This is a genomic window from Devosia sp., from assembly GCF_028290435.1.
GTDB lineage: Bacteria > Pseudomonadota > Alphaproteobacteria > Rhizobiales > Devosiaceae > Devosia.
In genome coordinates this window covers 1-44,165 of the sequence record NZ_JAQGJV010000030.1, presented here as the reverse complement: position 1 = coordinate 44,165, position 44,165 = coordinate 1, and the positions used below count along the sequence as shown (strand labels likewise).

Annotated in this window: 43 protein-coding genes and 1 pseudogene; 29 read left to right on the top strand and 15 right to left on the bottom strand. The window is 62.9% G+C overall.

Features of this window, described 5'->3' with window-relative positions:
• Positions 1–435 (top strand): annotated as a pseudogene (locus JWP26_RS08610) (NAD-dependent epimerase); the annotation flags it as partial.
• Between the two features lie 18 nt (positions 436–453).
• Entirely contained in the window at positions 454–1,578 is a 1,125-nt protein-coding gene (locus JWP26_RS08605) for an NAD(P)-binding domain-containing protein (protein WP_299725815.1), read from the top strand.
• Between the two features lie 11 nt (positions 1,579–1,589).
• On the opposite strand, the gene JWP26_RS08600 is transcribed toward JWP26_RS08605, so the two are convergent.
• The 5 genes from JWP26_RS08600 to JWP26_RS08580 are packed head-to-tail and all read right to left on the bottom strand — an operon-like array spanning position 1,590 to position 6,666.
• A complete protein-coding gene (locus JWP26_RS08600; RefSeq protein WP_299725812.1) occupies positions 1,590–2,579 on the bottom strand; it encodes a hypothetical protein in 990 nt (329 codons plus the stop codon).
• On the bottom strand, positions 2,576–3,682 hold the full coding sequence (locus JWP26_RS08595; protein WP_299725809.1) for a GNAT family N-acetyltransferase: 1,107 nt from the start codon (positions 3,680–3,682) through the stop codon (positions 2,576–2,578). The genes JWP26_RS08600 and JWP26_RS08595 overlap by 4 nt, the downstream gene beginning before the upstream one ends.
• Positions 3,669–4,868, bottom strand: a complete 1,200-nt coding sequence (locus tag JWP26_RS08590; RefSeq protein WP_299725807.1) for a hypothetical protein — start codon at positions 4,866–4,868, stop codon at positions 3,669–3,671. Before JWP26_RS08590 ends, JWP26_RS08595 begins: the two co-directional genes overlap by 14 nt.
• On the bottom strand, positions 4,865–5,740 hold the full coding sequence (locus tag JWP26_RS08585) for a ThiF family adenylyltransferase (protein WP_299725805.1): 876 nt from the start codon (positions 5,738–5,740) through the stop codon (positions 4,865–4,867). The genes JWP26_RS08590 and JWP26_RS08585 overlap by 4 nt, the downstream gene beginning before the upstream one ends.
• Positions 5,737–6,666: a hypothetical protein gene (locus tag JWP26_RS08580; protein ID WP_299725803.1), complete on the bottom strand. Its 930-nt coding sequence runs from the start codon at positions 6,664–6,666 to the stop codon at positions 5,737–5,739. Before JWP26_RS08580 ends, JWP26_RS08585 begins: the two co-directional genes overlap by 4 nt.
• A gap of 175 nt (positions 6,667–6,841) precedes the next feature.
• Between JWP26_RS08580 and JWP26_RS08575 the strand changes: the two genes are divergently transcribed.
• Positions 6,842–7,993, top strand: a complete 1,152-nt coding sequence (locus JWP26_RS08575) for an AbrB family transcriptional regulator (RefSeq protein WP_299725800.1) — start codon at positions 6,842–6,844, stop codon at positions 7,991–7,993.
• A gap of 5 nt (positions 7,994–7,998) precedes the next feature.
• Here the strand turns inward: JWP26_RS08575 and JWP26_RS08570 are convergent, their stop codons facing one another.
• Complete coding sequence (locus JWP26_RS08570) at positions 7,999–8,919, bottom strand: AraC family transcriptional regulator (protein WP_299725797.1); 921 nt, start codon at positions 8,917–8,919, stop codon at positions 7,999–8,001.
• Positions 8,920–9,004: 85 nt separating this feature from the next.
• Between JWP26_RS08570 and JWP26_RS08565 the strand changes: the two genes are divergently transcribed.
• Positions 9,005–9,703 carry an alpha/beta hydrolase gene (locus JWP26_RS08565; protein ID WP_299725794.1) on the top strand — a complete coding sequence of 233 codons (699 nt, stop codon included), beginning with the start codon at positions 9,005–9,007 and terminating at the stop codon, positions 9,701–9,703.
• Positions 9,704–9,768: 65 nt separating this feature from the next.
• Here JWP26_RS08565 and JWP26_RS08560 read toward each other — a convergent pair whose 3' ends face one another.
• Both JWP26_RS08560 and JWP26_RS08555 read right to left on the bottom strand, forming a co-directional pair.
• Positions 9,769–9,936 carry a Thivi_2564 family membrane protein gene (locus JWP26_RS08560; RefSeq protein WP_299725791.1) on the bottom strand — a complete coding sequence of 56 codons (168 nt, stop codon included), beginning with the start codon at positions 9,934–9,936 and terminating at the stop codon, positions 9,769–9,771.
• 181 nt (positions 9,937–10,117) lie between these two features.
• Positions 10,118–10,531 carry a hypothetical protein gene (locus tag JWP26_RS08555; RefSeq protein ID WP_299725787.1) on the bottom strand — a complete coding sequence of 138 codons (414 nt, stop codon included), beginning with the start codon at positions 10,529–10,531 and terminating at the stop codon, positions 10,118–10,120.
• Between the two features lie 387 nt (positions 10,532–10,918).
• On the opposite strand from JWP26_RS08555, the gene JWP26_RS08550 reads away from it, so the two are divergent.
• The 12 genes from JWP26_RS08550 (at position 10,919) to JWP26_RS08495 (ending at position 24,481) form a co-directional block, all read left to right on the top strand.
• The gene (locus tag JWP26_RS08550; RefSeq protein ID WP_299725784.1) at positions 10,919–11,944 is read left to right on the top strand and encodes a hypothetical protein; all 1,026 of its coding nucleotides are present in this window, start codon (positions 10,919–10,921) and stop codon (positions 11,942–11,944) included.
• A 229-nt stretch (positions 11,945–12,173) separates the two neighbouring features.
• Positions 12,174–13,232, top strand: coding sequence for a LacI family DNA-binding transcriptional regulator (locus JWP26_RS08545; RefSeq protein WP_299725781.1), 1,059 nt, complete (start codon positions 12,174–12,176; stop codon positions 13,230–13,232).
• A gap of 2 nt (positions 13,233–13,234) precedes the next feature.
• Positions 13,235–14,203: a sugar ABC transporter permease gene (locus tag JWP26_RS08540; protein WP_299725778.1), complete on the top strand. Its 969-nt coding sequence runs from the start codon at positions 13,235–13,237 to the stop codon at positions 14,201–14,203.
• A complete protein-coding gene (locus tag JWP26_RS08535) occupies positions 14,203–15,102 on the top strand; it encodes a carbohydrate ABC transporter permease (RefSeq protein WP_299725775.1) in 900 nt (299 codons plus the stop codon). The genes JWP26_RS08540 and JWP26_RS08535 overlap by 1 nt, the downstream gene beginning before the upstream one ends.
• Before the next feature lie 43 nt (positions 15,103–15,145).
• Entirely contained in the window at positions 15,146–16,573 is a 1,428-nt protein-coding gene (locus tag JWP26_RS08530) for an extracellular solute-binding protein (RefSeq protein WP_299725772.1), read from the top strand.
• Between the two features lie 82 nt (positions 16,574–16,655).
• Positions 16,656–17,825: an ADP-ribosylglycohydrolase family protein gene (locus JWP26_RS08525; RefSeq protein WP_299725769.1), complete on the top strand. Its 1,170-nt coding sequence runs from the start codon at positions 16,656–16,658 to the stop codon at positions 17,823–17,825.
• Positions 17,826–17,847: 22 nt separating this feature from the next.
• On the top strand, positions 17,848–19,947 hold the full coding sequence (locus JWP26_RS08520) for an ADP-ribosylglycohydrolase family protein (RefSeq protein ID WP_299725766.1): 2,100 nt from the start codon (positions 17,848–17,850) through the stop codon (positions 19,945–19,947).
• Positions 19,948–19,956: 9 nt separating this feature from the next.
• Positions 19,957–21,015 (top strand): ABC transporter ATP-binding protein, encoded by a 1,059-nt coding sequence (locus JWP26_RS08515; RefSeq protein WP_299725763.1) that lies wholly within the window; start codon positions 19,957–19,959, stop codon positions 21,013–21,015.
• Complete coding sequence (locus JWP26_RS08510) at positions 21,015–22,220, top strand: CoA transferase (RefSeq protein ID WP_299725760.1); 1,206 nt, start codon at positions 21,015–21,017, stop codon at positions 22,218–22,220. Before JWP26_RS08515 ends, JWP26_RS08510 begins: the two co-directional genes overlap by 1 nt.
• Positions 22,220–23,041: a CoA ester lyase gene (locus tag JWP26_RS08505; protein WP_299725757.1), complete on the top strand. Its 822-nt coding sequence runs from the start codon at positions 22,220–22,222 to the stop codon at positions 23,039–23,041. Before JWP26_RS08510 ends, JWP26_RS08505 begins: the two co-directional genes overlap by 1 nt.
• Positions 23,042–23,323: 282 nt before the next feature.
• Positions 23,324–24,019: a dienelactone hydrolase family protein gene (locus tag JWP26_RS08500; protein WP_299725754.1), complete on the top strand. Its 696-nt coding sequence runs from the start codon at positions 23,324–23,326 to the stop codon at positions 24,017–24,019.
• 6 nt (positions 24,020–24,025) lie between these two features.
• Complete coding sequence (locus JWP26_RS08495; RefSeq protein ID WP_299725751.1) at positions 24,026–24,481, top strand: hypothetical protein; 456 nt, start codon at positions 24,026–24,028, stop codon at positions 24,479–24,481.
• Here the strand turns inward: JWP26_RS08495 and JWP26_RS08490 are convergent.
• From JWP26_RS08490 to JWP26_RS08460, 7 genes are all read right to left on the bottom strand, one after another.
• A complete protein-coding gene (locus tag JWP26_RS08490; protein WP_299725748.1) occupies positions 24,478–25,836 on the bottom strand; it encodes an HD-GYP domain-containing protein in 1,359 nt (452 codons plus the stop codon). The two genes, JWP26_RS08495 and JWP26_RS08490, sit on opposite strands and share 4 nt — an antisense overlap.
• Before the next feature lie 101 nt (positions 25,837–25,937).
• Positions 25,938–26,690 (bottom strand): SDR family NAD(P)-dependent oxidoreductase, encoded by a 753-nt coding sequence (locus JWP26_RS08485; protein WP_299725745.1) that lies wholly within the window; start codon positions 26,688–26,690, stop codon positions 25,938–25,940.
• A 61-nt stretch (positions 26,691–26,751) separates the two neighbouring features.
• Positions 26,752–27,750: a substrate-binding domain-containing protein gene (locus tag JWP26_RS08480; RefSeq protein WP_299725742.1), complete on the bottom strand. Its 999-nt coding sequence runs from the start codon at positions 27,748–27,750 to the stop codon at positions 26,752–26,754.
• Positions 27,751–27,796: 46 nt separating this feature from the next.
• On the bottom strand, positions 27,797–28,786 hold the full coding sequence (locus JWP26_RS08475) for an ABC transporter permease (RefSeq protein ID WP_299725740.1): 990 nt from the start codon (positions 28,784–28,786) through the stop codon (positions 27,797–27,799).
• Positions 28,783–29,769, bottom strand: a complete 987-nt coding sequence (locus JWP26_RS08470; protein ID WP_299725737.1) for an ABC transporter permease — start codon at positions 29,767–29,769, stop codon at positions 28,783–28,785. The genes JWP26_RS08475 and JWP26_RS08470 overlap by 4 nt, the downstream gene beginning before the upstream one ends.
• Entirely contained in the window at positions 29,766–31,283 is a 1,518-nt protein-coding gene (locus JWP26_RS08465; RefSeq protein WP_299725734.1) for a sugar ABC transporter ATP-binding protein, read from the bottom strand. Before JWP26_RS08465 ends, JWP26_RS08470 begins: the two co-directional genes overlap by 4 nt.
• Positions 31,280–32,311, bottom strand: a complete 1,032-nt coding sequence (locus tag JWP26_RS08460) for an aldo/keto reductase (RefSeq protein ID WP_299725730.1) — start codon at positions 32,309–32,311, stop codon at positions 31,280–31,282. The genes JWP26_RS08465 and JWP26_RS08460 overlap by 4 nt, the downstream gene beginning before the upstream one ends.
• 152 nt (positions 32,312–32,463) lie before the next feature.
• Between JWP26_RS08460 and JWP26_RS08455 the strand changes: the two genes are divergently transcribed.
• The 13 genes from JWP26_RS08455 (at position 32,464) to JWP26_RS08395 (ending at position 43,995) form a co-directional block, all read left to right on the top strand.
• Complete coding sequence (locus tag JWP26_RS08455; RefSeq protein WP_299725727.1) at positions 32,464–33,345, top strand: amidohydrolase; 882 nt, start codon at positions 32,464–32,466, stop codon at positions 33,343–33,345.
• Between the two features lie 9 nt (positions 33,346–33,354).
• Positions 33,355–34,137, top strand: a complete 783-nt coding sequence (locus JWP26_RS08450; RefSeq protein WP_299725725.1) for a FadR/GntR family transcriptional regulator — start codon at positions 33,355–33,357, stop codon at positions 34,135–34,137.
• Between the two features lie 8 nt (positions 34,138–34,145).
• Positions 34,146–34,463, top strand: a complete 318-nt coding sequence (gene rhaM, locus JWP26_RS08445; RefSeq protein ID WP_299725722.1) for an L-rhamnose mutarotase — start codon at positions 34,146–34,148, stop codon at positions 34,461–34,463.
• On the top strand, positions 34,460–35,644 hold the full coding sequence (gene rhmD / locus JWP26_RS08440; protein ID WP_299725720.1) for an L-rhamnonate dehydratase: 1,185 nt from the start codon (positions 34,460–34,462) through the stop codon (positions 35,642–35,644). Before rhaM ends, rhmD begins: the two co-directional genes overlap by 4 nt.
• A 120-nt stretch (positions 35,645–35,764) precedes the next feature.
• Positions 35,765–36,568: an ATP-binding cassette domain-containing protein gene (locus JWP26_RS08435; RefSeq protein WP_299725717.1), complete on the top strand. Its 804-nt coding sequence runs from the start codon at positions 35,765–35,767 to the stop codon at positions 36,566–36,568.
• Positions 36,569–36,634: 66 nt separating this feature from the next.
• Complete coding sequence (locus JWP26_RS08430) at positions 36,635–37,690, top strand: sugar ABC transporter substrate-binding protein (RefSeq protein WP_299725714.1); 1,056 nt, start codon at positions 36,635–36,637, stop codon at positions 37,688–37,690.
• Positions 37,691–37,703: 13 nt separating this feature from the next.
• Positions 37,704–38,693, top strand: a complete 990-nt coding sequence (locus JWP26_RS08425) for an ABC transporter permease (protein WP_299725711.1) — start codon at positions 37,704–37,706, stop codon at positions 38,691–38,693.
• Positions 38,690–39,688, top strand: a complete 999-nt coding sequence (locus JWP26_RS08420; protein WP_299725708.1) for an ABC transporter permease — start codon at positions 38,690–38,692, stop codon at positions 39,686–39,688. The genes JWP26_RS08425 and JWP26_RS08420 overlap by 4 nt, the downstream gene beginning before the upstream one ends.
• 36 nt (positions 39,689–39,724) lie before the next feature.
• Positions 39,725–40,915 carry an enolase C-terminal domain-like protein gene (locus JWP26_RS08415; protein ID WP_299725706.1) on the top strand — a complete coding sequence of 397 codons (1,191 nt, stop codon included), beginning with the start codon at positions 39,725–39,727 and terminating at the stop codon, positions 40,913–40,915.
• An 18-nt stretch (positions 40,916–40,933) separates the two neighbouring features.
• A complete protein-coding gene (locus JWP26_RS08410) occupies positions 40,934–41,707 on the top strand; it encodes an IclR family transcriptional regulator (RefSeq protein ID WP_299725704.1) in 774 nt (257 codons plus the stop codon).
• A gap of 10 nt (positions 41,708–41,717) precedes the next feature.
• Positions 41,718–42,020, top strand: a complete 303-nt coding sequence (locus tag JWP26_RS08405; RefSeq protein ID WP_299725702.1) for an L-rhamnose mutarotase — start codon at positions 41,718–41,720, stop codon at positions 42,018–42,020.
• Positions 42,021–42,046: 26 nt separating this feature from the next.
• The gene (locus tag JWP26_RS08400; RefSeq protein WP_299725700.1) at positions 42,047–42,964 is read left to right on the top strand and encodes a dihydrodipicolinate synthase family protein; all 918 of its coding nucleotides are present in this window, start codon (positions 42,047–42,049) and stop codon (positions 42,962–42,964) included.
• 2 nt (positions 42,965–42,966) lie between these two features.
• On the top strand, positions 42,967–43,995 hold the full coding sequence (locus tag JWP26_RS08395; protein WP_299725697.1) for an aldo/keto reductase: 1,029 nt from the start codon (positions 42,967–42,969) through the stop codon (positions 43,993–43,995).
• The last annotated feature ends 170 nt before the right edge of the window (positions 43,996–44,165 follow it).

The window sequence follows — 44,165 nt, the reverse complement described above, 5'->3', positions numbered from 1 at the left end:
CCGGGCAAGCCCAACAAGGCGGCCTCGGGCTTTTTCTCGGGCATTCTGCGCGAACCACTGAACGGGCAGGAAGCAGTACTGCCGGTAGCCGATAGCGTGCGCAACTGTTTTGCCATCCAGCGCGCCGCCGTCGGCTTCCTGCTCCATGCCGCAACGCTGGACACGGCCCAGCTTGGCGCCCAGCGTAATCTCTCCATGCCGGGCATTAGCGCTACCGTGGCCGAGGAGATCGCCGCGCTCGAACGCGCCGCCGGCCCCAAGGCCGTCGCCCTGATCCGCCGCGAACCCGATCCCACCATCGTCAAAATCGTCGACGGTTGGGCGCAGGATTTCGACCCGCAGCGCGCCATCGCCCTCGGCTTCACGGCCGATGCGGACCTCGATGCGCTGCTGGCCGTCTATATCGATGAGGAACTGGGCGGCAAGATCGGCTAGGTCCGGGACAGGTTTGCCATGAGCGCCGATCAAGCAAATCCCCCGGCGGGCGGCCTTGAGGTCGCGCGCGTCGCCCTCAAGGTCGATATCGTGGTGATCGGGGCGGGGCAGGCCGGGCTGTCCTCGGCCTATCATCTGCAACGGTTGGGCCTGGCGCCGGCGCGCGGTTTCGTGGTGCTGGATCAATCGCCGCAGGCCGGGGGCGCCTGGCAGTTCCGCTGGCCGTCGCTGACGCTGAGCACCGTCAACCGCATCCACGACCTGCCGGGCATGAAGTTCGCCGATGCGGTCAATACCGAGGCGCAGGTGCAGGCCTCGGTCGCGGTGCCCAATTATTTCGCTGCCTATGAGGAGAATTTCCACCTGCCAGTGTTCCGCCCGGTCAAGGTCAGCACAGTGGTCAACCGGGGTGAGCGGTTCCGGGTGGAGACCGACGCCGGCAATTTCTCGGCGCGCGGCATCATCAATGCCACCGGCACATGGGAAACCCCGTTCATTCCCGATTATCCCGGTGCCGCGTCGTTCAGGGGCCGACAGCTCCACACCCGCGATTATCGGCAGGCCGCCGATTTCGCCGGCCAGCGCGTCTTGATCGTTGGTGGCGGCATTTCGGCCATCCAACTGCTCGACGAGATTTCGCGCGTGGCCACCACCACCTGGGTGACGCGCCGGGAGCCGGTATTCCGCGAGGGCGAGTTCAGCCCCGAGGACGGCCGTGCCGCCGTGGCGCTGGTCGAGGAACGGGTGCGCCGGGGCGCACCGCCCCATTCGGTGGTCTCGGTCACCGGCCTGCGGCTGACGCCCGCCATCGCGGCGATGCGCGCGCGCGGCGTGCTCAAGCGGCTGCCGATGTTCAGCGAAATCACCGAAACCGGGGTGAAATGGGCCGATGGCGCCACGCAGGATTTCGCCACCATCCTGTGGTGCACCGGCTTCCGTAGCGCGCTCGATCATCTGGCGCCGCTGGCTTTGCGCGAGCCCGGCGGCGGCATCAAGATGACCGGCCGGCTGGCCACGCAGGTGGTCAACGATCCGCGCCTGCATCTGGTCGGCTACGGACCCTCTGCCTCCACCATCGGCGCCAATCGCGCCGGGGAGGCGGCGGCGCGAGAGTTGATGACCTATCTGGGGCTACTGCCGTAGCCGGGCGAGCTCTAGCTTGTCGCAATCAGCGCCGCGGCCGGCAGGCGTTCGCGCTTGAGCGATTGCCCCGAGGGCACCAGGCCCGTGCGCCAGGCGGTGATCAGCCGGCGATCATCGGCGAGGCCATAATGCGCGCCGATTTCGGCGGCGGCATCGGGATCGTCGGCCAGCACCGACATCGGCCAGGTCTGGAAGCCGCGCGCCGATAGCTCCAATTGCCGGCGATAGAGCGCGCGTCCGGTATCGATCGGGCTTTCGTCGACGGGGCGGTGAAACAACAGGATAGCCGTGGCGCTCATGGTGCGGCGGTGCTCGGAAATCAGGCTGCCGATCACGCCGGTCCGGTCCAGCAGGCCGAACAGTGGATCGCGCAGCACATGGCCGGCGCCGAACGCCTCGAAGCCCGACATGCCCAAAGCGGGCGCCGATAGTCCATCGATGCCGAAGCGCGGATCGTCAGGCGATAGCCGCATCCAATACAGCAGTTCATTGCGATAGGCGGCGTTGCGATAGAAGGCGAGGCTGGTCCGCTCGTTGAGCGCTGAGATGAAATTGACTTCCTCGGCCGCGTCGACGCGAGTGATATCCTCATGCCGCTCGGACCAGGCGACCAGCGCCCGGGCGTTTTCCCAGGACGCTCGCGCAAACCCCTTCCGCCAGGTCACGCGATGCGGCATCTGCACAACCAGCGGATCGCCCTCGGCGCCCGTTGTCAATTCGATACGCACGGCGGCGCGCAGGTTGGAATAGCTGACGCTGCCGAACCCGATGCCATGCTCGGCCAGCACGATGGCGCTGGCCTCCAGCGCCGCGCCCAACGACACTCGCAGATCGCGCCCCGTCACGTCGCCGACGGCGAGCTGGCGCGTCGTGTCGGTCAACAGCCAGAGCGCGCCGTCGTCCGCCAGCTTCCAGCGGGTCGGCTGGGTATTGTGCACGCTGGGCGCCTGGTTAGCGGCGGCCGCCAGTTGCAACAGGTCCGCCTGGGTGAGCCGGCTCATGCCAGCGCTTTGCGGAACAGATGATTGCGATGCAGCGGCTTGGCGTTCAGGTGTTCCATCAGGCGGTTGCTGCCCGCGTTCTCATCCCAAATCCAGGTGATGCCGAGCTGGCGATAGCCGGCTGCACGCATGATCGGCAGCAGATTGACCATCATGGCGCTCATCACGCCCTTGGCGTGCAAATCCTCGCGCACCGAGGCATAGACCACCAGGGCCCGCGTCCGCTTCAGGCGATTGACGAAGAAATGCCAGGGTGTGGACCACGAAATCCGCGATTTTGTCGCGCGGATGAACGGGTTCAGATCTGGAATCACCAGCGCAATCGCTGCCGGCTCACCCTTGTGGTGGATCACCGAGGTGATGCGCGGATCGATGATCCACTTGAGTTCCTTGGCCTGGAACTCGAACTCTTGCGCCGTCAGCGGCACGAACATCGGATTCTGGCCGAAACCGCTATTGAGCAGCTTGCGGGCATCCTCCAGTCGCTGCGGAATGGTGGCGCGGGTGACCTGGGCGAATTGCCAATCGGGCGAGTTGAGGATGTCCTGCTGCTTGGGGCCCAGTATGGTGGACGGATCGAAGTCATCCAGATCGACCTCGAAGGTGCGCATCGGGAAATAGGCTTCGTAGCCGTTTTCGGCCAGCAGTCGCGCGATATGGGGCGGGCTATAGACCTGGTCGACATATGGGGTGCCATCGAAGCCGTCGGTGGTCACGCCGATCTGCTGCATTGCCGTCAGGTTGAAATTGCCCGCGATGGTATCAAAGCCGCGTTGGCGGCCCCAGTTCTCGGCGGCGCCGAGCAGAGCCTTTGCCGCCTCGGCATCGTCGGCGCAGTCGAAATAAGCGAAGTAGGCCGTTTTGGTTTTGTAGAGTGTGTTGGACGCGGCATGCACATGCGCGCCGATGCGGCCGAGAATTTTGCTACCCCGATGCACGGTGAAGAGCGAAAAATCCGCGGCATTAGCGAAGAGCGGATTGACCCCGGCAGCGTAGAAGCGCCGCAGGTCGGATCGCATCGGCGAGACATAGGGCGTGCCCTCGCCATAGACGGCGAATGGCGCCTCGAAGAATGCGTCGAAATCGCCTTCACGCAGCTCCATGATTGTCCTTTCGGGTCGAGACCAGCATGGCCATGGCCTGCACCAGCGCGAGTTCGGTTTCGATCGCCGAATTGCGGCCCACCGACGGGATGGTGGCGGCCGCCAGGATCAGCGGCGTCGCCGAGAGCGCAATCAGGTGGGTGGCATCGTATGTCGTCAACAAGCTGTCGAGCTGCTGGCGCGTATCGTCGAGGAAGACGGGTAGGTCTTTGCGGCTAAGCACTGGTTTGCTGGCGAAGGCGATGCGCAGGGCCGCCGTGTCGAAATCGGTCAGTTCATCATCGTCGAGCACGCGCGAGCCTTGCAGGGGCGAGCCTTCGGCGACGCTGGCGATAAAGCGGCGGACATCACCGGTATCGGCGGTTACCAGGGCCTTGAGCACGTCGTCGCGGCGCGACTCGGCGAAGGCGCGGACGGCCTCGTTGAGCACCAATGCCAGGATGCCGGTGCACAGCGCCATGGCGGAGACCTGGATCAGAAAACCCCAATCCATCTGCGACATGCTGGTCGCGGCAGCGCCGATGATCAGCGCCAGAACGGCGGTGACCACGAAGGCCAAACCCGCTTCCTGCCGCCCCGTCGTGGCGCCGCTGGGGCCGATGGCCATCCAGCAGAAAAACAGGATGGCGACGCCTGAAGCCCGGATCGGCACGAACTGCTCGAATATCCCGAAATCGCTGGCGAGGAAGACAACCAGCACCGGTAGGGCGAAGCGAACACGAGCGATGACGCGTTTTTCCTGCTCAGTCAGGCCGTCGCTGCCAATCCAGGCGAGCAGGTAGACCGCCGCAAAGCCGGCGAGCTGGAAGGCCAGCAGGAAATAGACCGGGAAACCCAGGGGGCTGAAAATCGCAAAGACCGAAAACACAACGCCGCCTGCCAGTGCCGCATATTTGAGGATTTGTGGGGCGTGACGGCGCTGCAGGCCTTCGATGACCAGTAGTGCGGCCAGTGGAATCCAGGCTGCGCAGAGATAGTTCAAAACCTCGAAAATACCTGGACGCAGGTTCCAGAACAGCAGCCGCGTCGCCAGCAGGGCAGCCACCAGCCCCAGCGCGAAGATGAACCGGGCGCTCAGCCCGTCCGGCGTAGAACGTGCACGGATCACCGCGATGGCGGCCAGCGTGCCCGCCAAAGCGGTGGCCGAGACGACGCTATCGGCAATAAGCGAGTGCTGGATGGTCACGCGGCGCCCACCAGCTTGGCGATCTGCCGGCGCGCGATCGGCGTGATGATCGCCGAGAGCAGGCCCGGCAGCGGGCGCTCGACCTTGCCCTCATAAGGGTTGAAGAACCAGCCGCGATAATCGGTTTTGGTGGTTTGGCCGAGGATGATGGCGATGGTCTCATAGGCCATCAGCATGCCCGTCGTGATCACCATCGGCGCGAACGACATCCGCTTGCGCTTGCCCGCCGCCATTTCGCCGGCCAGTTCCATGTCGATATATTTGCGCGCCGACGAGTGCACCATGACATGCTCGATCTCGGCCATGAACGCCGCGCTCCGTTGCTCCGTCGTCAGTGCATTCCACGCCGTGCCGATCGTCGGATAGCCCAACCGCTCCTCCGGCATCGGATCGCCCGGCCGGGTGACATAGACCGAGGGCAGCGACGACGCATAGGCGTCAATCACGGCTTTCCCCGCCGCCCGCGCGGTGCGGTAGAGCAGCAGGCTCGCCGCCAGATCGTCCGTGCCGTTGATGGTCACCGCGCTGGTCGCGACACTCTCGCCCACATGGTCCGGCCATTCGTCCTTATAGACCATGGTCTCGATGTCCGGATTGATGGTCTTGACGATCCCCGCGGTGGCTTCGGCCTTGTGCTGCCCCACCGTATCCATGAAGGCAAACACCTGCCGGTTCATGTTGCCGATTTCGAACGTGTCGATATCGGCCAGGATCAGCTTGCCGACGCCCGCCCGGGCCAGCGCCAGCACCGCCGCGCCGCCCATGCCGCCGGTGCCGCAAACGAACACCGTGGCGTTGCGCAGTTTCTCCTGACCTGCCGCATCGACGAAGCCCAGGTTGCGGTTGGTGAAATCGGCATAAGAAAAGCTCATGCCTTGCTCCTCGCACGCAAACGGCCAAATTCGCGCGTCGCATCGAGCCACTGGATCACCGGCAAAATCGCCCGCTGGACCAGCGCCATGATCGACGCGACAGCAACCAGCCCCAGCGCGCCCTTGGGCACCATGTCGGTCAGGTAGCGCCGCGCCGCCGGCAGGTCGAGCTTGCCGATCTGGATCACGTCATCGCCGCGATTGTAATCGAGATGTCGCTGGCAGAACGTTTTGAACAAGTCCTTGCGGTGCTTCTGGGCGACATCAAAGCTCTTCTTGAGATTGTCCGAGCCACCCGTATAGGCATTGCGGATGATGAATTGCTGCTCGTCAAACTCGGCTTCCGGACCCACGCCGAACACGTAGCGATGCGCCCGCAGGATCTGCCGCGCCAGCACCAGGTGGCGGAACTTGCGCGGCCCGCCTCCGGCCGGATCGGGGTAAACCTCCGAAAACGTCTCCGTCACCATGCCCACCACCGCGGGCACCTGCGTGACATTGGAAATCCAGATCGGTCGCCCCTGATTGCGGATGAACAGCAGGAAGCACGTCAACCCATACAGCACCCAGGACAACCCCTTGCTGCGCTGGTCGGGATCGACCATCACCAGGCCCAGATGCAAAAGGTCCACCGGCCGCCCGTCCAGCTCCAGCGGGATCACCGGCAACGCATTGAAGGCGATCGGCGCGCCGCTCTTGCTGTCGGTCACCAGCGTGATGAATGTGCTTTCCAACCGCGATTTATCGCCGGAAAAGATGCCGTATTCGAGGTCCTTGTCGGCCAGGGTGCGCGAGGCGATCTGGCGCAGCTTGCCCACCAGTGCCGCCAAGGCCTCGGGCTTCATCCACAGTCCGGGGCGCTCGATGATGCGCATGCGCCGGCTCTGGCCGACGGGCAGGCTCAGATCGAGATAGTGCCGTTCCATGCTGCCGGATCGCCATTTTTGAAGCGCTCGCAGATGGATAGCAGATTGGAGGCCCGGCGCAATTCCGCTATGCAATTCCATCGGCTTTTGGCGGTTGAATGTGACCGCGCAAGCCGCTACCACGCCAGCATTGATCCTTCCAAAGGCCGAGTTTTTTGGGCCCCCGAGTCCCGCCATGTCCGCATTATTGGAGCCGTCGCGCCGTTTCGCCATCGGAGGGCGGAGCCGGCCTGTGCAGGGCGCGGCACTGCTCGCCCTGTCGGTCATCTTCATCGCCATCCTGGAACTGGCCGGACTGCCCGCGGCGCTGTTCCTCGGCCCGATGGTGGCGGGCATCGTCATCGCGTCGGCCGACGGCACGGTGCGGGTGCCGCCCAACCTGTTCGTGCTGTCGCAAGGGGTGATCGGTTGCCTGATGGTGCGGGCGCTGCCCGCCTCGGTGATCGGCGAGATCGCCAAGGACTGGCCGATTTTCGCCGCTGGGGTGCTGGCTGTCATCGTCGCCGCCAACGCCATCGGCCTGGTGCTGACGCGGCTGCGCGTGCTGCCCGGCACCACCGCGATCTGGGGCGCGTCGCCCGGCGCCGCGACGGCCATGATCATCATGGCCGAGGCCCATGGCGCCGATTTCCGGCTGGTGGCGCTGATGCAATATATCCGCGTGGTGTGTGTCGCCATCGCGGCGTCGCTCGTCGCGCGCATCTGGGCCAATGGCGGGGGCAGCGGGCCGCCGCCGCCACCGGTCGAGTGGTTTCCGGTCATCGTCTGGGTGCCGCTGATGCAAACCCTGGCGCTGGCTTTTGTCGGCGCCATTCTGGGCAAGCTGCTGCGGCTTCCGGCGGGCTCCATGCTGCTGCCCATGATCGTCGGCGTGGTGCTGCAAAATACCGGCATGATCCAGATCGAACTGCCGCAATGGCTGCTGGCCATCAGTTATGCCATCGCCGGCTGGTCGATCGGGCTGCGGTTCACGCGCGATATTCTCCGCCACGCCGCGCGCGTCTTCCCGCAAATCCTCGCCTCCACACTGCTGTTGATCGCCATCTGCGGCTTGTTCGCTGTCCTACTGGTGATGTTCGCCGGCGTCGATCCGCTTACGGCCTATTTGGCGACCAGCCCCGGCGGCGCGGATTCGGTGGCCATCATCGCGGCGTCCAGCAAGGTCGACGTGCCCTTCGTCATCGCCATGCAGACGGCGCGCTTTCTCGTCGTGTTGATGACCGGCCCCAGTCTCGCCCGGTTGATCGTCCGCCTCGCCGGCGTCTCGGATGCGCCGCCGCCCAAGGTCATGGATATGACACCCGCGCGAGACCCGCTCGACACCTGAACCGCCTAGTCGGGCCGTGTGGTGCGCCGGTGCTCGCGGGGTGTCTGGCCGAAGGCGCCGCGAAAGGTGCGGGTGAAGTTGGAGCCGTTTTCATAGCCGACCCGCGCCATGATTTCGGCAATGGGCAGGCCGGTATCGCGCAGCAGCGATGAGGCGGCGCGCATCCTGAGCCCGATGACGTATTGGCGCAGGCTCTGCCCGGTCAGAGCGCGAAAGCGCTGATTGACCTGGGTTCGGTTGCTGCCGCACCAGCGCGCCACGTCGTCCAGCGTGAATTCGGTATTGAACCGCTCGTGCACGAACAGCAGCGCCTGATCCAGCCGATCATCGGAAGCCACCGCCGTTAATTGCTGCACCTGCGGATTGGCAACGCGCAGTTGGAACAGCAGTTCGATCAGCCAGGAGCGGGTGCGGCAGGGCCAATGCGCGTCGATCTGCGCCGCGCCCTCGGCCCCGACCCGGCCCAGCGCGTCGCCGATGCGCTGATGCAGCGTGGCCGACAACAGCAGCGGTCGTCCGACTGCTTCCGGTTCGAGAAAGCGCCGCAGCAGATAGGCGTCCTGCTCCACCGTGCCGTCGAATACCGGCGTGGCGCGCAACAGGCGAGGCGTGAACAGGCTGTTGATGACGCCGGGTTCGAAGAACAGCGCCTCAAGCACCAGGCTCTGCTGGCGGATGATGGAAGGGCGGATGACATCATCGAGCAGGATCACGGCCGGCGCCGCAACCATCACCGGGCCATTGGGGCCCTCGATCAGCCCGGTGCCCTGCGCAATATGGATCAAGCCGTAATGGCCGGCAAACGCTCGCGCCGGATCGTATTGTCCCAGTGCAACGGGCAGTTGGTAGCCGGCGAAGAACTGCCGGCCGACAAAGATCGATGGGGCAGCGGCTGGCGTCATGGCGGAGCGGTTTCCATTCCGCATGATATCTAGTCCATCCCGGCGTGGTTGCGAAGGGCGCCCCGCCCGAGTGTCCGTCGGCGGCAAGCCTGCCGCAGAGGAGGACAGCATGGATTTTCGACCCGCTCTTTTTTCGCTGCTTGCGATCGCCGCTACGACCGTGATGCTCAGCGCACCGACTCTGGCCGCCGAGGCCAAGGTGGTTGCTTTTACCAGTGACGACGGCGTCGCTCTTTCGGGCCTTTGGTATGGGGACGGCGACAATGTGGTCATCCTGTCCCATCAATACGATCTGGACCAGGCGGCCTGGGCCGATGTGGCCAAGAACCTGGCCGATCAGGGCTATGGGGTGCTGACCTATAATTTCCGCGGCTACAAGCCATCGGGAGGGGTGCAGGATATCGGCGCCATCGGGCAAGATCTGGATGCGGCGATTGCCTTTGTGAAGGCCGGCGGCGCCACCAACATGGTGCTAGTCGGCGCCAGCATGGGCGGCATCGTCACCGTGCCGGCTGCGGTTGCGGCCAAGCCCTTGGGTTATGTCACCCTGTCGGCGCCGCTGGGGTTTGCGGGGCTGGCGGCTGACGATGCTTCGCTATCGACCTCCACCGCCTCCAAGCTGTTCATCAATACCGAAAACGACACTTACATTGCCGATACGCGGCATATGTTGGAAGTTGCCGCTGAACCCAAGGCGCTGGAAATCTATCCGGGTGGCGAACACGCCATGTCGATGTTCCCGGCGGCTCACGGCGCCGAAGCCAAGGCGCGCATCGTCAAGTTCATCAATGATGTGATGCCGCTCTAGGGCGCTAAAAACATTCGGCCCCGTCCATTGCTGGACAGGGCCGATATGCGGCGCTGTGACGGCGCCTAGAAAACGGCGAGGTATTTCAGCAGCGAAATGATGCCGATGACGATCACCACAATCTGCAGGATCTGGCGAATGCGCGCTTCGACGGGCAGGCGCTGGACCAGCCACAGGATGAGCACGACGACGAGGAAGGTAATGAGAATGCTGATGAGGACGGACGTGCCCATTGCGGGTCTCCATGGTGACGCTACGATCACATAACGTGGACGCACGGGGTTCGTTGCCTGGGTCCGGATAAATCATACGCGAAGCGTAAGCGTTGCCGTCGCTCGCCCGTCCTTGACGGTGGCGTTGCTTGTCTGTCGGAAGGCACGTCCCCATCGAACGCCGCAGCAGGGTCGCTACGGGTTAACCCTGGATGCCATTTTTGCGCAGCGCATCGAGTGCCGCCTGCGGGCCTGAACGGCGCTGCCGCAGCACATCGATGACATGCACGGTGTGCTCCTGCACCGATTGCCAATAGCGCACCTGGTCTTCAGCCAGTGTCTTGTCCTGCTCGGCCTTGGCGATTTCGGCATCGATCAGCCCCACCCGGTCGAGATAAGTGGCAGCGTCCTGTTCGGCGCTTCTGAGGTGCTGCTGAACTTGCCGTTGCGCCCGTTCCACCAAATCTGGAAGTTCGACGGTTTTCTTGGCGGTCATCGCCTGCAGGTGAATACCGCTATCGGCATGGTCGTCCGACCCGTTTTCGATGTCGCTACCGTTGGTCGGCACGGGCTTGCGCGATCCGTTGCTTTTCGGCACACTATGAATATCAGGCATTTTCGGCATCCTTTCGCGTAAAGGCCAAGTGCTTGCTAGGGGCAGACGCAAAGAGCAAGTTGTCCCATAACAAGACTCGAGAATGCCGCAGTTAACGAATTGTTTCGAATCATTTTTTCTGGAAAAAGGAGCTAGCTTCTTTTTAGTCAAGTGGCGACTGCGGTGTTTCCTCAGGTTAGTTTCTGATGGCGCCCTAATCCGGCCGGTTTAGAAGTGGCGGCATCGGAGTGGCGCGCAAAGCGGCGCCGTTCGTCAAACAGGTGTTGGCTGAACAGGTCATGAAGAAATGGATCAGCCGGGGTTAAGGCCCTCGAGGGCAGTTGTTATATTGGGCGGGCGATGGTTTACGTGCAACCGAGGCGCCCCATTCATATTATGGAGACTTCCGTGACACTCAAATCGCTTTATCTCCTTCCCCTTCTGGTCATGGCCCCCGTTGCGGCGTTTGCCCAGGCGGCCCCGGTTCCCTCCAGCGTGACCTTTGCGGTGGCAGCGGCCATGCCGACGCTCAAGGATTCCTCGCGCAAGGACACTTTCGCAGTCACGCTGGGCGATGCCCAGGTGAAATCGCAGATCCAGTTGACCTGCTCGGCTGGCCACACCTCAATGCTGATCATGCGCGAGGACAAAGCCTGCGCGGTCGCCGGCAATGGCTCGATCGTCAATCCGGCCAACCAGGCGCTGCTGCCGCGCACGCAATATGCCGGCGGCTATGTGGTCAAAAGCGATGGTTCGACTGATGGCTCGACCCTCTCCATCAATTATCTGGCCCTCGGCAAGGTCGCGCCTTCGACCGCCGCATTCTCGGGTTCGATGAACCTCAAGCCGGAAGTCACCTCCACCGGCGCTGCCGCTTTGGCCAGCACGGTGCTGGCCAAGATCAATACCGGCGGCGATAGCAAGCTGATCGACCAGCGTGTCGATACCGTCGACCTGTCGCGGCTGTTCGTGCCGTCGGCTGGCCTGCCGTCGGACCAGGGCTGCACCTGGTCGGGCAATATGGTTTTCGCCTACCAGACCGAGAGCTGGTTCATGGATTTGAAGGCCACCTGCGCCGAGAAGGAATATGTGCTCAAGGGCAATATGCCCTGGACCGACTCGCCCGGTGTCGAAGCCCAGACCCAGTATGACCTGACGTTGACCCTGCCATCGGCCGAAGCCACCAGCGACGATGCGCTTTTCGTCTCCGCCGATGCCAATAGCGACCTGTTCAGCGCCGCCGATGGTATCTCGGCGCAGATCATCATGAAGGAATCCAAGTACGTCACCGTCGATATCGATGGCGTGCCCACCGAAACCCCCTCGCAGGTCGATGCCTCGGGCACCTTCACGGGCACCAATGTTCCGGTCGAAGTTGTTCGCTCGCTGGCAACCTTGTTCGGCCTCCTGTCGTCGAACCTGTTCGGCGCCTGAACCATCTTTCGCTTGAATGAAGGCGGTCCGGAAGGGCCGCCTTTTTTTGTCAGCAAGAAGTCCAGCATGCTGGACGGTTTTGGGGGCTTGGAGGCCGATTTTGCCCAACAAGAAATCCAGCATGCTGGTGGATTGACACCTTCCCACTGGCTGCGGTAACGTTCCCACGGCGTCGGGAAATGGATCGTTCAGAGTCCGTGGTTTCGCAAACCGATGCAGGGATGAGGCAATGAGTTCGAGCCGCAATCGTCGGCCCACCATTATCGATGTTGCTGAACGCGCGGGTGTGTCCAAGAGCACCGCGGCGCGGGCGCTTGCCGGTTCGTCCAATATTACCGAAGAAACCCGCGAGCGGGTGCTGAAGGCTGCGGCGACAGTGGGTTACGAGCGCAATCACCTCGCGGTGGGCATGCGATCGGGTCGCTCAGGGCTGCTGGGCCTGGTCATTCCCGATATCACCAATCCGTTCTGGGCCGATGTTGCGCGAGGCGCGCAGGACAAGGCGGCCGAGAGCGGCGCGTCGTTGCTGGTGTTCTCCTCGGACTGGGATGTGGCCAAGGAAGCCGCGCATCTGGGTGCCTTGCGGCGGGCTCGGGTCGATGGTGCTATCATCAATCCGGTCGCCGATAGCTTTGACGATCTCGATCGTTTTGGGCTGCCATTCGTGCTTATCGGCTCCAGCGCCGAGCGCTTTGCCGAGACCTCGAGCGTCGGCTCCGATATTGCCCAGGCCGTGCAACTGGGCATGGATCACCTTGTTTCCAAAGGACATTTGGCGCCGAGCCTGATCCTGGGGCCTAAGAGCCGTTTGGCGCGGGCGCGGTTTCTGCGATCCGTCCATGAGCATTGCGTCGCTCGCGATATCGATCCGGCGATCTTGGCCGTCGAGGATGGCGAATATACTGTCGAGGGTGGGCGGATCGCGATGCGGCGCCTGCTGGAGCGGGCGCATGTGGGCCATGTTTGCGTCTTTGCCGCCAATGACATGATGGCGATCGGCGCCATGATGGCCGTGCGCGAAGCGGGCCTGCTCTGCCCCGAGGATGTCTCCATCATCGGCTTTGACGGCATTCCATCGGGCGAGTTCACCTGGCCCGGTCTCACCACCATCGCCAAGCCCGGTCGCGGCCTGGGCGAGCGGGCGGTTGAGGGTCTCTTCAACGAAATCGAACACCGACCGGAACACCGGCGGATCTATTTGCCGTGCCGGCTGATCGAGCGAGGTTCACTCGCCGACCTGTCCACGGCAGCCCCGCAGCGCGCTGCCGCGGGGGCAGGGAGGGTCTGACCATGGTTGCACAGAGCAAGCAAAGCACTTTGACGACTGCGGGCGGGAACGTTCCCAAGGCTAAAATCAGCCAGCATGCTGGATTTCTTCACGGAATCCGCCAGTGGTGGCCCTATTACGCGATGATGGCGCCGGGGATAATTTTTTTCCTGATCTGGCATTACGTGCCGATCTGGGAGGCCAAGATGGCCTTCGAACAGGTCCGCATCATTCCCCCTAACATCTGGGTGGGATTGAAGAATTTCCAGGCGCTGTTCTCTTCGCCAGTGTTCTACCAAGTGCTGGCCAACACCCTGATCATCTCCGGCATGAAGATCATTTTCGTCTTCCCGGTCCCCATCATGGTGGCGCTGCTGCTCAACGAAGTCCGCAGCGGCCCGCTCCGCCAATCCATCCAGTCCGCGATCTACCTCCCGCATTTCCTGAGCTGGGTGGTGATCGCCGGCGTCTTCGTCGCCTTCCTGTCGCCGACCGATGGCGCGGCGGGGCAGATCGCGCGGGGCGTGGGGCTGCAGCCGATCAATTATCTGACCAATACCGGCACGATCCGCTGGGTTTTGGTGTTCACCGAGATTTGGCGTTCGGCGGGGTGGGATAGCCTGCTTTATCTCGCCGCGATTATCTCGATCGATACCCAGCTCTACGATGCGGCCGAGATGGATGGCGCCAATCGCTGGCAGAAAATCTGGCACGTGACGCTGCCGGGGATCGTGCCGACTATCGCCACGCTGTTCATTCTCAACATGGGCATGTTCCTGTCGGCCGACCTCAACCAGGTCATCAACCTGCAGAACGACGTCAACGCGTCGACCATCGATATCATTGACACCTATGTGTACCGCATCGGGCTGACCACCGGCGAGTACTCGCTGGCGACGGCGGCCGGCCTGTTCAAGGCTGTGATCGGCATGGTTCTGGTGCTGGTTTCGCATCTCGTCAGCAAGCGCCTGACCGGCAAGGGAGTGTGGTGATGTTCGGAAACTCCCGCCGTACCCCGCTCGAACGTGCAGAATCTGCGATCATCATTTCGAGCCTCTTCCTGCTGGTGGTGTTCAGCCTGCAGCCGCTGCTGAACCTGTTGGCGTTGTCGCTGTCCGATCCGGCTAAGGTGGCCGGTTTCTCGGGACTGTCGATTATTCCGGATGGCTTTTCGCCTGATGTATGGCTGTTGCTACTGCAGCACCCCAATGTGCAGCGCGGGATTTTCAACTCGATCTGGATGACCGGCGCCAGCGTGCTGATCGGCACTTTGGGGACGGCGCTGATGGCGTGGGGCATGTCGCGGCCCAAGCTGCCGGGGCGGCGCATCATCTTCGTTCTGGTGCTGGTCACTATCGTCTTCGAGCCCGGCATCATCCCCGACTATTTCTTGATGAAGCATATGGGGCTGCTCAACAATCCATGGTCGGTGATCCTCTACAAGGCGATCAACGCCTGGTACCTGATCATCCTCATTCGCTTCTTTGAGGAAATTCCCGAGGAGCTGCTGGAAGCAGCCGAGCTCGACGGCGCCAACCCGTTCCAGACGTTCTGGATGGTGGTGCTGCCGCTGGCGAGGCCGGCGCTGGCGACCATTGCGCTGTTCTATCTCGTGTTCCACTGGAACGAGTTTTTCCGCGCCATGATCTACCTCAACGACCAGACCAAATGGCCGCTGCAGGTCGTGTTGCGTCAGTTCGTCATCGGCGGCGACAAGGTCGCCATTGTCGGCGCCGAGAACGCCAACAACAATATCGGCATCGCCCAGATCAACATCCGCGCCCTCAAGGCCGGGATGATCCTGATCACCATCGTGCCGATTCTCGCCATCTACCCGCTCATCCTCAAATTCTTCACTAAGGGCACCATGTCAGGAGCGCTCAAGGGATGACGGCCAATCCATGCAGCAAGCATAAACAGGAGGAACAATAATCATGCTTCGCAGAACTCTCATGCTCTCCACCGCCGCAATGGCCCTGGTTGGTGCGCTGGCCGTACCGGCCTTCGCCCAGTCGGTGCCGATCCGCATCGTCAGCAAGGACCTGCTGACCACCAACCCCGAAGACGTCAAGGAAATCGAGGCCATCGAGGCCGGGTTGAAGGCCGCCGGCACCGATGTTGACCTGCAAATCCTCGACCTGCCCGGTTCGGGCTATGCCGATGCGCTGAGCGTGCAACTGCTGTCTGGGGACATTCCCGACATCATCTATTTCCAGGGCGGCGACCAGAAAATGGCCGAACAGGGCATTCTCGAGGACCTCAATCCCTGGATCGAGAAGTATCCGAACCTCAAGGCGGCGCTCTGGCCGCACAATGTGGAGCGGCTGAAGAACTATCCTTACCTGCTCTATATCTATCCGCCGCGCGCACCGCAGCCGGTGATCCGCCAGGATTGGCTGGACAAGCTGGGCATGGCGCCGCCGACCACGGTGGAAGAATATGAAGCGCTGTTCAAGGCGATCCATGACGGCGACCTCGATGGCGACGGCACGCCGGGCAATACGCTGGGCCTGACCGGCTATGGCAATACCGCCGAACTCGATTCCATCTTCAACCAGGCCTTTGGCGTTACCGCCACCTGGATGAAGGATGCGTCGGGCGCCTGGGTCAATGAGCGCGTCACCGACGCCGAGAAAGCCAAGATCGAATACTATGCGCGTCTCGCCAGCGAGGGGCTGTTCGACAAGGAATATGTCACCAACACGTTCGACGTGAAGGAAGACAAATTCTACACCGGCAAGGCCGGCGTGATCTTCGGCTCGTCGCCCGAAGTGATCGACATCTATGGCGGCAAGATGAACCAGGCCCATCCGGGCGAGACCATCAAGCTGGCGCTGCTGCCGCTGCCCAAGGGTCCCGGCGGACGGGGTCTGGCGGCCGTCGATGTCAGCAAGGAGTCGCGTGGCTTCGCAGTGTCGTCGGTGTCCGAGCACAAGGAAGAGGCCGTCAAGGTGCTCGACTTCATGGCCTCCAAGGCGGGTCAGGATATCGACCGCATGGGCTTCGAGGGCGAGCAATATACCAAGGACGCGAGCGGCGCGGTGACCTTCACCGACAAGATCTCGACCTGGTATGCGCGCTTCTTCAACGCCGCCAACTGGACGGCGCCGACCCAGCAGCTTAGCCCCACCGCACAGGCCGCGCTCGACACCATCAAGGCCGGCTTCGTGGCCGACAATGCCTTCGTGTGGCCGTCTGATTACGCCGCCGACGTGGACGCCACCGAGCAGGTTTATCGCTCGTGGGTCGCCAAGTTCATCACCGGCGAAGCCAAAATAGACCAGTGGGACCAGTTCGTCTCCGAATACAACGCGGCCGGTGGCACCAAGCTGGCCGAGTATGCACGCACGGTTCTGAAGTAATCCGCGCGTGACCTGAACGATCCCCATCCCGGCCCTCCCTTCGGGGTGGGGGTCACCTTCGCTAAAGTTGAAAGACAGCCAAATGCCAAACTCCCTTCGCGGCCGGGTCCGCGCCATGCTGCACGGAATAGCCCTCGGCGATGCGCTCGGCGCGCCGGTGGAAAAGCTGTCGGCGGCCGATATCAGGGCGCGTTATGGCCGGGTGACCTCGCTGAATACGGCGTGGCACAAGATGAATCTGGACGCATCGGCGCGGAACGGGCGCGTACGCGGCAATGGCATCGTCACCGACGATACGCTGATGACGCTGGCGCTGATGGATATCTATGGTGATGTAGGCCGGCATCTGGACGCCTGGGACATGGCCGACGGCATGGTGCGCCAGATTGCCTGGACGCCGCGTTATGTGCCCGAATTGCAGCGCGAGGCAATGCTGATCGAGCGGCTGTTTTATCCGGAAAAATGGATTTTCCAGCGTCACCAGTTGAGCGCGTGTGATCCGCGCCAGGGCGGCGTGGGCAATATGGTGAACTGTGGGGCGGCAATGTACATCGCGCCTATCGGGGTGGTGAATGCCGCAGATCCGAAGGCGGCCTATGACGAGGCAATTGCCTTTGCGGCTGGGCATCAGGAAAGTTTTGGGCTGGAGGCTGCCGGGGTGGTGGCGGCTGCGGTGGCGGCGGCGTTCGTGCCGGACACCACGATAGAGGCCATTATCGATACTGTGCTGGCACTGACCAAGGACGGCACGCGGGCGGCCATTGTTGATATCGTTGGCGTGGCCAAACAGATGCGCGGCACCGGCGCCAGCCACGAGGCGGTTTGCGATGCGTTCCATGCGGCTATCGCGCCCTATTCCCCGATGGGCGACGACGTCAATCATGTGGCTGAAAAGGCCGGGCGGCTGACGGATGCCTATCGGCCGAGCCGGCTGAACGCGATCGAGGAATTGCCGCTCGCTTTGGGCTTTTGCTTGCTCAATGGCGGGGATTTCCGCCTGTCCATCGAGGATGGGATCAACTCAGGGCGCGACACCGATTCCATCGGCGTCATGGCGGGGGCGATCCTGGGGGCGATGCACGGGGAAAGCGTGATCGATGCCGAGGACCGCGCACTGCTGGACAGCGCCAACAAGTTCGACCTGACGGCTTCGGCCGATGCCTTCACCGCCACTGTCAAAACCATTCTCGATGCCGATCGCCAGGCCGCCGCAGCGCGCGACCGTGCGCGTTCGGCGCTGGCTTATTCCTGATTATTTAGACGAAAGACCGCTTATGCTCTCGGAAGTTCAAATCCTCGAAAAGATCTATGCCGGCTTTATCGGCAAGGCCATTGGCGTGCGCTTGGGCGCCCCGGTGGAGCCAACCATCTGGAGCTATGACCGCATCCAGAAGACCTATGGCGAGGTCACGCAATACCTGCGCGATTTCAAGAATTTCGCCGCAGACGACGACACCAACGGGCCGGTCTATTTCATCCGGGCATTGCGCGACTATGGGCTGAACGCCACTGCGGCCGACGTGGGCAAAACCTGGCTCAATTATGCCGCTGAAGAGCATGGCATGTATTGGTGGGGCGGCTTCGGCGTCTCCACCGAACATACCGCCTATCGCAACCTACGGGCCGGTATTCCTGCGCCGCAATCGGGCTCGATTGCGCAGAACGGCGCGGCGGTGGCCGAACAGATCGGCGGGCAGATTTTCATCGATAGCTGGGGCTGGGTGAATCCAGGCAATCCCGCCAAGGCGGCGCAGATGTCAGCGATGGCGGCGAGCGTGGCGCATGATGGCGACGGTCTCAATGGCGCGCGGTTCTGCGCGGCAGCCATCGCGGCGGCGTTCGAGGCGAGCAGCATCGACGAAATCGTGGCAGCAGGGCTGAGCACGATCGATGCCGGCTCGACCTATGCGCGCGTGGCGCAGGCGGTGATCGATTTCTTCAAGGCCAATCCGGATGACTGGCGCGCCTGCCGCGACATGCTGACGGCGGAATGGGGCTATGACCGCTATCCGGGCGTTTGCCACATCATCCCCAATGCCGGCGTGACCGTGATGGCGATCCTCTACGGCAAGGGCGACCTGCCGCGCACCGTCGAGATTGCGACGATGGCGGGCTGGGATACCGATTGCAATGCCGGCAATGCCGGCGCGATCGTGGGAACATTCCAGGGGCTGCAGCCGGGCTGGGACAAGTATCGCAAGCCGATCAACGATTTCCTCGTGGCTTCGGGCATCGTGGGCTCGCTCAATATCGTTGATATCCCGAGCTTTGCGCGGGAGCTGACGGTATTGGCGCTGCAACTGGCGGGCCGCGACGTGCCGGCCTTGTGGCTGGAAGACATGACGCGGCGCGGCGTGCGGTTTGATTTCGATCTGCCGGGGGCGACGCACGGCTTCCGCACCGAGGGGTTCAACCAGATTTCGCTCAAGGGCGGGACCGAGCGGCACACCGAAGACTCGCGCGGGTCGCTGGAAATCCAGCTCGATCGCCTGGAGCGCGGGCAGGGCGGGCGGGTGTTCTGGAAGCCGTTCTATCGCCGCAGCGACTTCGATGACGAGCGCTATCGCCCGATGTTCACGCCGCTGGTCGATGGCGGGCAGAAGGTCAGCTTCAAGCTGTGGCTCGATCCGTGGAATGGCGATGGCAATCTGCGCATTGCCCCCTATGTGCGCCGCACGATGAGCGGGGCGATCGAGGAGACGGGCGCCTGGGATGTGCCATCCAGCGACGGCTGGCAGCATTATGAGTTTGTCGTGCCGGAGGGTGACGAGGCGATCGACGAGATCGGCATTTCGATCGAGTATTTCGGGCGCCTCAAATATCTCGGCCGACTCTTCCTCGCCGATTTTACGGTCGGCGGCGCGGGCAGGACTGCCCTCCTGCCCGCGAAAGAAATCCAGGAATGGGGCGCGATTTCGCGCTTCACTTATAATCGCGGCCACTGGACCAAGCAGAATGACCGCATCCATGGGCATACGGCTGGGGACGCGGACATATGGACCGGGCACTATTACGCGCGGAACCTGACGGTAACGGCGGATGTGCAGCGCCTGTCGGGCGCGTCGCAACTGGTGACGGCGCGGGTGCAGGGGACCGGGCGGTTCTATGCTGCCGGGTTCGATGGCGACGAAGTGGTGATCCTCAAAGAGGACTTTGGCTCCACCGTGCTGGCCAGCGCACCGTTCGCGGTGGAGACGGGCAAAAGCTACGAGTTCAGCTTCGCGCTCAAGGGCGAGAAGCTGGTGTTCTCGGTGGACGGTAATGTGCTGCTGGAGGCGACGGATGCGTCCTACGCCTATGGCATGAGCGGGATTCGGCTGGCTTCGGCGGGGCGGATCAGCGTGGGGCGGATTGAGATCGTCGAAGAAGCCTAGGAGGACAAAATGTCTGAAATCGAGCTGAAGAACGTCGGCAAGAATTACGGCAATGTCAGCGTCCTGGACGACATTTCGCTGGAGATGGGGGACGGCGAATTCGTCGTCCTCGTTGGGCCATCGGGTTGCGGCAAGTCTACGCTGCTGCGGATGATTGCAGGGCTCGAGGATATCTCGTCGGGTCAGATCACCATTGGCGGCAAGGTGGTCAACAACATGCCGGCCAAGGAACGGGACCTGGCCATGGTGTTCCAGAATTATGCGCTCTATCCGCATATGAAGGTGGCCGCGACTATGAGCTTCGCGCTCAAGCTGGCGGGCGGCTCCAAGGCCGAGATCAAGAAGCGGGTCGATGAGGCGGCGGAAATCCTGGGACTGGAGAAGCTGCTCGACCGGTTGCCGCGCGAACTTTCGGGCGGACAGCGGCAGCGCGTGGCGATGGGGCGAGCGATCGTGCGCAATCCGCGCGCGTTCCTGTTCGATGAGCCGCTGAGCAATCTCGATGCCAAGCTGCGTGTGAAGATGCGCGGCGAGATCAAGCGGCTGCATCAGCGGCTGGGCAAAACCATGATCTATGTCACCCATGATCAGACCGAGGCCATGACTATGGCCGACACAATCGTGGTGCTGAATGGCGGCAATATCGAACAGGCCGGCGCGCCGCTGGAGCTGTACAACAACCCGGTCAATCTGTTCGTCGCCAGCTTTATCGGCTCGCCCGAGATCAACCTGTTCAATGTCGGGTATGATGGCGGCACGGCGATGACGTTGGTGGGCGGACAAAAGCTGCCGCTGGGAACGCCGCTTGAGGTGACCGCGGGAACCGGCATCGTTTATGGCATCAGGCCGCAGCATATTACGCTGGCCGAGACCGGCGTTCCTGCGACGGTTCTGGTTGTCGAGCCCACCGGTGACGCGCAGGAAGTGCTGGCGCGGATCGGCGATCAGGACGTCTCCATCGTGGTGCGTGACCACAAGCTGCTCAGCCCGGACGAGACCATTTATCTGCATATCGATCCGGCCAAGGTGATGCTGTTCGAAAAGACCGCCGGTACGCGGTTGCGTTGATGCACGGCGAGGCAAAGCATTTCGACCCGGCCGCCAAGGGCCCGCTGAGCGGCATCCGCGTGCTGGACCTGTCGCGGTTGATGGCGGGCAATATGCTCAGCCTGCAACTGGCTGATTTCGGCGCGGATGTGGTCAAGGTGGAGAGCCCCGATGGCGATCCTTTGCGTGACTGGAAGGATGATGGGCACTCGCTGTTCTGGAAGACCTACGGGCGCAACAAGCGTTCGGTGGCGCTGAACTTGCGGCATGCTCCGGCGATGGATGCGCTGTGGGCGATGATCGATGGGGCCGATGTCTTCATCGAGAATTTCCGGCCAGGAACCCTGGAAACCATGGGCCTGGCGCCCGAGGCTTTGCTGGCGCGCAATCCGGATTTGATCGTGGTGCGAATATCGGGGTTCGGGCAGACCGGGCCTTATGCGCAATTGCCGGGGTTTGGCACCATTATCGAGGGCATGAGCGGGTTTGCCGACCGCACGGGGTTTCCCGATCGCGAGCCGGTGCTGCCGCCGCTGGCACTGGCGGATATGATCGCCGGGATTTACGGCGCGTCGGCGACCACGATGGCGCTGTTTGCCCGGCAGGCGGGGACGGCGCGGGGGCAGGTGATCGACCTGTCGCTGCTGGAGCCGATGTTTTCCATTCTGGGGCCGGAAGCGGCCATTCATCACGTGACCGGCAAGATCAAGCAGCGTGCCGGCAGCGCCTCCAATACCGCCTCGCCGCGCAATGTCTATCACTGCGCCGATGGGAAATATCTGGCGCTATCGGGTTCGACTCCGGCGGTGGCACGGCGGATTTTCGAGACGATTGGGCGGGCGGACATGAATGATGATCCGCGTTTCGCGACCAATTCAGACCGGGTGAAAAACCGGGGACTTGTAGACGCGGCGATTGGGGTATGGTTCGCCGAGCGCGACAGCGCCGAGGCGCTGGCGATCATGCGCAAGGCCGGGGCCACCGTGGGGCCGATCTACAATATCGCCGACGCGCTGGCGGATGCGCATTTCGATCAGCGCGAGATCATCGTCGATGTGGACGATGCGCAGTTCGGCACGCTGCCGATGCACAATATCGTGCCGCGACTTTCGGCAACGCCGGGCGTGTGGCGGTTGCCGGCGCCGGAGCTCGGCCAGCATACGAATGAGGTTCTGGCCGAAGCCGGGCTGGACGAGGCGGCGATTGCTGCGGCGGTGACGTCGTGATGCGCTCGCTGCTCTATGTGCCGGCCAGTTCGGAGCGGTTCATCGCCAAGGCGCATGAGCGGGGTGCGGACGCGATCATTTTGGACCTTGAAGACTCCGTGCTGCCTGCGGACAAGCTATCCGCAAGGGCCGCGTTGGCGGAGGCGGTTCCGGCGGTGGGGCGTAATGGCGCCAAGGTGTTCGTGCGTATCAATGCCGATGCGGACTTGATGTTTGCTGATGCCGAAGCTGCATGCCGCGCGGGGGCTTACGGGCTCTATGTGCCCAAGGCGCGGGAGGCGCAGACTTTTGCCGATCTGGCGGCGTTCCTGCATCCGATCGAGGTGCCGTTGCAACGCGCCGCAATGGTGTTCGTGGCGCTGATCGAGGACCCCGGTGCGGTGCTGGACGCGCGGGTGATCGCTCGGGCGCCGCGTGTCATCGGATTGAGCGCGGGCGGCGAGGATTTGGCGCTGGCGCTGGGGGCCGAACCGATGCCGGAGGTGCTGCGACTGCCCAAGCTGCTGATCCACTATGCGGCCAAGGCGGAGGGACTCTTGTCGTTTGGCATGCTGCGTTCGACGGCGGATTATGCCGACCACGAGGCGATCACCGCGGCGGCGCGCGAGGCGCGCATGCATGGGTTTGACGGGGCGACTTGCGTGCATCCGGCCGTGGTGCCGCTGCTCAATGAGGGATTTTCGCCGAATGCGGCCGAGCTGGATTGGGCCGAACGAGTGGTGGATGCGGCGCAGGCGGGCGCGGGAAGCTTTGTGATTGACGGGCGGATGGTGGACGCGCCGGTGATCGCGCGGGCGCGGCGCATGCTGGGGACGGAATAGGACGTCACATCTACCACCGGCCCTTCCCCCGGGCTTGACCCGCGGGACTTCCGCCGCTTGTGCCGGGTTGAGGGCGGCCCGCGGGTCAAGCCCGCGAGAAGGGCGGTGGGTGGGGGAGATAGTGCGAGAGGCCGATGTATCTCAGATAGGGTGGCTCTTGCATTATCGGTCAAGTTTGCGCGAGCCTGCCGGTCGCCAGGGCGTGGATGGTCGGTTTGTCTGGCGCAATTTCCTTTGGAGCGGTAGAGACTTGGGTGAACCGGGGTTGCGATAGACCCTGGAATGGCCAGCAAGGAACAGACCATGGGTGAGCGGATCAAACTGACGTCGGGCGATGGCTTTGTGTTCAACGCCTATCAGGCGGCGCCGGCCGGAACGCCCAAGGGCGCGGTTGTTGTCATCCATGAAGTCTGGGGTCTCAACAATTTCGTGCGCACCGAAGTCGACCGCTATGCGGCGGCGGGGTATCTGGCGATTGCGCCAGCGCTGATGGACCGGGTCGAGCTGGGCTATGAAAGCGAAGATTACGGCCCGACTGGCTTTGCCCGTATCGGCGAATTGATGAAAGAGTTCAACCAGGCGACGGCGCTGCCTGACGTCGAGGCGGCCGTGAAGGCAGTCGCCGGCGCCGGCAAGGTGGGCATCACGGGGTATTGCTTTGGCGGGGCGACGTCGTGGCGCGCGGCGCATGCCGGGCTCGGCCTGTCGGCGGCATCAGGCTATTATGGCGGCGGGCTGCTCAACTATATCGATCTGGCTCCCAAAATTCCGACCGAGATGCACTATGCCGAGGCCGATCACGGCATTCCGCAGGAACAGGTCGAGGCGCTGCGCAAGCGCTATCCGGACATGGGCATTTATCTCTATCCGGGTGATCACGGCTTCTGCAATTTCGACCGTGCAGAGAAGTATCATGCGGCCAGCGCCAAGCTGGCCAATGAACGGACGCTGGCCTTTTTCGCCAAGCATCTGGCGTAAGCAGCGGTGACGCTGGCGGCGCAATTTGCGCTGATCCTCGAGGAGCATCGCCACAGCCTTGCTGCACCCTTGTCGGTGCGCAAGGTGCTGCTGGTGGCGGTGCTGCTCGACCATTTTGCCGACAGGGTTTTTGCCCAATTCCGGCATACGCCGGAACGGGTGTTCGGCGCGCCGGATGTGCTGGCCTGGCGGGCGACGCTGGCGGCGCGGTCGGTGGGGGTGGAATTGGTGGGCGAGCTGGCCTCGGGCCGCGATGACGGCGCCTTGCTGCGCGTCGACGCGATCACGGTGCCAATCGCCGATTATCCTGCGCTCGCGGTCGAGGACTATATGGTCAGTCTTTATAACCAGAACACGGTGCAACGCGTCGTCGTGGTGCGGCGCGATGGGAGCACGGTGCTGGCGCATGAGATTTTGGCGGCAGCACTGGACTATTGGAACAAAGCCGACTGGCGCGGCTAGGCGGCAGCAGAGCGTTCCATCTGCGCGATGCCGCGTTGCAGGGCATCGAGGCATAGCGGGTCGATGGAGACGCCCAGGCCTTCGGTCATGATCTCGAAGGCCTTGGAGACTGGGAGTGGTCCGCGATAAGGGCGGTCGGCGGTGAGGGCGTCAAAAATATCGGCGGTGGTGACGATGCGGGTTTCCAGCCCCAGATCGGTCTCATCGATGCCGCGCGGATAGCCCTTGCCGTCGAGGCGCTCGTGGTGGGCGCCAGCGATCACCGCCAGGTCCTGGAAAGCGGCGATGCGGGACAGGATGGTTTCGCCCAGAGCAGGGTGTTGCTTGATGGCGGCCCATTCGTCGTCGTCGAGTTTGCCGGGTTTGTCGAGCACGCTGTTGGACACGCCGAGCTTGCCGATATCGTGCAGCAGCGCGGCGCGCTTGAGCCAGCGACGGCGTTGCGGCGTGAAGCCCAATTCCTCGGCGATCATATCTGCGAACAGGGCGACGCGGTCGCTGTGGCCGCCAGTGAAGGGGCTTTTGGCGTCGATCACCTGGGCAAAGCCGGCGGCGATATCGTCGAGATAGTCCTCGTCGACATGGCGGGTCAGGGTCGCGGGTTCCAGGGCGATGACGGCCTCGGGCAGGGTGTCGGAACTCAGCATGTCCCAAAAGCCGGGTTGGTCATCGACCAGATCGAAGGTCATGACGAGGGCCGGGTCGAACCAGGTGCCGGCGCGCAATTGGACTTCGGCGAGGGCAGCAGCGGGACCGGCCTGGGTGTGAAATACGTCGACCACCTGTGCCAGCAGGGCGATGCGGGCGTATAGCGAAATGGTTTCGCCAATCAGGCCGACGGGCTGGCCCTTGCCGTTCCAGTGTTCGTCCAGATCGAGAATGCCGCGCTGGACGGGTTCGGAAAAGCGCATCTGGCGGGCAATGTCAGCGCCGCGATGGCAGCGGGTCTCGATCAGTTCGCGGGCGATCTCGCCGCCATTGCGGGCAATGTGGATGATGGCCTGAAACCGCTCGGCAAGGCCCGAACGGGTGCCGGTATTGGCGATAATGAAGCGCAGAATTTGCGGCAGGCTGTCGTTGACGGTCTTGTAGCCGCGTTTGAAATCGAGATCGTCGGTCAGGTAGAGCTTGCAGATGCGCGCGGCATTGGAGCTGCAGCCAATGTCTTTCAGCAGCAGCGTATAATAAAGATCGGACAATTGCTCGGGCGAGAGCTGCAGTTGCGCGCCCAGATGCATGCCGATCCAGCAGCAGCGCAGGGAATGGCCGGGTGGCTGACCCTCGGTGATGTCGAGGGCGAAGCTGAGCGCGCCGACGACTTCAGAGAGATGGATGGTCTGAGGGTGCGTCGTCACGGCCAACTCTTCGCGTTTGGCACGGCGGCAGGCCGACGCCATCAGGAAGAGTGTGTTCTACGCGAAAATACCTAAGGAGCGGTTCGCACCGCCCCCATAATTCAATAGGTGGCGCGGCCGCCCGAGAGGTCGAAGACCGACCCCGTGGTGAAGGAGTTTTCGGCGGTGGCCAGCCAGCAGATCATGGAGGCGGCTTCGCTGAGTTCCAGCATGCGGCCACGCGGAATTTTGCCCAGGATCATCTTGAGGAAGTCGGGGTCCTGGCTCAGCGCCATGGTGGTTTTGGCGACGGCAGGAGTTACCGCATTGACGGCAATGTCGTATTTGGCCAGTTCCTTGCCCAGCGACTTGGTCAGCGCGATGACGCCAGCCTTGGTCGAGGAATAGGCGGAGGCATTGGGGTTGCCTTCCTTGCCGGCGACGGAACTGAGGTTGACGATGCGGCCGTAACCGGCGGCGATCATGTGGGGCACCACGGCGCGGCAGACGAAGAAGGTGCCGACGAGCCCGATATGCACGACGTCCATGAAATCCTGCGGCGGATATTCCCACAAGGGCGCATTGGGGCCGACGATGGCGGCATTGTTGATCAGGATGTCGATCTTGCCGAAGCGGGCCAGTACGGCGGCGACGGCGGCATCGACCGAGGCCATGTCGCCGATATCGGCGCGCAGGGCGATCAGCTTGTCGTTGCCGGCATATTTGGCGTTGAGGCCGGCCAGCAGCTTGTCGTCGCGGTCCCAGATGGCGACGGAGCCGCCATTGGCGAGCATGAGTTCGGCGACCGTGAGGCCAATGCCCTGGCCACCGCCGGTGATGATGGCGGTGCGACCGGCGAAATCATAGGTGTTCATGGCAAAATGTCCGGATTGAAAAGAAGGGCGCCGGCCTGATGACCGACGCCCGGATACGTTTTTAGAAGTCGAAGTCGTCGATGTTCTTGGCGTCGAACGTGGTCAGTTCGGCCTGGGTGTTCATGGCGTTTTTGTCGGCGATGGTGATGGTGCCGAGGTTGGGAACGTCAAAAGTGCCGCCGACTTCGTTCTTGATGGTTCCGCCGATGACGCCGACGGCGAAGTGGGCTGCCAGCCAGCCTTCATTGTAGGGCGACCAGAGCTGGAACGCCGAGACGGTGCCGTCCTTGACGAAATCGCGCATTTCGCTGGGCAGGCCGAGGCCGGTGACATGCACGGTGGCGGCAAGATTGCGCGACTGGATGACCTGCGCGGCGGCGGCGATACCCACGGTGGTGGGCGCGATCACGCCAACCAGATTTGGGTAGTTGGAGAGCAGGGCCTCCATTTCGGTGGTCGACTTTTCGGGCTGGTCATCGCCGTAGACGGTGGCGACCAAGTGCATGTCCTTGTACTTGGCGTCGTTCTTTAGGGTGTCGTTCATCGCCGCGATCCAGGTGTTCTGGTCGGGGGCTTCGGTGGTCGCCGACAGGATGGCGATATCGCCCTTGTAGCCGATCATCGAGCCCATCAGCTCGACCTGGTTCGGGCCGGTCTTGGTGAAATCGACCGGTAGGATGGTGGCATCGCGGTGGGTTTCGTTGCCGACGAGATCGCCGTTCACGGTCAGCACGAGAATGCCCTTGGCCTTGGCGCCATCGAGCACCTGGTTGAGCGCGTCGGGGCTATTGGGCGCGATGGCGATGACGTTCACGCCGCGCTGGATCTGCGCTTCGATGAACGGGATCTGCGAGGTGGCTTCGGCGGTGGCCGGAGCGACGAATTCGAATTCGCAGCCGAGCGACTTGCAGGCATCTTCGAAGCCGCCGGTGATGCTGTCGAAATAGGGATTGCCGGTATTCTTGCCGATATAGACGATCTTGATCGGATCGGCGGCGTAGGCGGTGGTGACCATGGCGACGCCGATGGCGAGCCCGGCGAGTAGAGTTTTCTTGAGCACTTCTGTTCCTCCTCAGTGTGCCGGTTTTTCCCCGGCGAATAGCCCGTCACCGCTGGGTGCGGGAATAGATAAAATTGGTGGCGATGATGGAGACGATGAGCAGCACGCCCTGAACGACGAGCTGGACCGACGGGGGCACGTTGGCCACGGTCATGCCGGTGGAGACGATGACCAGGAGCCACGCGGCCAAAAAGGTGCCGAGGATGGTACCGCGGCCGCCGAAGATGTAGGTGCCGCCGAGCATGGCCATCAGCACCATCTGCAGTTCACCGCCGAGGCCCAGATCATAGCGGACGGAACCGAGCCGCGATGCGGTCATCAGGCCGGCAGCGGCGCTCACCACGCCCATCAAGAGGAACAGGCTCATCTTGATACGCTGACTGCGAATGCCGGCATGGCGGGCGGCGACCTCGTTGGTGCCGATCTGGTAAATCTGGCGGCCGAAGATGGTCATGGATAGCACGACGCCGAGAATGATCGACATGACGATGAAGATCAGCACGGTCAGCGGAATGCCGGCGATCAGCACGGTGTTGATGCCGATGAACCAGTCCGGCACGCGGATGGATTTGTCGCCAGCGATGACTTGGGCGAGACCGCGATACAGCGTCAGCGTGCCGATGGTGACGATGATCGAGGGGATTTGCAGCGCGATGACCATGATGCCGTTGATTGCGCCCATGACGAGCCCGGCGAAGAGGCCAATGGCGATGGCCAGCGGCATCGGCACGCCGGCCTGCTGGGCGAAGGCGAAGAGGCAGGCTGAGAGTGCCATGTTGGCGGCGGGGGACAGGTCGATCTCGCCGGCGATGATGACCATGGTCAGCACCAAAGCCACGATGGCGAATTCGGCCGAGAGCGTGAAGCTGCGCAGGATATAGCCGACGTCGAGGAAGTAGGGCGATAGCAGGCTCGCGCCGAACAGGGCGGCGATCAGCAGCACCAGCGTCATGGTTTCCGGGCGGACGACGATGACCTGCCAGCGCGGGCGGGCGGGCGGCAATTCGCGGGTCGCGGGCGTCTGGATGGCACTCATGCGCGCGCCCTCGTAAGGCTCTTTATGCCCTGCTGGCGGACCGTGCGGTCGATAAGCAGGGCGATCAGAATGACGGCGCCATAGATGGCGGATTGGGTGGTGCCGGGAATGCCGAGCAACGGCAGGGCGGCGGCGACGCAGCCAAGCAGCAGGACTCCGAGGATTGTGCCCAGCACCGTGCCGACGCCGCCATTGATGGAGACGCCGCCGATGACTACCGCGGCGATCACCTGGAACTCGAAACCCGAGCCGGTATTGGACGGATTCACAAAACCCCAGCGGCCGGCATAGAGAATGCCGGCAAGACCCGAGAGCGCGCCGGAAATCGAAAAGACCAAGAGCGTGACCCGGGTGACGGCGACGCCGCGCAAGGGAGCGGCGACCGGATTGGAGCCGAGGGCGAAAATCTGGCGGCCGACGCGAGTATGCATGACGAAAATGTAGGTCAGCAGCGCCACGCCGAAGCTGATGAAGATAATCCACGGAATGCCGAAAATCGGCGAGGTCTGCGACATGGATTTGAGCGCGGTGGGGACGTATTGCCGATCGATCTGCTTGGCGTTGGAGACGATGTAGGTCAGCCCGCGGTAAAGGTTCAGCGTGCCCAGGGTGACGATGATGGCGGGCAGGCGGAACAGGGTGACCAGGAGGCCATTGATGAGGCCGAGCAGCGCGCCGGTGCCGATCGAAACCAGGAAGCCGACGGGCCACCAGATTTCGGGGTGGAATTTGAACATCATGCCGGTGACCATGGCCGAAAAACCGAGCATGGAGCCGATGGACAGATCGACATGGCGGGCGACGACGACCAGCATTTGTCCCATGGCGCCGATCAGGATCAGCGGGGTGAGCAGCAGGATGATGCGCAGACTATCGAGCGTCAGAAATTGCGGCTTCTGCGTGCCGACGGCGAGGCAGAACAGGATGATCATCACGAGGATGCCGGCTTCGCGCCGGAGCAGGATATTGCGCAGGGCGGTCATGCGGCCACTCCCGATCGGGCAGTGCGGGGCACGGCGGCGCTCATGATGGTTTCCTGGGTGGCTTGATCGCGCGGAATATCGGCCGTCAGCCGGCCCTCGGACATGACGAGAATGCGGTCGCACAGCGCCAGCAGTTCGGGGAGTTCGGACGAGATCAGGAGGATAGCGCGGCCGGACGCGGCGAGGTCGCCGATCATGTCGTAGAACTCCGCCTTGACGCCGATATCGATGCCGCGCGTTGGCTCGTCGAGAATGAGCACGCTGGGATTGGTCAAGAGCCAGCGTGCGAGGATCGCCTTCTGCTGATTGCCGCCCGAGAGTTCGCCGATGGGCTGGCGGGGGGACGCGAGCTTGATGGAGAGCTTGCGCACGGATTCCTGGGCCAGCGCCTTTTCGACGGTGCGGCGGATGAAGCCGGTAGGGGCGATCTGTTTGGGGATGGCGGCGGAGATGTTTTCTTCCACCGACAAGGTGCGGAAAATGCCGGCGGCGGCGCGATCCTCGGGCACGAAGGCGAGGCCGAGATCGATGGCCTGCGCCGGCTCTGTGATGGTGACGCCCTTGCCGGCCACGGTGACGGTGCCGCTGGTGGCGGGGGCGACGCCGAAAATGGCGCGAGCCACATCGGTGCGGCCGGCGCCGACGAGGCCGCCGAGCCCGACGATCTCGCCTTTGCGGACTTCAAAACTGATGTCGTGAAAGACGCCGGGCAGGGTCAACCCTTCGACCTTGAGCGCCACGTCGCCGATCTCGGCGCGGGCCTTGTGGCGGAATTCTTTTAGTGGTCGGCCGATCATCAGGCGGATGATGTCGGCGTCGGTGAGATTGCCGATGGTATCGGTGGCAATCTTGTTGCCGTCGCGGAAAATGGTGACGCGGTCGCAGAGGGCGCGGACTTCTTCGAGGCGGTGCGAAATGAAGATGATAGTGCGGCCTTCGTCGCGCAGGCGGCGGGCGATGCCGAACAGGGTCTCGACTTCCTTGGGGGTAAGCGGCGCAGTCGGCTCGTCCATGATGATCAGGCGGCTGTCCGATGCCAGCGCCCGAGCGATTTCGACCATCTGCTGATCGGCGATGGAGAGGCCGCGCATGGGCCTCGTGACGTCGATGCGCACGCCGAGCAGGTCCATCAGCGCGCGGGCATTGCGAGTCATTTCGGACCAAGGCACTCTGGCGAACCAGCCGCCATCGCCACGGCCGAGTACGAGATTTTCCGCGACCGACAGATCGGGGAAGGAAATCGGCTCCTGATGGATCAGGGTGATGCCGAGCTTTTGCGCGACGATGGGATTGAGGATATCGACGGGCTGGCCATTTAGCGTGATCGTGCCGCGCGAGGGGCGATGCACGCCGGCCAGAATCTTGGCGAAAGTGGATTTACCGGCGCCGTTTTCGCCGAGCAACGCATGGATTTCGCCGCGCTGCAGGTCGAGATCGACATCGCGCAGCACTTCGATCGAAGCGAAGTTCTTGGAAATGCCGCGGGCGCTGATGAGGGGCGTCGTATCGGTCATGAATTGGGCACCGGAGCTTCGGCTTCGATCAGGCCCTGCGTCTTGAGGTCGGACCAGAAGGCGGCGGGGATCGACACCGAAAGCGCGGCCACGTTCTGGCGGACTTCGTCGGGGCCGGCAGCGCCGGGAATGATGGAGACGACAGCCGGGTGGGCGAGTGGAAATTGCAAAGCGGCGACCGGCAGGCTGACGCCGTGGGCGGCGCAGACGGCCTCGATGGCGCGCACCTTGGCCTGCACTTCGAGCGACGCCGCGCCGTAAGCATACATGGCGCCAGCGCCGGAACCGGTGACCAGAATGCCCGAGGCGAAGGGCGCGCCGATGATGACGCCGACCTGCCGCTCCAGGCACAGCTGCATGTCGGTATGCAGAATGGTCTGGTTGAGCAGGGTATAGGGCATGGCGACTATGGCGAAATCGACGTCGATTTCGGCCAGCTTGTGGCCTAGGTCGCCGGGGATATTGTTGCCCAAGCCGATGGCCTTGATGTCGCCATTGGCCTTGAGTTCGGTCAGCGCCTTCATGCCGCCGCCGGTCAGCTGCTTCATATAGAAGTCGACCTGATCGGGCGTGTGGAACATCGTGTCGATGTCGTGGATAGTGAGGGAATCGACGGTGTTAAGCGCGAGGCGTTGCAGCAGTTGCTCGTAGGAGCGCATGATGCCGTCATAGGTGTAGTCGAACACGACATCGAACGGCAAGCCGCCGGTCCAGGGCGCGGTGCTGAAACTGGCCGGATCGGCGGGGCGGATCAGGATGCGGCCGACCTTGGTATTGATGGTGAATTGGTCGCGCGGCCTAGTGCGCAGAAACCCGCCGAGACGGTGCTCGGACAGGCCGCGGCCATACCAGGCGGCGGTATCGTAGGCGCGCACGCCAATATCCCAGGCGGCCTCCAGCGTCGCATCGGACTGGGCTTCGGAGAGCTTCTGGTAGAGCTCGCCGAGATGGGCCGCGCCGAAGCCGAAGACCGGCAATTCCAGCGCGGTGCGGCCGACGCGTCGGCGGTCCGATAGTGACAATGACATTGCTTGAACCTCCTCCGGCGACCCGTCGCAGCTCTGCGGCCGCTTTGATCGAGGCGAAACTTGTCAGACAAAAATAAGTTTGACAAGTTCTAAAGTTATGGCATTTCTGGCGGCAAGTTCACATCGATGAACACGGGAGTGGGACGTCACCAATGCCGAATTTTCCCATCATCGATACGCATCTGCATATCTTCGATCATAGTCGGTTGACCTATTCCGGGTTTGTGGGTCACCCGATCTTCGGGCGCGACCACCACATCGAGGACTATGCTGCGGCGCTTGGCCGCGTCGATGTCGATGCCATGGTGTTCCTCGAATGCTATGCCGATTTCACCCCGGCCGGCGGGCAGTATCTGGAAGAGATCGCCTTCGTCGAAGAGGAAGCGCAGCGCGACCAGCGCCTGAAGGCAATCGTGCCGATGGCGCCGCTGGAATGGGGCAGCCGAGTCGAGCCGATGCTGGAGGAGATGGCCAGCAAGCACCCAATGGTGCGGGGCATTCGCCGCATCGTCGAGTTCGATGCCGATCCGCGGGCGCTGACGCTGAGCCGGGACTTCGTAGAGGGCGTGAACCTGCTCGAGAAGTTCGGCTATCACTTCGAGATCAACGTCAACCACACGCAAATGGATATCGTGCGCGAGTTCGTGCACCGCATTCCCAATGTGAAGCTGATCCTCGATCACTGCGGCAAGCCGGGGATCGAGGAGGGCGCGATCGCGCAATATCGCGATGACGTGGCCGAGCTGGCCCGGCATCCGAACCTGTGGATCAAGCTATCGGACCTGCCGGTCGAGGCCGACAAGAAGAATTGGACCGAGACCGATCTGCGCCCGTTCATCGCGGCGACGCTGGAGAGTTTTGGTGTCGAGCGCACCATTTATGGCGGCGACTATCCGGTGTGCCTGCAGGCGACGACGCTGCCGCGCTGGGTCGAGGTGCTCGATCGGGCGTTCGCCGATCTCGGCGTGAGCGAGGCGGATACGCGCAAGATTTATCGCGACAATGCCAACAGCTTCTACCGGCTCGGGCTGTAGGGCGGCGGCATGGTCAAATCCATCGCACAGGCAGATGAAAGCGGTTTCGATCCCGGCGACAGCCTGATCGACGAGGCCGAATTTGGCGGCGGCACGCTGGAGCGCAAGTCGCTGGCCGAGCAGGTCGCCAATCGCATCATGGCGATGATCAAGAGCGGCAATCTGAAATCTGGCGACAAGCTGCCCACCGAGGCGCAGATGGGCATTGCCTTCGGCATTTCCCGCCCGCCATTGCGCGAGGCGCTGAAGGCGCTGACGCTGATGGGCGTGCTGGTCAGCCGGCAGGGCGGGCGCTACACGGTCACCGACCTGACGCCGACGCGGCTCGTGGCGCCGTTCAATACCATGCTGTCGGTCGCCGAATACGATGTGCACCAGCAGTTCGAGGCCCGAACGGTGGTCGATCTCGAACTGGTGAGGCTGTGCGCTTTGCGCGCGTCGCCCGAACTGCGGCAGCGCATCCACAAGCTGGCGGTTGATGGGGTGGCGTTCGAGCACGACCCGGTGGCGTTCCGCCTGCTCGATATCGAGTTCCACCAGGCCATCAATGGTGGCGCGGCCAATGACCTGCTCTCGGCGCTGGCGCAGGTCCTTTACGATCTTGGGCTCGATGTGCGGCGTACCGCCAGCGAAGTGCGGGGCGTCATCACCCATAGCGTCAAGCAGCATATCGCGGTGGCCGATGCGCTGGTCGCGGGTGATGCAGAGACGGCAGTGGCCGCTTATCGCGCTCATCTCGAACATGTCCGCGACACCACCATTCAATCCATGGAAGCCGGCAAACTTCAGTAGGGTCCAAAATGTCAGAACGTATCGCCTTTCGCATGAACCTCAATCCCGGCCAGGCCGCTGAATACGAAAAGCGCCATGACGAGATTTTCCCCGAGTTGGCGCAGGCGCTCAAGGATGCCGGGGTGTCGGATTATTCGATCTGGCTGGACCCCGAGACCAACCATCTGTTCGGAATTTTGACCCGCACCGACGATCACACCATGGATCGGATGCCCGAGACGGAAATCATGAAGCGCTGGTGGAAGCACATGGCCGATGTGATGGAGACCGACACCAACAACGTGCCCACGCAGGTGGGGCTCAAGCGCGTGTTTCTGCTGCCATGAGCCAGGCGTTTCGCATCAAGGATCTGCGGGTCTATACCATCAAGCCGAGTGCCAAGGCCGGGACCTACTTCAAGCCGGGCCTGTCCAATCACTGGCTGGTGGATTCGCTGATTTCCAACCCGATGTCGGGCTATCCGGCGTTTCGTGAGAAACGCTCGAGCTGGGGTATTGGCGTGCTGGGCGCGCTGGTGGTCGAGATCGAAACCGAAGATGGAACCGTTGGCGTGGCGACCGGGAGTGGCGGCGCGCCGGCGGCATGGCTGATCAAGCACCATTTCGCTCGTTTCGTGGTGGGCCAGGATGCGCGCAATCTCAACCTGATCTGGGACCAGCTCTATCGCGCCACCCTGCCTTATGGGCGCAAGGGGCTACCCATCATGGCGATCAGCGCCGTCGACCTGGCGCTGTGGGACCTCGTGGGCAAGGTGCGCGGCGAGCCGGTCTACAATCTCATCGGCGGCTTGAGCCGCGACGAGATCACCTTCTACTGCACTGGGCCCGCGCCTGACGCGATCAAGGCGCTCGGCTTCTGGGGCGCCAAGGTGCCGCTGCCGCATAGCCATTTCGATGGCGAGGAAGGGTTGCGGGCGAACGTGGCGTTCCTCGCAGCGCATCGCGCCACCGTTGGTCCCGATTATCCGCTGATGGTCGATTGCTACATGTCGCTGACGGTCGACTATGCGATCCGGCTCGCCGAAGCCTGCAAACACCTCAATATCCATTGGTGGGAAGAGGTGCTGTCGCCCGAGGATGTCGAGGGATTCCGCGCCATCAAGCACGCGCATCCGACGATGAAATGGACGACGGGCGAGCACGAGTATACCCGCTTCGGCTTCCGTCGCCTGATCGAGGAGCGTACGCTCGATATCGTGCAGCCCGACGTGATGTGGGTCGGCGGTATGACCGAGCTGCTCAAGATAGCCGCCCATGCCTCGGCCTATGACATTCCGGTCGTGCCGCATGGCAGCGGGCCGTATTCGTATCAGTTCATCGCCAGCCAGCCGGGACCTGCTTTCTGCGAATACGTGGCGGCCAGTCCCGATGGGCAAACCATCATGCCGGTGTTCGGTGATCTGTTCGAAGGCGAGCCCATGCCGCAGAACGGCAAGCTGCGGCTCACGGAAGCGCCCGGTTTCGGCATGGTGCTGGCCGATCGCGACGTGCTGGAAGCCGTCGTCTAGCCTGCCTCATTAGTCTTTGGTCTGAGATCTCACAGGTGCCTTGACACCCAGCCTCCCCGCACGTTAGCGTTCTATATATGGTACGTGTGTTCCAAATATGGAACATTAGGAGGCGTGCTCATGAATGACCTGCTGTCTCAGCCCGTGCTCGAAGCACGGCGCATTGCGCGGCATTTTGGTGCCGTCATTGCGCTGGCCGATGCGTCGCTGACCTTGAATAAAAACGAAGTGCTGGGGCTGGTTGGCGACAATGGCGCCGGCAAGTCGACGCTGCTCAAAATCCTGTCCGGCATTATCAGCGCCAGCAGTGGCGAGGTGCTGGTGGATGGCACGCCGATCCAGTTGCGCCGGGCACAGGACGCGATGGATGCGGGCATCGAGACGGTCTATCAGGACCTGGCCTTGGTCGACACCATGACGGCCTATCAGAACGTCTATCTGGGCCGCGAAGAGATTTCCAAGAATCCGGTGGCGCGGTTTTTCAACCTGGTCGACGACCGCCAGATGCGGCAGCGGGCGCGCGAAGTGCTCGACAGCCTGCAGGTCAAAATCCCGTCGATCAATGTCACGGTCAAAGGCATGTCGGGTGGCCAGCGGCAGTGTCTCGCGATTGCCCGCGCGCTGCTCTGGGGCCGCCGCATCGTCATTCTGGATGAGCCGACGGCCGCGCTCGGCGTGCGCGAGACCGGCCAGGTGCTCGACGTCATCCGCGAACTGCGCAAGCAGGATGTCAGCGTGATCATCGTCAGCCACAACATGCAGCAATTGATGTCCGTTGCCGACCGTATCACCGTGATGCGGCTGGGCCGCTCGATTGCCACGCGCACAGTCAAGGACACGCAGGTGTCCGAAATCGTCGGCCTGATCACCGGGGCCATTCCGGGCGATCATCAGGAGGAGGCCGCCACACTCGCTACCGCCTAACCCGCCCAGAACCGGATCAACCGGCAGGCGGATATTCGGACTTATCGCACCTTTGAGGAGGAACCCATGCTGCGTCGGTCTCTGCGCGTCATCGCCATGATGATGCTTACACTCGTGCTTGCCGCTACAGGCTTTGCCGGAACGGCCTCGGCCCAGGATAAATTCAAGCTCGGCATGGCCGTTGGCGGCAATACCTGCTGCGAATGGATGAAGGCACAGGGCGACGTCGCCCGCGCGCTGGCCGAAAAGAACGGCTGGGATTATGTCGAACTCTCCAACAACAACGATCCCGCAACGGCGCTGAAGAACGCACAGATCTTCGTGCAGGAAGGCGTCAATGCTGTCATCCAGTTCAATGGTCAGCCGTCGTCCAATCCGGCAATCGCCGCGGTGCTGAAGGCCGCCAATATCCCGGTCGTCGCCTATGATATCGCCGATCCCGGCATGTATTTCGTCGGCATCGACAATCTCGCGGCTGGTATTGCCGGCGGCAAGCAGCTCGGCGAGCTGATCAAGGCCAAGTGGGACTGCAACCCCGACCTGGTGATTTCGGCGGAAGGCGCTTCAGCCGGTATCGTCAATGAGTGGCGCACCGGCGGGATGCGCACCGGCCTCAAGGAAGTGTGCCCGGATATTCCGGATGCCAAGTGGGTTTCGTTCGAAAGCCAGGGCGACGCCGCTGTCGGCCTGCCGGCTGCCCGCGATCTGCTCGCCGCCCATCCCGATGCCAAGAACATGGCCGTGGTTGGCCTCAATGACGGCGGCGTCCTGTCGCTGATCAATGCCGCCGAACAGCTTGGCCGCGCCGATGGCGTGATCGGCTGGGGCCAGGACGGCGCCTTCATCACCGGCGACAATGTCAATCCGCACCTGGCGGGCTCGGTGTTCTACTTCCTCGAAGGCTATGCGGTTTACGCGGTCAAGGACGTGATCGGGCCGATCGCGGCGGGCACTGTCCCGGCGCTCAAGGCCGATGCGGGCGATCCGGCATCCAAGGTTCAGCCATGCCCGGTTTCTGCCGAACAGGCAAAATCGGTGCCCGATATGGCCGCCCGCGTCACGCAACTGCTCGCGGCCCCAGCAGGGACCACCGAGTACGAACTGTTCTGCCCGAACAAGTAGACAGAGGAACCCGATGTCCCTCGAACAAACCATGCCAGCCTCCCCGCCAGCCATGACGCTGCAGGTGCGGTTCCACGGTTGGGGCACCGGGCTCATGCTCATCGCCGCGTGGCTGCTGCTGATCGCAGCCACCGGCATCTACCGCGCGGACTTCATTTCCCATCAGACGTTGCTCGCGGTCGCCTTCACCATGTCGATTGTCGGCGTGCTGTCGATCGGGCAGGGGCTGGTCGCCATCTCGGGCGGCTTCATCGACCTGAGCCAGCCGGCCGGCATGATCACCGCAAGCCTCGTCGCGGTGCGATTGTCGGAAGCCGGCATGCCGCTCTTCGTAGTGATCATCGGCGCCATCCTGACTGGCATGGCGTGGGGCGCGTTCAACGCCGCCATCATCGTCTTCGCCAAGCTCAATCCGGTCATCGTGACGCTGGCCACCAATTTCGTTGGTCTCGCCGCGCTATTCCTCGTGTTCCAGCTCGCCGAAGTGCCGCAACGCAGTGAAATCTATGCCTTCGGCCGCGCCAGCTTTCTCGGACTGCCTGCAATCTGGTGGCCGATGGTGGCGCTGGTGCTGATCGTCGGTTTCATGCTGCCGCGCACCCGCTATGGCCGCCGCGCCACTGCCGTCGGCGGTAACCGCATGGCGGCGCGGGCGCGCGGCATTTCGCTCAAGGCAACGCGCTTTGCCATCTTTACGGCGGCCGGTGGTTTCGTCGGCTTCGCGGCCGTGCTGTTCGCGGCCACCAGTGGTCCGTTCAATCCGGGCTCGGGCAATGCCATGCAGCTCAACATCATCGCCGGGGTGATCCTGGCAGGCATTTCGCTGGCCGGCGGGCGCGGCAATTTCTGGATGCTGCTGCTCAGCGTCGGGTTCCTGTCCACCATCCCAACGTCGCTGGTGTTCTTCGGACTGTCCTCGGACACGCAGTCGATTTTCCAGGGCCTGATCCTGATCATCGCGGTCGCCATCGACGGATTGCGCGCACGCAGGGGTATGCCATGACCGATCTTGCCGCCAAGCGCGATACCTATGTTATTCCCCATCATCCCTTGCGCGAGTTGCTGACCGGCTCGGTGGCCAGCATCGCACTGACCTTTATTGTGGTGCTGGCAGTGGGGCTGATCTGGGTCGGACCGAAGTTTTTGAGCTTCGGCAATATCAGCATCATGGGCACCTTCCTGATCGTGCCGCTGATCGTGGGTGCCTTTGCCGGCTTTGCTCTGCTCTCGGGCGTGGTCGATTTGTCGATCGGCTCGATGGTCGGGTTTTCGTCGGCGCTGTTCGCGACGTTCCTGACTTTGGGTTGGGACCCATGGGCAGCTGCGCCGGTGACGCTGCTGGCATGCGTCTTCTTCGGCGGCATCAACGCCATCGCCATTGTGGGTTTCGGCGCGGAAGCGATCGCGGCGACATTGGGCATGCTGGTGGCCCTGCGCGGCATCACCTGGGTGCTGCTGGGGCCGCAGGGCTCGATCTTCTCGTTCAATCCGGGCCTGTTCACACTGGTCAATCAGTCCGTGTTCGGCCTGCCGCTGTTCTTCCTGCTCGCTGTGGTGTTGACGCTGTTCACATCGCTCCTCGTGTCTAAAAGCCGGCTGGGCCGTCATATTCAGGCGGTGGGCGGCGATGATCGTGCCGCGGCCCGCGCCGGCATTTCAGTCAAGCGCGTGCGCGTGGTCGCATTGTTGCTCAGCGCATTCGGCGGCGGGCTTGGCGGCATCGTCTTTGCCGGCCAGTTAGGCAGCGCGGCGCGGGCGACCGGCGTTGGCCTTGAATTCCAAGTTTATGCCGCGCTGATGATCGGCGGTTACTCGATCCTGCGTGGCGGCGTCGGCAATCCGATCGGCGGCGCGCTGGGGCTACTGGCAGTCGCCGGGGTGTCCAACATTCTCGATCTGCGCTCGATCAGTCCCTACTACGTCAACATCATCGTCGGCCTGCTGCTTCTGGCGGCCGTCCTGCTCGACCGCTTCCGTGGCGGCGATGCCTATGAATAACCCAATCCCAAATTCGCTTCGAAAAGGCCAATTGCCGTGAAAATCACCGATATCCGCATCAAGACCTTCCGCACCTATGCCGATCGCTGGGACGTGGGTCATGCGCTGCCCGTGCCCAAGGCCGATCTGATGCAGACCATTCTGGCGATCGAAACCGATACCGGCGTCACCGGCTATTATCTTGGCGGAGGCTCGCATGGCGATGCCGAAGGGCTTAACATTGTCGACCAGCAGATGATCCGTGGCCGCATCCTGCCGCTGCTCAAGGGGCAGGACCCGCTCGACCGCGAAATGGTGTGGAAGTGGCTGTGGGTCAATAATACGCCCGAGAATGTCGCCAGCGTCATCGACAATGCGCTGTGGGATCTGGCCGGGCGCGCCTTCAATACTCCGGTCTACAAGCTAATGGGCGGCGCCGGGCGCGAGAAGGTCAAGGCCTATGCCTCGACCTATCCCAATATCGGCAAGCCGCATGTCTATGCCGAGCATGCCTTGGCCTGCAAGAACGAGGGCTATCAGGCCTACAAAATCCATCCGCATTACTTCTGGAATCCCGAGACCGGCCAGCCGACGCCCGGTCGCCCCAGCAATATCAAGGCCGATATCGAAACCTGCCATCTGGTGCGCGAGGCCGTCGGCCCGGACTACGTGCTGATGTTCGATCCCTGGGGCACATACATGTCTATGGAGGAGGCCATCCAGGTCGGGCGCGAGCTCGAAAAGCTCAACTTCTACTGGTACGAGCATCCGATGCCCGAATACCGCACCGAGAGCTATGTGCGACTGTCGCGCGAGCTGTCGATCCCGATCCTGTCGCCCGAAATCATTGCCGGTGGCGTGTTTTCGCGCGCCGAATGGATCCTGCGCGGTGCTGGCGACATGAGCCGCATCGATGTGGTGCGCGGCGGCATTACCGGTGCGCGCAAGACCGCCATCGTCGCCGAGGCCTATGGCCTCCGCTGCGAAATGCACATGGCGGGCTGGGGTAATCTGCAGGTTATCGGGGCCACCTCCGAAGACACGTCCGAATATTACGAGAAGGGCTTGCTGGCGCCCGGCGTCGACTATGACGCGCCCCATCCCTACCTCAAGAACACCTGTGACAAGATCGATGCCGAGGGCTTCGTGCACATGCCAACCGGTCCTGGCATGGGCTATGAAATCGAGTGGGACTATATCGACGACAACCTGATCGATCCCATGGCCCTGGAAAAGAAGTTCTGGTAGCGGGGAAAATCAGTCTCAATGTCGAGCATCAAGCGATCAGTACAGGTCATGGACCTCTTAGCGCGCAAGAGCCCGCTGGGGGTGCGCGCCATCGCTACCCAACTGGCTTTGCCATTGGGTTCTGTGCATCGCTTGCTGCTCGACCTCGAGGGAGAGGGCATTGCGGAGCGTACGGCCGATGGGGAATGGGAACTCTCGTTCCGCCTGCTGGAGATCACTGGCAGCCAGCTCGAACGCATCGAACTGCCCCGGCTCGCGCGGCCCTATGCCGAAAAGATCGCCCAGGCGACGGGCGAGACGGTCAACCTGAATGCCCTGAGCGGGCGCAACGGGGTGTGTATCGACAAGGTGCGCGGCAATGAGGGCATGCAACTCGATATGCGCATCGGCTCGCGCGGGCCGATGCATTGCGGCGGCGCCGGCAAGGTGATGCTGGCCTATATGGCGCCATCCGAGCAGGCCAAGGTGTTCGAGCTGCCTTTGGTGGCGCTGACCGCCAAGACCATTACTGATCTCGATGTGCTCAAGGCCGAACTCGTGCGCATCAAGGCGCGCGGTTATTCCATCGACGACCAGGAGGTGGTGATCGGGGTCTACTGCGTCTCGGTGCCGATCCTTGATCGCAATGGTCATCCCGCCGGCTCGATGAGCATTACCGGGCCATCGGTCAAGGAACCGGGCGAGGCCATCATGCCCAAGGTTGCGCTGTTGAACGAGGCTTGCGGCGCCGTCAGCCGGCGCATCGGCTATCTCGGCGCCTGGCCGCTGCTGGCCCAGCCGGTCATGGCTTAGGGGGGCAGCGATGCGGCATGCATGGGTGATGAAGCTCAAGCCGGGCAATGAGGCGATCTATAAGCGCAAGCATGATGAAATCTGGCCCGAGATGCTGGCGCTGATGGCGCGCAGCGGGACCCACAACTTCTCCATCTATCGCTATGGCCTGCTGCTGTTCGCCTATCAGGAGCTCGACCAGCCACCCGTGCCCGGCGCCCCCATCGATCCCATCGTGTGGAAATGGTGGGAGATGATGGCGCCCTACATGGAAACCAATGCGGATTTCTCGCCCTGGCAAGAGCCGCTCGACGAAATGTTCCACGCCGACTGACGCCCAATTTTCTGAGAGAGCTTTTTATGTCCCTTCCAATGCTGCATGGCGTCGTTCCCATTCTCATCACTCCGTTCTTCGCAGACGGAAGGATTGACGAGGAAAGCCTCGTCAATCTGGTCGAATTCAATATTGCTGCCGGCGTGCATGGACTGGGCGTGGCGCTGGGCAGCGAGATCTTCAAGTTCAACGAGGCCGAGCGCGCGCAGGTGACGCGGTGTGTGATCGCGGCGGGTGGCAAGCGCGTGCCGATGGTCATCAATAGCGGCGCGGCCGGCACGGACCTGGCGGTGTTTTATTCCAAAGCCGCCGAGGCGGCGGGCGCAGATGCGCTGATGGTCATTCCGCCCTCGTTCATGCCGGTCAGCAGCGAGGAAATCTTCGACTATTACGTGGCGATCGACCGCAATGTGGGCATTCCGATCATCCTGCAGGACGTGCCGCAGGGACCGGTGCCGCCGGGGCTGGCGCTGCGCATCGCCGATGCCTGCCGTAATGTGCAGTACATCAAGGTCGAGACGCTGCCTGTGACCAGCAAGGTCGCGGCCATGGCGACGGTCGCGGGCGAGCGGCTGACAATTTTCGGCGGCGCGGGCGGCAGCTATTTCATCGAGGAATTGCGGCGCGGCGCACTGGGCACAATGCCGTTCTGCAGCCAGCCCGCCGATTTCGTCGCAGTGTGGGACGCTTTCCGCGCCGGCGACGAGATCGCGGCGCGAAGACATTTCGACCGCACCATCATGGCGATCAACCGGCTGGGCAACCAGGGCGGCGACATCTTCTATTTCATGCACAAGCAGCTGCTGGTGCGGCAGGGTGTCATCCGCACGCCGCTGGTGCGCAGCCCGACGACGGCGATTGATCCGATAACGGCACGCGAGATCGACCAGCTCTTGGCGCAGGTGGTGCCGGTCGCGGTGCCGTTCGGCCAGTTCGCGGCGTAGCGATGGATCCGTTCCAACAGCGCCAACTCGGCCGCACGGACGTGACTCTGCCGCAGCTCGGCTTTGGCGGCGCGCCGCTGGGCAATCTGTTTGCGGCGGTCAGCGAGGCCGATGCGACAGCCACGATGGAGGCGGCCTGGGCGGAGGGCGTGCGCTACTACGATACCTCGCCTTGGTATGGGCGTGGCTTGAGCGAGCGCCGCATGGGCAGTTTCCTGCTCAACCAACCCCGCTCAGCGTTCCGGCTCTCCACCAAGGTCGGCCGTATCTTCACCGCGCCGGCTGATCCCGAGGCCTTTGCCAAGACGCAGCGGTCCTGGCCGGAGGGGCTCAAATTCCAGCATCACTACGATTATTCCTATGACGGAGTGATGCGCTCCTATGAGGATAGCCTGCAGCGGCTGGGCATGAACCGCGTGGACATTCTGCTGATCCACGATCTGGACGCCGCCAATATGGGGTCCGAAGCGTTGCTCGCGGCGCACCTGACGCAATTGGCGACGGGCGGCATGCGAGCGCTGCAGGAGCTCAAAGCCCATGGTCTGATCGGTGCCGTCGGGGCAGGGGTGAACCGGCTAGGCACCATTCCGCGCTTTCTCAACCTGCTCGATCTCGATTTCTTCCTCGTGGCGCTGCCCTATACGCTGGCCGAGCAGCCGGTGCTGGATGAGGAATTCCCGCTCTGCGAGCGGCGCGGCGTTGGCCTGGTCATCGGTGGCGTGTTCGCCTCGGGCATTCTGGCGACCGGCGTGGTGCCAGGGGCCAGGTACAATTATCACGAGCCGTCTCCGCTCGAAGCCGAGCATGTCCGCCGCATTGAGGCGGTGTGCGCACGATACGCGGTGCCGCTGGCGGCGGCCGCGCTGCAATTTCCGTTGCATCATCAGCTGGTTGCGTCGGTTATTCCCGGCGCGCTGCATCCTTCCCAGGTAGGACGCAACATTGAATCAATGCGCCACCCGATCCCGGATCAGCTTTGGGCAGAATTGAAACAGGAGGGCCTGTTGCGCGCAGACGCCCCGACTCCATAGGGTCTCAGGGGAGTTATCCACACGGGCCGATCGGGCTAAACTGGAAAAAGTCAGTTTTGTCATTTTCCGGGCTTTACAGGTCAAACACCTGCCCCTATAACCCGGCTCATCGCTGGAGACCGCGGCGCCGCAAGGCCCGCAGCGACCGGCAAGCTTCTGAAGTTGCTAAG

What these genes read in the sequence shown, in the direction of transcription:
- JWP26_RS08605 (WP_299725815.1), top strand. Translation starts at nt 454, where the DNA reads ATGAGCGCCGATCAAGCAAATCCCCCGGCGGGCGGCCTTGAGGTCGCG.
- JWP26_RS08600 (WP_299725812.1), bottom strand. Translation starts at nt 2,579, where the DNA reads ATGAGCCGGCTCACCCAGGCGGACCTGTTGCAACTGGCGGCCGCCGCT.
- JWP26_RS08595 (WP_299725809.1), bottom strand. Translation starts at nt 3,682, where the DNA reads ATGGAGCTGCGTGAAGGCGATTTCGACGCATTCTTCGAGGCGCCATTC.
- JWP26_RS08585 (WP_299725805.1), bottom strand. Translation starts at nt 5,740, where the DNA reads ATGAGCTTTTCTTATGCCGATTTCACCAACCGCAACCTGGGCTTCGTC.
- JWP26_RS08580 (WP_299725803.1), bottom strand. Translation starts at nt 6,666, where the DNA reads ATGGAACGGCACTATCTCGATCTGAGCCTGCCCGTCGGCCAGAGCCGG.
- JWP26_RS08575 (WP_299725800.1), top strand. Translation starts at nt 6,842, where the DNA reads ATGTCCGCATTATTGGAGCCGTCGCGCCGTTTCGCCATCGGAGGGCGG.
- JWP26_RS08570 (WP_299725797.1), bottom strand. Translation starts at nt 8,919, where the DNA reads ATGCGGAATGGAAACCGCTCCGCCATGACGCCAGCCGCTGCCCCATCG.
- JWP26_RS08565 (WP_299725794.1), top strand. Translation starts at nt 9,005, where the DNA reads ATGGATTTTCGACCCGCTCTTTTTTCGCTGCTTGCGATCGCCGCTACG.
- JWP26_RS08560 (WP_299725791.1), bottom strand. Translation starts at nt 9,936, where the DNA reads ATGGGCACGTCCGTCCTCATCAGCATTCTCATTACCTTCCTCGTCGTC.
- JWP26_RS08555 (WP_299725787.1), bottom strand. Translation starts at nt 10,531, where the DNA reads ATGCCTGATATTCATAGTGTGCCGAAAAGCAACGGATCGCGCAAGCCC.
- JWP26_RS08545 (WP_299725781.1), top strand. Translation starts at nt 12,174, where the DNA reads ATGAGTTCGAGCCGCAATCGTCGGCCCACCATTATCGATGTTGCTGAA.
- JWP26_RS08540 (WP_299725778.1), top strand. Translation starts at nt 13,235, where the DNA reads ATGGTTGCACAGAGCAAGCAAAGCACTTTGACGACTGCGGGCGGGAAC.
- JWP26_RS08535 (WP_299725775.1), top strand. Translation starts at nt 14,203, where the DNA reads ATGTTCGGAAACTCCCGCCGTACCCCGCTCGAACGTGCAGAATCTGCG.
- JWP26_RS08530 (WP_299725772.1), top strand. Translation starts at nt 15,146, where the DNA reads ATGCTTCGCAGAACTCTCATGCTCTCCACCGCCGCAATGGCCCTGGTT.
- JWP26_RS08525 (WP_299725769.1), top strand. Translation starts at nt 16,656, where the DNA reads ATGCCAAACTCCCTTCGCGGCCGGGTCCGCGCCATGCTGCACGGAATA.
- JWP26_RS08520 (WP_299725766.1), top strand. Translation starts at nt 17,848, where the DNA reads ATGCTCTCGGAAGTTCAAATCCTCGAAAAGATCTATGCCGGCTTTATC.
- JWP26_RS08515 (WP_299725763.1), top strand. Translation starts at nt 19,957, where the DNA reads ATGTCTGAAATCGAGCTGAAGAACGTCGGCAAGAATTACGGCAATGTC.
- JWP26_RS08510 (WP_299725760.1), top strand. Translation starts at nt 21,015, where the DNA reads ATGCACGGCGAGGCAAAGCATTTCGACCCGGCCGCCAAGGGCCCGCTG.
- JWP26_RS08505 (WP_299725757.1), top strand. Translation starts at nt 22,220, where the DNA reads ATGCGCTCGCTGCTCTATGTGCCGGCCAGTTCGGAGCGGTTCATCGCC.
- JWP26_RS08500 (WP_299725754.1), top strand. Translation starts at nt 23,324, where the DNA reads ATGGCCAGCAAGGAACAGACCATGGGTGAGCGGATCAAACTGACGTCG.
- JWP26_RS08485 (WP_299725745.1), bottom strand. Translation starts at nt 26,690, where the DNA reads ATGAACACCTATGATTTCGCCGGTCGCACCGCCATCATCACCGGCGGT.
- JWP26_RS08475 (WP_299725740.1), bottom strand. Translation starts at nt 28,786, where the DNA reads ATGAGTGCCATCCAGACGCCCGCGACCCGCGAATTGCCGCCCGCCCGC.
- JWP26_RS08470 (WP_299725737.1), bottom strand. Translation starts at nt 29,769, where the DNA reads ATGACCGCCCTGCGCAATATCCTGCTCCGGCGCGAAGCCGGCATCCTC.
- JWP26_RS08465 (WP_299725734.1), bottom strand. Translation starts at nt 31,283, where the DNA reads ATGACCGATACGACGCCCCTCATCAGCGCCCGCGGCATTTCCAAGAAC.
- JWP26_RS08460 (WP_299725730.1), bottom strand. Translation starts at nt 32,311, where the DNA reads ATGTCATTGTCACTATCGGACCGCCGACGCGTCGGCCGCACCGCGCTG.
- JWP26_RS08455 (WP_299725727.1), top strand. Translation starts at nt 32,464, where the DNA reads ATGCCGAATTTTCCCATCATCGATACGCATCTGCATATCTTCGATCAT.
- JWP26_RS08450 (WP_299725725.1), top strand. Translation starts at nt 33,355, where the DNA reads ATGGTCAAATCCATCGCACAGGCAGATGAAAGCGGTTTCGATCCCGGC.
- rhaM (WP_299725722.1), top strand. Translation starts at nt 34,146, where the DNA reads ATGTCAGAACGTATCGCCTTTCGCATGAACCTCAATCCCGGCCAGGCC.
- rhmD (WP_299725720.1), top strand. Translation starts at nt 34,460, where the DNA reads ATGAGCCAGGCGTTTCGCATCAAGGATCTGCGGGTCTATACCATCAAG.
- JWP26_RS08435 (WP_299725717.1), top strand. Translation starts at nt 35,765, where the DNA reads ATGAATGACCTGCTGTCTCAGCCCGTGCTCGAAGCACGGCGCATTGCG.
- JWP26_RS08430 (WP_299725714.1), top strand. Translation starts at nt 36,635, where the DNA reads ATGCTGCGTCGGTCTCTGCGCGTCATCGCCATGATGATGCTTACACTC.
- JWP26_RS08425 (WP_299725711.1), top strand. Translation starts at nt 37,704, where the DNA reads ATGTCCCTCGAACAAACCATGCCAGCCTCCCCGCCAGCCATGACGCTG.
- JWP26_RS08420 (WP_299725708.1), top strand. Translation starts at nt 38,690, where the DNA reads ATGACCGATCTTGCCGCCAAGCGCGATACCTATGTTATTCCCCATCAT.
- JWP26_RS08410 (WP_299725704.1), top strand. Translation starts at nt 40,934, where the DNA reads ATGTCGAGCATCAAGCGATCAGTACAGGTCATGGACCTCTTAGCGCGC.
- JWP26_RS08405 (WP_299725702.1), top strand. Translation starts at nt 41,718, where the DNA reads ATGCGGCATGCATGGGTGATGAAGCTCAAGCCGGGCAATGAGGCGATC.
- JWP26_RS08400 (WP_299725700.1), top strand. Translation starts at nt 42,047, where the DNA reads ATGTCCCTTCCAATGCTGCATGGCGTCGTTCCCATTCTCATCACTCCG.
- JWP26_RS08395 (WP_299725697.1), top strand. Translation starts at nt 42,967, where the DNA reads ATGGATCCGTTCCAACAGCGCCAACTCGGCCGCACGGACGTGACTCTG.